The organism is Candidatus Thermokryptus mobilis, assembly GCF_900070205.1.
In the GTDB taxonomy this organism is placed as follows: Bacteria; Bacteroidota; Ignavibacteria; order Kryptoniales; family Kryptoniaceae; genus Kryptonium; species Kryptonium mobile.
In genome coordinates this window covers 3999-51498 of the sequence record NZ_FAOO01000006.1, presented here as the reverse complement: position 1 = coordinate 51498, position 47500 = coordinate 3999, and the positions used below count along the sequence as shown (strand labels likewise).

At 39.4% G+C, this 47500-nt stretch carries 43 protein-coding genes, 1 tRNA gene and 2 rRNA genes (1 of these 46 running past the window's edge); 17 read left to right on the top strand and 29 right to left on the bottom strand.

The genetic code is table 11. From position 1 onward, the window contains the following. From FKZ43_RS05120 to FKZ43_RS05075, 10 genes are all read left to right on the top strand, one after another. Positions 1-542, top strand: a 23S ribosomal RNA gene (locus tag FKZ43_RS05120); it begins 2497 nt to the left of the window's first position. A gap of 78 nt (positions 543-620) precedes the next feature. Next, positions 621-737: ribosomal RNA gene (rrf, locus tag FKZ43_RS05115) — 5S ribosomal RNA — on the top strand. Positions 738-816: 79 nt separating this feature from the next. Beyond that, complete coding sequence (gatB, locus tag FKZ43_RS05110; protein ID WP_140944799.1) at positions 817-2271, top strand: Asp-tRNA(Asn)/Glu-tRNA(Gln) amidotransferase subunit GatB; 1455 nt, start codon at positions 817-819, stop codon at positions 2269-2271. 182 nt (positions 2272-2453) lie between these two features. Next, on the top strand, positions 2454-5465 hold the full coding sequence (locus FKZ43_RS05105) for an amidohydrolase family protein (RefSeq protein ID WP_140944798.1): 3012 nt from the start codon (positions 2454-2456) through the stop codon (positions 5463-5465). A gap of 15 nt (positions 5466-5480) precedes the next feature. Next, positions 5481-6809 (top strand): amidohydrolase family protein, encoded by a 1329-nt coding sequence (locus FKZ43_RS05100; RefSeq protein ID WP_140944797.1) that lies wholly within the window; start codon positions 5481-5483, stop codon positions 6807-6809. 127 nt (positions 6810-6936) lie between these two features. Further along, on the top strand, positions 6937-8217 hold the full coding sequence (lysA, locus tag FKZ43_RS05095; RefSeq protein WP_140944796.1) for a diaminopimelate decarboxylase: 1281 nt from the start codon (positions 6937-6939) through the stop codon (positions 8215-8217). Between the two features lie 12 nt (positions 8218-8229). Further along, the gene (locus FKZ43_RS05090) at positions 8230-8727 is read left to right on the top strand and encodes a LiaI-LiaF-like domain-containing protein (protein WP_140944795.1); all 498 of its coding nucleotides are present in this window, start codon (positions 8230-8232) and stop codon (positions 8725-8727) included. After that, complete coding sequence (nfo, locus tag FKZ43_RS05085; RefSeq protein WP_140944794.1) at positions 8727-9590, top strand: deoxyribonuclease IV; 864 nt, start codon at positions 8727-8729, stop codon at positions 9588-9590. Before FKZ43_RS05090 ends, nfo begins: the two co-directional genes overlap by 1 nt. After that, positions 9587-10252, top strand: a complete 666-nt coding sequence (locus FKZ43_RS05080) for a protein O-mannosyl-transferase family (protein ID WP_140944793.1) — start codon at positions 9587-9589, stop codon at positions 10250-10252. Before nfo ends, FKZ43_RS05080 begins: the two co-directional genes overlap by 4 nt. A 109-nt stretch (positions 10253-10361) precedes the next feature. Then, positions 10362-11381: a hypothetical protein gene (locus FKZ43_RS05075; RefSeq protein WP_140944792.1), complete on the top strand. Its 1020-nt coding sequence runs from the start codon at positions 10362-10364 to the stop codon at positions 11379-11381. Here the strand turns inward: FKZ43_RS05075 and FKZ43_RS05070 are convergent. The 14 genes from FKZ43_RS05070 to FKZ43_RS05005 form a co-directional block, all read right to left on the bottom strand. Continuing rightward, positions 11378-11767 carry a DUF2203 domain-containing protein gene (locus FKZ43_RS05070; protein WP_140944791.1) on the bottom strand — a complete coding sequence of 130 codons (390 nt, stop codon included), beginning with the start codon at positions 11765-11767 and terminating at the stop codon, positions 11378-11380. The genes FKZ43_RS05075 and FKZ43_RS05070 overlap by 4 nt on opposite strands. Continuing rightward, positions 11764-12303, bottom strand: a complete 540-nt coding sequence (locus tag FKZ43_RS05065) for an archaemetzincin family Zn-dependent metalloprotease (protein ID WP_140944790.1) — start codon at positions 12301-12303, stop codon at positions 11764-11766. Before FKZ43_RS05065 ends, FKZ43_RS05070 begins: the two co-directional genes overlap by 4 nt. Before the next feature lie 46 nt (positions 12304-12349). Continuing rightward, the gene (locus FKZ43_RS05060; RefSeq protein ID WP_140944789.1) at positions 12350-12952 is read right to left on the bottom strand and encodes a superoxide dismutase; all 603 of its coding nucleotides are present in this window, start codon (positions 12950-12952) and stop codon (positions 12350-12352) included. A 138-nt stretch (positions 12953-13090) separates the two neighbouring features. Then, complete coding sequence (locus tag FKZ43_RS05055; RefSeq protein WP_140944788.1) at positions 13091-13444, bottom strand: HesB/IscA family protein; 354 nt, start codon at positions 13442-13444, stop codon at positions 13091-13093. A gap of 14 nt (positions 13445-13458) precedes the next feature. Continuing rightward, positions 13459-13770, bottom strand: coding sequence for a hypothetical protein (locus FKZ43_RS05050; protein ID WP_140944787.1), 312 nt, complete (start codon positions 13768-13770; stop codon positions 13459-13461). Between the two features lie 19 nt (positions 13771-13789). Next, on the bottom strand, positions 13790-14986 hold the full coding sequence (locus FKZ43_RS05045) for an IscS subfamily cysteine desulfurase (protein ID WP_140944786.1): 1197 nt from the start codon (positions 14984-14986) through the stop codon (positions 13790-13792). A gap of 11 nt (positions 14987-14997) precedes the next feature. Next, positions 14998-16251, bottom strand: a complete 1254-nt coding sequence (locus FKZ43_RS05040) for a cysteine desulfurase (protein WP_320415048.1) — start codon at positions 16249-16251, stop codon at positions 14998-15000. 14 nt (positions 16252-16265) lie between these two features. After that, positions 16266-16583 (bottom strand): Rieske (2Fe-2S) protein, encoded by a 318-nt coding sequence (locus tag FKZ43_RS05035; RefSeq protein WP_140944785.1) that lies wholly within the window; start codon positions 16581-16583, stop codon positions 16266-16268. Between the two features lie 21 nt (positions 16584-16604). Further along, on the bottom strand, positions 16605-16994 hold the full coding sequence (gene sufU, locus FKZ43_RS05030) for a Fe-S cluster assembly sulfur transfer protein SufU (RefSeq protein WP_140944784.1): 390 nt from the start codon (positions 16992-16994) through the stop codon (positions 16605-16607). A gap of 16 nt (positions 16995-17010) precedes the next feature. Continuing rightward, positions 17011-18288, bottom strand: a complete 1278-nt coding sequence (sufD, locus tag FKZ43_RS05025; RefSeq protein WP_140944783.1) for a Fe-S cluster assembly protein SufD — start codon at positions 18286-18288, stop codon at positions 17011-17013. A gap of 59 nt (positions 18289-18347) precedes the next feature. Further along, positions 18348-18632: a sulfite oxidase gene (locus FKZ43_RS05020; RefSeq protein ID WP_140944782.1), complete on the bottom strand. Its 285-nt coding sequence runs from the start codon at positions 18630-18632 to the stop codon at positions 18348-18350. A 24-nt stretch (positions 18633-18656) separates the two neighbouring features. After that, positions 18657-20069, bottom strand: coding sequence for a Fe-S cluster assembly protein SufB (gene sufB, locus FKZ43_RS05015; protein WP_140944781.1), 1413 nt, complete (start codon positions 20067-20069; stop codon positions 18657-18659). 23 nt (positions 20070-20092) lie between these two features. Further along, a complete protein-coding gene (gene sufC / locus FKZ43_RS05010) occupies positions 20093-20875 on the bottom strand; it encodes a Fe-S cluster assembly ATPase SufC (RefSeq protein ID WP_140944780.1) in 783 nt (260 codons plus the stop codon). Beyond that, complete coding sequence (locus FKZ43_RS05005) at positions 20862-21335, bottom strand: RrF2 family transcriptional regulator (protein ID WP_140944779.1); 474 nt, start codon at positions 21333-21335, stop codon at positions 20862-20864. The genes sufC and FKZ43_RS05005 overlap by 14 nt, the downstream gene beginning before the upstream one ends. Positions 21336-21466: 131 nt before the next feature. Between FKZ43_RS05005 and FKZ43_RS05000 the strand changes: the two genes are divergently transcribed. Continuing rightward, a tRNA-Val gene (locus FKZ43_RS05000) sits at positions 21467-21541 on the top strand. 4 nt (positions 21542-21545) lie between these two features. On the opposite strand, the gene FKZ43_RS04995 is transcribed toward FKZ43_RS05000, so the two are convergent. From FKZ43_RS04995 to FKZ43_RS04980, 4 genes are read right to left on the bottom strand one after another with little or no spacing between them, the layout of a single operon-like run. Next, complete coding sequence (locus tag FKZ43_RS04995) at positions 21546-21725, bottom strand: hypothetical protein (RefSeq protein ID WP_140944778.1); 180 nt, start codon at positions 21723-21725, stop codon at positions 21546-21548. Continuing rightward, positions 21710-22252, bottom strand: a complete 543-nt coding sequence (locus FKZ43_RS04990) for an NUDIX hydrolase (protein WP_235894694.1) — start codon at positions 22250-22252, stop codon at positions 21710-21712. Before FKZ43_RS04990 ends, FKZ43_RS04995 begins: the two co-directional genes overlap by 16 nt. 43 nt (positions 22253-22295) lie before the next feature. Beyond that, positions 22296-22871 carry an orotate phosphoribosyltransferase gene (gene pyrE, locus FKZ43_RS04985; RefSeq protein WP_140944878.1) on the bottom strand — a complete coding sequence of 192 codons (576 nt, stop codon included), beginning with the start codon at positions 22869-22871 and terminating at the stop codon, positions 22296-22298. A gap of 27 nt (positions 22872-22898) precedes the next feature. Next, positions 22899-25394 carry an ATP-dependent Clp protease ATP-binding subunit gene (locus FKZ43_RS04980; protein ID WP_140944776.1) on the bottom strand — a complete coding sequence of 832 codons (2496 nt, stop codon included), beginning with the start codon at positions 25392-25394 and terminating at the stop codon, positions 22899-22901. Between the two features lie 171 nt (positions 25395-25565). Between FKZ43_RS04980 and FKZ43_RS04975 the strand changes: the two genes are divergently transcribed. Next, the gene (locus FKZ43_RS04975; protein ID WP_140944775.1) at positions 25566-27371 is read left to right on the top strand and encodes a putative porin; all 1806 of its coding nucleotides are present in this window, start codon (positions 25566-25568) and stop codon (positions 27369-27371) included. Here the strand turns inward: FKZ43_RS04975 and FKZ43_RS04970 are convergent. From FKZ43_RS04970 to FKZ43_RS04920, 11 genes are all read right to left on the bottom strand, one after another. Further along, positions 27368-28672, bottom strand: coding sequence for a GWxTD domain-containing protein (locus FKZ43_RS04970; protein WP_140944774.1), 1305 nt, complete (start codon positions 28670-28672; stop codon positions 27368-27370). The two genes, FKZ43_RS04975 and FKZ43_RS04970, sit on opposite strands and share 4 nt — an antisense overlap. A 60-nt stretch (positions 28673-28732) precedes the next feature. Next, positions 28733-30037 carry a 30S ribosomal protein S12 methylthiotransferase RimO gene (gene rimO / locus FKZ43_RS04965; RefSeq protein ID WP_140944773.1) on the bottom strand — a complete coding sequence of 435 codons (1305 nt, stop codon included), beginning with the start codon at positions 30035-30037 and terminating at the stop codon, positions 28733-28735. Positions 30038-30053: 16 nt separating this feature from the next. Continuing rightward, on the bottom strand, positions 30054-30875 hold the full coding sequence (locus FKZ43_RS04960; RefSeq protein ID WP_140944772.1) for a phosphatidate cytidylyltransferase: 822 nt from the start codon (positions 30873-30875) through the stop codon (positions 30054-30056). 15 nt (positions 30876-30890) lie between these two features. Next, a complete protein-coding gene (locus FKZ43_RS04955; RefSeq protein WP_140944771.1) occupies positions 30891-31448 on the bottom strand; it encodes a putative signal transducing protein in 558 nt (185 codons plus the stop codon). Between the two features lie 2 nt (positions 31449-31450). After that, positions 31451-32314: a type II CAAX endopeptidase family protein gene (locus tag FKZ43_RS04950; RefSeq protein ID WP_140944770.1), complete on the bottom strand. Its 864-nt coding sequence runs from the start codon at positions 32312-32314 to the stop codon at positions 31451-31453. Positions 32315-32320: 6 nt separating this feature from the next. After that, positions 32321-33274 (bottom strand): GSU2086 family protein, encoded by a 954-nt coding sequence (locus tag FKZ43_RS04945; RefSeq protein ID WP_140944769.1) that lies wholly within the window; start codon positions 33272-33274, stop codon positions 32321-32323. Continuing rightward, a complete protein-coding gene (locus tag FKZ43_RS04940) occupies positions 33274-34047 on the bottom strand; it encodes a DUF3108 domain-containing protein (RefSeq protein ID WP_140944768.1) in 774 nt (257 codons plus the stop codon). Before FKZ43_RS04940 ends, FKZ43_RS04945 begins: the two co-directional genes overlap by 1 nt. Continuing rightward, complete coding sequence (locus FKZ43_RS04935; protein WP_140944767.1) at positions 34040-35056, bottom strand: glycosyltransferase family 9 protein; 1017 nt, start codon at positions 35054-35056, stop codon at positions 34040-34042. The genes FKZ43_RS04940 and FKZ43_RS04935 overlap by 8 nt, the downstream gene beginning before the upstream one ends. A 56-nt stretch (positions 35057-35112) precedes the next feature. Continuing rightward, positions 35113-35673: an acetolactate synthase small subunit gene (gene ilvN, locus FKZ43_RS04930; protein ID WP_140944766.1), complete on the bottom strand. Its 561-nt coding sequence runs from the start codon at positions 35671-35673 to the stop codon at positions 35113-35115. A gap of 1 nt (position 35674) precedes the next feature. Then, positions 35675-37345, bottom strand: a complete 1671-nt coding sequence (ilvB, locus tag FKZ43_RS04925) for a biosynthetic-type acetolactate synthase large subunit (protein ID WP_235894692.1) — start codon at positions 37343-37345, stop codon at positions 35675-35677. Between the two features lie 72 nt (positions 37346-37417). Next, positions 37418-38176: an SDR family NAD(P)-dependent oxidoreductase gene (locus FKZ43_RS04920; protein ID WP_140944764.1), complete on the bottom strand. Its 759-nt coding sequence runs from the start codon at positions 38174-38176 to the stop codon at positions 37418-37420. A 124-nt stretch (positions 38177-38300) separates the two neighbouring features. Here FKZ43_RS04920 and FKZ43_RS04915 point away from each other — a divergent pair, with 124 nt between their 5' ends. From FKZ43_RS04915 to FKZ43_RS04895, 5 genes are all read left to right on the top strand, one after another. After that, a complete protein-coding gene (locus FKZ43_RS04915) occupies positions 38301-39494 on the top strand; it encodes a pyridoxal-phosphate-dependent aminotransferase family protein (RefSeq protein ID WP_140944763.1) in 1194 nt (397 codons plus the stop codon). A 21-nt stretch (positions 39495-39515) separates the two neighbouring features. Beyond that, the gene (gene serA, locus FKZ43_RS04910) at positions 39516-41099 is read left to right on the top strand and encodes a phosphoglycerate dehydrogenase (RefSeq protein ID WP_140944762.1); all 1584 of its coding nucleotides are present in this window, start codon (positions 39516-39518) and stop codon (positions 41097-41099) included. A 238-nt stretch (positions 41100-41337) separates the two neighbouring features. Beyond that, positions 41338-44193 (top strand): TonB-dependent receptor, encoded by a 2856-nt coding sequence (locus FKZ43_RS04905; RefSeq protein ID WP_140944761.1) that lies wholly within the window; start codon positions 41338-41340, stop codon positions 44191-44193. Between the two features lie 75 nt (positions 44194-44268). Continuing rightward, positions 44269-46689 carry a hypothetical protein gene (locus FKZ43_RS04900; RefSeq protein ID WP_140944760.1) on the top strand — a complete coding sequence of 807 codons (2421 nt, stop codon included), beginning with the start codon at positions 44269-44271 and terminating at the stop codon, positions 46687-46689. Between the two features lie 133 nt (positions 46690-46822). Then, positions 46823-47473 (top strand): T9SS type B sorting domain-containing protein, encoded by a 651-nt coding sequence (locus FKZ43_RS04895; RefSeq protein WP_140944759.1) that lies wholly within the window; start codon positions 46823-46825, stop codon positions 47471-47473. The last annotated feature ends 27 nt before the right edge of the window (positions 47474-47500 follow it).

Below are 47500 nucleotides of genomic sequence, written 5' to 3'. Positions count from 1 at the left end.
AGATGCGAAAGCAGGGCCTAGTGATCCGGCGGTTCCGAGTGGAAGGGCCGTCGCTCAAAGGATAAAAGCTACTCCGGGGATAACAGGCTAGTCTCCCCCAAGAGTTCACATCGACGGGGAGGTTCGGCACCTCGATGTCGGCTCATCGCATCCTGGGGCTGGAGAAGGTCCCAAGGGTCGGGCTGTTCGCCCGTTAAAGCGGTACGTGAGCTGGGTTCAGAACGTCGTGAGACAGTTCGGTCCCTATCTGTGGCGGGCGCAGGATACCTGAGGGGAGTCACCCCTAGTACGAGAGGACCGGGGTGAACGAGCCTCTGGTGCACCAGCTGTCACGCCAGTGGCACCGCTGGGTAGCTATGCTCGGATGGGATAACCGCTGAAAGCATCTAAGCGGGAAGCCCACCCCAAGATTAGGTATCCCGAGTCCCGATTATATCGGGACCCTAAAGGCCCCTGGTAGACTACCAGGTTGATAGGCCACAGGTGTAAGTCCCGCAAGGGATTTAGCCGAGTGGTACTAATCGGCCGTGCGACTTAGCCAAATTAATTTTACCGCTCACAGATTTCGCTTGTATTCTTCTCCAGTGGTTTCACCCTCCCAATTTTCATGAGTTTGCTGACCCGGTGGCTATTGCGGAGGGGAAACACCCGTTCCCATTCCGAACACGGAAGTTAAGCCCTCCAGCGCCGATGGTACTGGTCGCGCGAGCGACCGGGAGAGTAGGTCGCTGCCGGGTTTTTTATTTTTAAATCCCACCTTGTGATTGAATTTCATAAACCTTTTTCTTATCTTAAGAAAAAAGCCAATTTTTCACTATGCTTTCAGATAAATATGAAGCTGTGATTGGGCTTGAAGTACATGCACAATTATTAACAAGTTCAAAAGCTTTTTGCAGTTGCTCAACCAAGTTTGGACTCCCCCCGAACACGAATGTTTGTCCCATTTGTTTAGGAATGCCAGGAACTTTGCCTGTTTTAAATAAAAAAGTCGTTGAATTTGCCGTTAAACTTGGGCTTGCTACAAATTGTAAAATACGGCGTTACTCCATTTTCGCACGGAAAAATTACTTTTATCCCGACCTACCCAAGGGTTATCAGATTTCACAGTATGAGGATCCAATCTGTTATGACGGTTATGTTGAGATTGAACTTAAAGAAGGAGTAAAGAAAAAAATTAGATTGAAGCGAATCCATATGGAAGAGGACGCTGGTAAATCCATCCACGATCAAGATATTGACACATTAATTGATATTAATAGATGCGGTGTTCCATTACTTGAAATTGTTACTGAACCAGACATAAGAACACCACAAGAAGCTGCGCTTTACTTGGCTAAAATCAGACAGTTAGTTCAATACCTTGATATTTGCGACGGAAACATGGAAGAAGGTTCGCTCAGATGTGATGCAAATGTTTCTGTTAGGTTAAAAGGTGAGACGAAACTTGGAACGAAAACAGAAGTGAAAAATATGAACTCAATAAAAAATGTTGAGAAAGCGCTTGAATATGAAATTAACAGACAGATTCAAATCCTTGAAAGCGGGGGAACAATAATTCAAGAGACGCTCCTTTGGGACGCTTCAGCAGGTGTTGTCAGACCGATGAGGTCAAAGGAAGAAGCACACGATTACAGATATTTCCCCGAACCTGACCTTGTGCCGGTTGTGGTTTCTGAGGAGTGGGTTGAGAAAATAAGGAAAACAATCCCTGAATTGCCTGAGCAAAGGAGAGATAGATTCATTAGACAGTATGGTCTTCCAAAATACGATGCTGAAGTTTTAACATCCTCAAAAGAGCTTGCTAATTACTATGAGGAGTGTGTTAAGTTTACAAATGATTTTAAGTCCGCAAGTAATTGGATAATGGTTGAGGTCTTGAAAATTTTAAACGAAAGGCAAATTGATATAACTGAATTTAAAGTTGAGCCAAGATTTTTGGCGCAATTGATAAATCTTGTTAACGAAGGTAAAATTAATCAGGCAACAGCAAAGAAGGTTCTTGAGCAAATTTCACATACAGGGGAAGAGCCAATATCAGTGATAGAGAGACAGGGTCTTATGCAAATTAGCGATGAAGATTTTATAACGGAAGCGGTTCTTAAAGTTCTTGAGCAAAACAAGGAAAACGTTGAAAGATACCTCGCTGGTAAGGATAAATTGTTCGGATACTTCGTTGGTGAAGTTATGAAGCTGACAAAAGGCAAAGCAAACCCGAAGCTTGTAAATGAGATTTTGAAAAGGAAACTTGAAGAGATGAAGGTAAGTAGTTAGTTTTGTTATTTGTTGGGCATTTGTTTATATTGTAGATGAAGTTTTCCCCACACCCTGGGTTATCCCCGCCCAGGGTTACCCCCTGCGGTGAGCGGGTTCCTCCCCCACCCCTCACCGCTTTTTATTTTTGAAACAATTTTTGAAAGGAAAGCGACTAAAAAGAAAAAAATCGTAAAAAAGCTATGAGAAAACTTCTCCCATTAATTTTTTTGATCTGCGTTATCCAGGTTTTATTTGCTCAGCAAAAAACAAAGCCAGTTGAGGGCTTGCGGGAAAACGCCCCAAAGGTTTATGCCTTCATCAATGCAAGAATAGTTCAAGCCCCGGGTAAAATCATTGAAAAAGGAACGCTTATTGTAAGAGATGGTGTAATTGAAGCGGTCGGAGCAAATGTTACAATTCCAAGTGATGCCAGTGTAATTGATCTTTCCGGGAAAGTTATCTATCCCGCTTTTATTGACCTTTACACAAATTATGGTCTGCCGAAACCTGAACCTCGGCGTCAACAAATGGGAATGGGTCAAGCTCCTCAGCAAGTTGAGACAAAGAAAAAAGGTGCAACTAATTGGAATCCGAATGTTTTTTCTGATAAACTTGCAGTCAATGAATTTACACCCGATCCAAAAGAAGCTGAAAAATTAAGATCGCAAGGTTTCGCGATAGTTTTATCCGTCCCGAGAGAAGGTATTTTCAAAGGGAAAAGCGTTCTTGTCACACTTGCTGATGGGAAAGACCCAAATGATGTAGTTGTCAAGCCAGAGGTAGCACAGCATATTGGTTTTATTAGGGGATTTGGAAGGGATGTTTATCCGAATTCTTTAATGGGCAACATCGCTTTAATTCGTCAAACATTTCTTGATGCGCAATGGTATGCTTCGGCTTGGGATGCTTTTTCAAAAAATCCTTCACTTCAAAGACCCGAGGCAAATTCTTCTCTTTCGGCGCTTCAAAGCACGCTGAAAGGTGAACCAGTGACCTTTGAAACATCCGATGAACTTGACTTTTTGAGATGTGTTAAAATAGCGAAGGAATTTTCTCTTAATGCTTGGATCGTTGGAAGCGGTTATGAGTATCGTAGAGTTGATGCAATTAAAAATGCTGGGTTCCCGGTTATACTTCCTGTTAATTTCCCAAAGCCACCTGATATTGAAAATCCAGATGATGCTGATGAGATTGACCTTAGAACTTTGAAGCACTGGTATAATGCGCCTGAAAATCCAAAGAGATTAAGCGAAGCAGGTGTAACTTTCGCTTTTACAACATATCAGCTTGAAAATGTGGGTGAATTTTTGCAAAAAGTTCGTGAAGCGATTGAAAGAGGATTACCTGAAGATGTGGCGCTTTCAGCTTTAACTGTGACGCCAGCGAAACTACTTGGAATGGAAAAACTGCTTGGAACTCTTGAAGTTGGAAAGATGGCTAACTTTATGATAGTTAATAAGAGTGTTTTTCAAGATGGCGCTAAAATCTTTCAGATTTGGATTGATGGGGAAAAATACGATGTGGAAGGAATGCCGGAGTTTGACCCGCGTGGTGAGTGGAAGGTTCAATTAAATGATGATACCCTGAGATTGAGTATTTCGGGACAGTTGAAAAATTTGAGAGGTCGTATCAAAAAAGGAGATAAATCAACAGGGCTTATAAGGGCGAGCTTGTTTGATAATAACTTAACACTTGCTTTCAATGGTGATTCTGTTGGAATAAATGGAATTGTCAGGGTTTCTGCATTTGTCAGAAAGGATAAAATTGAAGGTTACGCGGAAATCCTTGATGGGAGTAGGTTAAAATTTACCGCTGTCAGAATTGGGGAACCAAAAGAAGAACAGCAAAGGGGAGTCAGAAAAGTTAAATTTGAACCGCTGGAAATTACATATCCCGATGGTGAATTTGGCTTCAAAAAATTACCAGAACAACCCGAATACATTTTGATCAAAAACGCAACTATTTGGACATGTTCAAACGCTGGAAAGCTTGAAAATGCTGATATGCTGATTCGTCGTGGAATTATAGAGAAAATCGGAAAAAATCTCCAAGCACCCAAAGGAGCTCTTATCATTGATGCAACCGGGAAACATGTAACTCCTGGAATTGTTGATGCACACTCTCATACAGCTATAACAGGTGGTGTAAATGAGTCAACTCAGGCTATCACTGCAGAAGTAAGAATTCAAGATGTTATAAATAGCGATGACATAAACATTTATAGGCAACTTGCAGGTGGAGTTACCTGCGCTAATTTGCTCCATGGTTCAGCTAATCCGATCGGAGGACAAAATGCCGTTATAAAATATAAGTGGGGCTCACTTCCTGACGAATTGATCTTCAGAGAAGCTCCGCCTGGGATAAAATTTGCCCTTGGTGAAAATGTCAAACAAAGCAACTGGGGTGACAGATACACAACGAGATATCCGCAGACGCGTATGGGAGTTGAGCAAATTATACGAGACGCTTTCAAAGCAGCTCTTGACTATGAAAAAGCGTGGGAGATATATAATGCTGAAAGCAAGAAGAAGATTTTAATCCCACCAAGGAGAGACCTTCAACTTGAAGCTTTGCTTGAAATTTTGAAAGGTAAACGGCTTGTTCACGCTCATTCATATAGACAAGATGAGATTTTGATGCTGTTAAGAGTTGCCGAAGATTTCGGCTTCAGGATCGCAACGCTTCAGCATGTTCTTGAGGGATATAAAATTGCAGAGGTGATTTCAAAGCACGGTGCAGGTGCTTCAACATTTAGCGATTGGTGGGCTTATAAGTTTGAAGTTTATGATGCCATACCCCACAACGGAGCACTTATGGAAAAAGTTGGGGTTGTGACATCATTTAACTCGGACAGCGATGAACTTGCAAGACGTCTTAACACTGAAGCGGCTAAAGCGATCAAATATGGTGGTTTGTCAGAGGAAGAAGCATTAAAACTTGTCACTATAAATCCCGCAAGACAATTGAAAATTGATAAATATGTTGGCTCGCTTGAACCCGGTAAGCAAGCTGACTTCGTAATTTGGAGTGGAAATCCACTTTCAACCTATTCAATTTGTGAACAGACATGGATTGAAGGGAGAAAATACTTTGATAGGAATGAGGACTTAAAGATGCGTGAAGAGATCAAAAAGATGAGGAACTTCATCATTCAGAAAATTTTTGAAGTTAAGCAATCAGTTAGACAGCAACCACAATTTGCAACACAATAAAAGGGAGGTTTAAAAATGAAAGGTAAAATGATCGTTTTGGTTTTGATCGTTCTGTTTACATTGCCCGTGTTTTCTTCGGATATAATCCCGGGGAAACCGCAGGAAAAGCCGATTGCATTGGTTGGTGGAACTATCCATACGGTAACGAAAGGAACAATAGAGAATGGTGTTGTTTTATTTGACAAAGGGAAAATTGTCGCCGTCGGGAGAGAAATTAACATACCAAAGGATGCCGAGGTTATAGATGTGAAAGGGAAGCACATTTACCCTGGACTTATAAATGCTTTCACGACTATTGGTTTAATAGAGATAGGCGCTGTAAGAGCAACGCGTGATGTCACAGAAGTTGGGCTTGTGAATCCAAATGTAAGAGCTGAGATTGCCTTTAATCCCGATAGCGAACATCCGCCAGTAACAAGGTCAAATGGTATAACAATGGCTCTTGTAGTTCCAACTGGTGAGCTTATAGCTGGGCAATCGGCTTTGATGATGCTTGATGGCTGGACTTGGGAAGAAATGACGCTTAAAGCACCCGTTGGTCTTCATATTTATTGGCCGAGGATGACTTTGCCATCTAGAGGATTTATGTTTGTGAGGAGAAGCCCCGAAGAATTGAAAAAGGAAGTTGAAACACGTCTTAATCTTATCAGGGAGACATTCCAAAAAGCAAGGGCTTATAAGAAAGCAAAAGAATCAGAAATTCAAAAAGGAGTTCCATATCACGATACTGATTTAAAGTATGAGGCGATGATTCCCGTTCTTGAAGGTAAAGTTCCTGTTTTCATTCATGCGAATTCTTCAAAGGAAATTTTATCGGCAATTGAATGGGCTGAAAGTGAAGGGCTTAAAATCGTAATCGTTGGTGGTGCTGACTCTTGGAAGGTGGCTGATGTGTTGAAAAATAAAGGCATCCCTGTAATCTTAACGAACATTCACCGCCTCCCCTCAAGAAGATATTCTGATTATGATGAGCCATTCACCGTGGCTTATAAACTTTATAAAGCCGGTGTTAAGTTCTGTATAGGTGGAGAAGGTGGTTATTACAATGAAAGGAATCTCCCATATCAAGCTGGGACTTGTGTTGCGTTTGGTCTTCCAAGGGAAGAGGCATTAAAAGCCATCACAATTTACCCCGCTGAAATACTTGGCGTTGCTGATAAAGTGGGTTCAATTGAACCAGGTAAAGATGCAACTTTAATCGTTACTACTGGTGACCCGCTTGAAATTTCAACGCAAGTCGTGTATGAGTTCATCCAAGGTAAAAAAGTTGATTTAAGTAATAGGCAGGTTAAGCTTTACGAAAAATATGTTGAAAAATATCGCCGTCTGGGTCTTTTGAAGTGAGATTTTATTCCGTTAAGTTTTAGGGACGCCCTCGTGGCGTCCTTTTTTATTTTCAGACCTTTTTCGCAAAATTTTCATTGAAAAATTCAACCCGGAAAAGTAATTTTTTAAAAAAGGAAATTCCAAAATGCACTTTTATTACAAAGTAGATGAACTTTACTGTGAAAATGTTCCAATTAGAAAGATCGTTGAGGAATTCCAAACGCCAATTTATATCTACAGCAAAGCGCAGGTAATTGAAAATTTCAATTTATTGAAAGAATCTCTTCGTGGTCACAAAATCCTTTATGCATTGAAGGCAAATTCAAACCCAGAAATTTTAAAAATTTTGAAGGACCTTGGCGCTGGCGCTGATACTGTCTCAGCGGGTGAAATATACATCGCTTTGAAATCGGGCTTTAAACCTTCTGATATATCCTTTGCTGGGGTGGGAAAATATGACGAAGAAATAAAATTTGCGATTGAAAATGATGTCTTCTCGCTTAATGTTGAAAATGAAGAAGAAATTTACATCATCGCGAAATTAGCGGAAAATTTAAATAAAAAGGTTAGGCTTTTAATACGTATCAATCCTGACATTGATGCAAGGACACATCCGTATATCTCAACTGGAATTAAAACAAGTAAGTTCGGAATCAACCCAGACGAAGCAATTGATGTGTTTAAAAAGGCAGGTAAGATGCCTTGGATTGAAGTTATAGGTATTCACACTCATATTGGTTCACAAATCACAGATGTTGAGCCGTTTATTGAGACGGCAAAGTTTATTTTGAGATATATTGAAAAATTGGAAAAAGAAGGAATAAAAATTTCGCATATTGATTTTGGTGGTGGGATTGGTGTGAAATATAAAAATGCCTTGAAGTACGAAAAATTGCCACTTGAAAATGATGAAGACCGTGAGTTAAATCTTAACGAATTTAGCAAGGAAGTCCTGCCATTGCTTGAAAGTTTGGGTTGTGAGATAATGTTTGAACCGGGAAGATTTATCATTGCAAATGCAGGTATTCTTGTCGGGAAGGTCCTTTATAAAAAGAAAAACAGAGATAAAAATTTCATTATCACTGACATTGCCATGACCGAGCTTATAAGACCAGTTCTTTACGGTGCTTATCATCAAATTGTTCCTGTTGAGATCAAATCAACCGAGATTGAAACAGCCGATATCGTTGGACCGGTATGTGAAACGAGCGATTTTATAGCCAAGGATAGAAAAATTAACAAAGTTTCAAGAGGTGATTATCTCGCTGTCTTGACATCAGGTGCATATGGCTTTGTGGCAAGTTCAAATTACAATTCAAGATTAAGACCCGCAGAAATTCTAATTGATGGGGAAAATTATTATCTTATACGCAGTCGTGAAACTTTTTCCGATTTGTTAAGTAAAACTATTTTAGCGAAAAAATAATGAACGATGCATATGAATTCTCACAAAAATAAACTTTGGCTTGGAATTGCTTTCGTAATCATTGGGCTAACTTTACTTTTGAATAAATTTGGCATTTTAACTCTTGGCTGGAAAAAGATCATATCGGTGGTCCTCGTAATCTATGGTGCATACTTGGGTTATATGGGATTTGGTCTTGACTCAAACAGGAAGGTCTTTTGGGGTTCAATTTGGTTCTTCTTCGGGATTTACCTTTTCATTGACTCATCCGGTCTTCTAAACCCAGAGGTTCATTTCTTCTGGCCAGTTGTCTTAATTACAGTCGGTTTGTCGTTTTTAATGGCTTTTGTGAATCGTCCACGGGATATAGCTTTACTATTGCCAGCCATTACCTTAACGGGTATCGGTGTTTTGTTTCTTCTTACAAATCTCGGGGTCATATACTCGTTTGAGCTTTGGGAAAAAACGGAAAAATTATGGCCAATTTTATTGATAATCCTTGGACTTTATTTCATACTTAAAAGGGGCTGATGGAAAGGCGAAGATTGAACATCGGTGCGCATGTTTCAATTTTGGGTGGTCTTTATAAATCGGTATCAAGAGCTACGGGCATTGGCTGTGAAACGATGCAGATTTTCGTAAAAAGCAACGCGCAATGGAAAGCACGGAAATTTACAAAGGGCGAGATAGAAAAATTTAAAGTTGAATTGAAAAGAGCCGATATTCACCCTGTCATCGTGCATAGTTCGTATTTAATAAATTTGTGTTCAGCTGATAGGGAAGTTCTGAATAAGTCAAGGGTCGCTTTTATTGATGAGTTGAAGCGATGTGAAAATATAGGAGCAGATTATTTTGTTTTTCATCCGGGTGCACATCTTGGGAAGGGACTTGACTATGGAATCAAGTTGACCGCTGAATCACTTAACATAATCCACGAAAAAACAAAAGGTTTCAAAACATTAAGTGTAATTGAGGTAACCGCAGGTCAGGGTTCTGGAATTGGATATAGGTTTGAGCAGATAGGAAAGATAATTGAACTTGTTGAAGATAAAAAAAGAGTCGGGGTTTGTATTGATACATGTCATATATTTTCAGCCGGTTATGACATCAGAAGCGAAAAAGGATGTGAAAAAACTTTTTCGGAGTTTGACGCTATAATTGGAATTGAAAAAATAAAGGTTTTTCATCTCAACGATTCAATGCGTGAATTTAATTCTCGCGTTGATAGACATTATCACATAGGTAAGGGATTTATTGGAAAGGAAGCTTTTGCTTACATAATGCGAAACCCGATTTTCGCTGGGATACCGAAAATAATAGAAACACCAAAAGGGAATGATGATAGATTTGATCTGATGAACCTTAAAACCCTGCGAAAACTTGCTTTGCTATGATTGAAAAACTTAAAGCTGAAAGTTATTCACTTTTTCCAGCGCTTGTGTCTTTTCTTGTCTATCTTTATACATTGAGTCCATCGGTTGATTTCATAGATTCTGGTGAATTAACTGCGGTTTCATTTACACTTGGCATAGCGCATCCAACGGGTTATCCTCTCTTTACATTTATTTCTCGCGTTTTTTTACTTCTTCCTTTGCCTTTGCGTGTAATTTCAAAGGCGAACTTGTTTTCAGCCCTATCTTCTTCGCTTGCCATTTTCTTCTTCGCAAAATTTCTAATTTCAATCGCAGGTAAAAAAGCAAAAGACCCAAAACTTTTCGCTTCATTGACATCCCTTGCTCTTTCTTTTAGTTTATTTTTCTGGGAACAAGCACTTTCTTTTGAGGTTTATTCTTTCCAATCTTTACTGATTTCCCTGATACTTTACTCCCTTTTTAAATTTAGATCAACTGGTAGCTTGCGATATTTCTTCTTTTTTAGCTTCCTGCTCGGTCTTTCGTTTACAAATCATCTCACGATAATTTTCCTCATCCCATCTGTGATATATATTTTCATCTCTGAATTTTGCAGGGAACTAAACTTTAAAATTTCCCTTTTTTCCCTTGTTCTTTTCTTAATCGGTTTAACACCTCTTTGTTTATCTGCCTATAAGAGCTAAATCTGGCTCTTTCTTGAATTGGGGTGACCCGTCAACACTTGAAAATTTTTTAAACCATATCACTGGTAAACAATATCGTGTTTGGGCTTTCTCTTCTTTTGAGGTCATGATGAGCCAGATTTCATATTATGTTTCAACTCTTCCGGAAAACTTCGGATATTTTTCAATTTTATTCGCTTTAATCGGGGTCGTGAAAATTTTAAAGTTTGACAAAAAAATATCCCGATTTACGATAATCGCTTTTATCACTTGCGTTCTAATTTCCTCAAATTATGATATACACGATATAGATGCATATTTTCTTGTGTCATATTTTATTCTTGCGGTGTGGATTTTTCACGGTATGACATATCTACCAAGCCGGATTCCAAAATTGTTTGTCGTTGCTTTTGGGATTGTCTGCATAGTCTCAACCATTGGATTTAACTTTAAAAAAGTAAATAAATCCGAAAATTTCCTCCCGGAAAAATATACGCTCAATATTTTAAACAATGTCAAAAGAAACGCAATCGTAATTTCATATCAGTGGGATTATTTCGTCTCACCTGCTTTTTACTTTCAACTTGTTGAAGGTATAAGAAAAGATGTCGTTATAATTGATAAGGAACTTCTCCGTCGTTCGTGGTATATCAAACAACTTGAAAAAAATTATCCGTGGTTAATTCAGAAGTCAAGTGAAGAGGTTAATTCATTTCTTATTGAGCTTTATAAGTTTGAACACAACCTTCCTTATGATCCTATGGTGATTGAAGAAAAATTCATTAAGATGATCAATAGTTTTATTGACAAAAACATAGAAGAAAGACCTGTTTATGTTGGGATTGAAATTGAACCAGAGATAGGGAGGAAGTACAATAGAGTTCCCGAAGGTTTTATGTTTGCGCTTTATAAAGATGACGATTACAAAGATTATAATTTTGCTGGGTTTGAAGTCAGGGGGAGGATTTATAATAAGTATTTTGATAAGCTTTTAAATTTGATCGTCAAGATGATTTTGAATCGGGGAATTTATGAGTTTAAGCATAGCAAAAGGGATAAAGCGAAGTTTTATTTTGAGGAAGCTTTAAGGATTAAACCCGAATCGGTTGAGGCAAAATTATGGCTTGAGAGGGTAGTTAAAGGCGGTTAAATCTCGTCAAGCGGTCTTCTACCCATAAAACCATCGCTAATTGTGTGCCAGTATTGGATGTCATCCTCTCCAAACATCCAGCAAAGATAAACCTCTTGTCCATTTTCCCTTATGTATGGAAAATCTATAAGACCTCGGTCAATTCCTTTGACGAGTGCTCCGAGTGATTCAATCCTTTCAATTATCGCTACAAGTTCCTCAAGTTCTGGAGGGTAATTTTTTAACCCATTTGGACCGCCGGAAAAATATCTATGTCTGTAAATATCGTATCCTTTAGCGTCAAGATCTTTCTTTAGTTCAATTAAGCGTGCGACAAGTGGCTTTATCTGTTCAAGAAGTTCTCTTGCTGATTCAAGCGTGAAATGTTTTTTGTGAATGTAGCTCATTTGATCTCGGTTATTTTAATTTTGCATCTATCACAAAATAAGAAACCTTTCCTATCAGTATCAAATATAGAATTTGAGAAAAACATCACGCAATTTGGATCCTTGCAATGTTTTAAATTTAGCAAATGCCCAATTTCGTGGACAGCTTCAGTTAAAACTCTTCTTTCAAAAATTTTCAAATCTTTACTTTCGCCGTAATATTCGGGTTTTAGCCGGTAGGTTGAGATTATGCAAACGCCAAGATCTGGTCTTGCCTCGCCAAAAACGAAATTCAAGCCCTCAACATATAGATCAACCTCAGTAACTGATATCACAAATTTACACGGCTTTTTTGAAAGTGAGTTTGATATAAATAAAATTATCGTTGAGGAATGAAATTGTTTTCGTTTCGGGTTAAAACTTTGAGCGGGGATGGGAAGTTTAAAGATTTCTTTTATGTTCCAATTGAAATAGATCGGAAAATTTCTTTCAATTATTTCTATCGTTTGTTCATCTACTTTACCAACTTCAACAAGGCAGATATCAATTTTCCCCATTTAAAGACAAGAACGGGAGCAAATAAGGTGCTCCCGTTAATTTTTTTTATAAAGTTACCTTTGGCGCGTTGTTGAATCTGTTAACGACAACGCTCCAGTCAATCGCCTTGAAAAATGCCTCAATGTAATCTGCCTTCTTCAGACCATAGTCAATCATATATGCGTGTTCAAAGACATCCATGATAAGAAGTGGAATTGATCCAGCCAGATGCCCGAGGTCATGCTCGTTTATCCAAGTGTTAAATAATCTATTCGCTATCGGGTCAAGATAAAGGACGACCCAACCGATTCCCCTCATCGTCCCGGTTGATTTGAAATCCTTTTCCCAGTTTTCGTATGAACCGAAATCATCCGTCAATTTTTTATAAAACGCCGAGCCCTTATCGAGTTCTTTCCCGCCTTTGATCATGTTCCCGAAGTAGTATTCATGAAGACGCATCCCGTTAAATTCCCAGCCGAATCTTCTTTTCAACTCAGCATATTCAGGTGTTCCAGTTTTACCTTCCTTTAACATCTGGTCAAGTATATCTGCAAGCTTATTCGTATTCGTCACATAACCTTGATAAAGTGTGAAGTGATTTTTAAGCAACTGGTCGCTAAATCCAGGCGTCCCAAGAAGGTGATCAAAGTTTTTTGCTTCGTAAGGCATCCGAACCTCCTTTTTTTGTTTTGTTTGTGAAAAAAGATTTGAAAATTTTGTAAACGGAATTGAAAGTAAAGACAAACCAACGCCTTTCAAAAATTGTCTTCTTGTAACCATGGGTTTAAAATTTTTGATTTTAAAACATCAAACAGAGAATGAACCACCGCAACCACAACTTCTCGTAGCATTTGGATTATGGAACACAAAACCGCGACCCATTAAACTATCAACAAAGTCAAGCTCAGTCCCTTCAAGATAAAATAAGCTTTTCGGGTCAATTACAACCCTGATGCCATTTGATTCAAATATGATGTCGTTTTCTTTGACGGTGTCAAATATCAAAACATATGAAAAGCCAGAACATCCGCCTGCTTTCACTCCGACCCTTAATGCGTATTCATTTGGTATATCGTTATCAGCGATTATTTGCTTTATCTCTTTAGCTGCTCTATCTGTAATTTTAATCTTCTCAATTTGCTCTTGATTGATCTGACTCATTTAATCCTCCTTTGTTAAGTTTTTGTTTCACCTGTTTTTTGAACACTTGGTTTCTTAAACTCCGGGTAATTTAGCGTCCAAACGCGGTTGTACTCATTTTTGATCGGTTTGAAAATCCCTTTTTCAGCCATAAACTCCGCAAATTTTTGTGCCAAATACTCCGCCTCGGAAAAGCTTAACTTGGTCCCCTTGTTCAAAAAATAGTCAATTATCGCATATTCAATGTCCCTGACAAAGACATTTGAAAGGTGATAGAGTGGATAATGGTTTTTCATAAATTTCAGAAAATCTTGCCAGTTATCCTGCAAAACTTTTAACTCCTTCATTTCCCGTGGGCTTTTATTTTTAAATTTTCGTCGCTTCTTTTTTCAATTTATATCTTGGGGATATATTTCGCAAGTTATTTACAACCTCAACAACGCGATTTATTGCGTAGTCAATTTCCTCTTCTGTATTAAATCTTCCAAGCCCAAATCTTATCGCACCGGCTATCAAATCGTCGTTTAATCCGATCGCTTTAAGCACATGCGATTTCTCAACGCTTGCTGATGAACAAGCTGAACCACTTGAAACTGCGATCTCCTTCATTCCCATCATTATCGCTTCGCTTTCGACCCCGTCAAAGCTCAAGTTTAAATTGTTTGGCAATCTTCTCTCAGGATGACCGTTTAAATAGACATCCTCAATCTGGCTCATTATTCCATCTTGAAGTTTATCGCGAAGTTTCTTTAATCTTTCTGATTCCTCCATCATTTCATTTTTCGCTATCTCACAAGCTTTCCCGAAGCCAACTATCCCTGGGACATTGAGTGTTCCAGACCTTAATCCGTTCTCGTGACCGCCACCATCAATTATCGGGACAATTTTTATCTTAGGCATTTTCTTTTTTATGAAAAGAGCACCAACGCCTTTTGGACCGTAAAGTTTATGAGCTGACATTGACATAAGGTCAATGTTCATCCTTTGCACATCAATCGGGATTTTGCCCAAAGCTTGCGCAGCATCTGTATGGAATAAGACATTCATCTCGGCGCAAATCTTGCCAATTTCTTCTATCGGTTCAATTGTCCCAATCTCATTATTTGCGAACATTACACTGACAAGGATTGTTTCCTTTGTGATTCTTTTTTTGATTTCATCCGGGTCAACAAGACCGTATTTATCAACTTGAACATAATCAACTTTAAATCCCCACTTTTCAAGTCGTTTACAGGTGTCAAGGACGGCTTTATGTTCTATCTGAGTCGTTATTATGTGTTTTCCTTTTTCTGAGTAAGCAAGGGCAATACCTTTCAAGGCGAGATTTATTGATTCCGTGGCTCCGCTTGTGAAGATAATTTCCTTTGGGTTGGCGTTTATAAGTTCGGCGACTTGTTTTCTGGCGAGTTCAACCCCAGATTCAGCTTCCCATCCAAATTGATGCTGACGACTTGCTGAATTGCCAAATTTCTCCGTAAAATATGGAAGCATCGCATCAAGTACTCTCGGATCAATGGGAGTCGTGGCGTGATTGTCAAGGTAAATCGGGAAACGAATCGCCATTTTTTAATTTTCTATCTTTTGAAAATTTTAACTGCTTTCTTCAATGCCTCAATGAATTTATCAATTTCATCAAATGTGTTATAGATGTAAAAACTTGCCCTGACTGTATTTTCAACGCCAAGGCGCGCAAGAAGTGGTTGGGTACAGTGATTTCCCGATCTTACAGCAATGCCATCCTGGTCAAGGACCCCGGCTACATCGTGGGGATGAATTCCTTTGATGTTGAACGAAATCACGCCAAGGCGGTCTTTCCTCGGACCGTAAATTTCAATGTCTGGAATTTCCGTCATCTTCTCAAAAGCATAATTTAAAAGTTCCTTTTCATGCTCAAAAACTTTATTCATCCCGATATTTTGCAGGTAATCAATTGCTGCTCCAAGTCCAATCCCACCGGCGACATTTGGCGTCCCGGCTTCAAATTTCCAGGGTAGTTCATTCCAAGTTGCTCCTTCAATTGTCACAGTGCTTATCATATCTCCGCCGTATAGAAATGGATTCATCTCTTCAAGTATTTCACGCCTTGCGTAAAGAAAACCAATTCCAGTTGGACCAAGCATCTTATGCCCGGAGGCGACGAAGAAATCGCAACCGATATCTTGAACATCAACTTTTATGTGCGGTGTTGACTGAGCCCCGTCAATTAAAACATAACTACCCTTTGATTTCGCAATTTGAGTTATCTCCTTTACTGGGTTTATCGTTCCGAGAACATTTGAAGCATGAACGACACCGACAAGTTTGGTCTTCTCAGTGATTAACTTTTCAAACTCTTCAACTTTAAGATAACCTTCATCGGTTATATCAACGAATTTAAGATTTATACCCTTTAACTTCTTTAAAAATTGCCACGGGACTATGTTTGAATGATGTTCCATTATCGTAACTAATATCTCATCCCCTTCGTTCAAGTTTTGCAATCCCCAGGCATAAGCCACAAGATTTACTGCTTCTGTTGCGTTTCTGGTGAAAATTATTTCCCGCCATGACTTCGCATTGATAAACTTTGCCACTTTTTTATGTGCTTCTTCGTAAGCAATCGTTGCCTCGTAACTCAATGTGTGTACAGCTCTGTGGATATTTGCGTTCATCTTTTCGTAAAAGTTTTTAACTGCGTCAATTACCTGCTGAGGTCTTTGCGTTGTAGCTGCGTTGTCAAAGTAAATTATAGGTTTGCCGTTCACGATTCGTTTTAAAATTGGGAAGTCACTTCTAATTTTTTCTAAGTCAATTTTTGCCGTTAAAATTTCATTGTTTTGTTCCCGCATATAGTTAAATGCCTTTAAATTTTTATGAAAATTTTTCCGTCTTCAACTTTTATCTCGTATTTTTCAAGTGGTTCTGACGCCGGAAGTCGCACAACCTCACCCGTCTTGATGTCAAACTGAGCCCCATGCCACGGACAAGTTAAAATTTCACCTTCAATCTCGGCATCGGTTAATTCAAGTTCCATATGGGAGCATTGATTTTTATAGGCATAAAATTGACCGTTCAAATTTATCAAAATTATTGATTCACCATTCACATCAAAAGCTTTTAATTCACCGTTTTTGATTTGATCAACACTTGCGACTTCAATGAATTGACCCGTTATCGTCATCGTGGGTTTAATTTTTGTTTTTCAATCCTCTTCCCCAGGCCAGGTTTTTATGCCGTATATTCCTGCTTTTAAAACCTTAAGCCCTAAAAGAGCGCATTTCAATCTTATCGGACTTATCGGAATCCCAAGCGCATTTAACATATCTTCTTTGCTGAAATTTTTGATTTCATCTAGTGATTTGCCCTTGACAATCTCAGTCAAAATTGATGCGGACGCTTGACTTATGGTGCAACCTTTTCCAGTGAATTTGATGTCGGCTATTCTGTTGTCCTCAAGCTTAATTTCAATTCTTATCTGATCTCCACAGGAGGGATTCCCCTCTTCATAGACTATGTCAGGATTTTCAAGATGTCCGAAGTTTCTCGGATTTTGGTAGTGATCAAGTAAAATTTCCATTTGAAGGTCATCCATTTTCAAGATTCCGGTTTTATTTTTGTGAATCCCATTTTTGATGTATCATCGTTTGAATCCTTTCGCGTACGAAGTCAATTCTTATCTCATCAAAAGCGGGTAATAGGAAACCTTCAACGATTGCTTTCCTTGCTTCGCTCTCATTTAATCCACGGGTCATAAGATAAAAAATTTGTTCTTCATCAATTTGACCAACCGTTGCCCCATGACCTGCTCGCACATTGGCATTTTTAATCTGAAGCGATGGTATAGCGTTTGCACGAGCCCCGGGGTTTAAAAGCATCGCATGCTCGCTTAAATAAGAGTCAGAATCGTGCGCATCTTTCTCAATGTCAACGAGACCGTAAAAAACCAATCTCGCTTTGTCCTTTGCTACACCTCTCATCACTACATTACTCTTTGTATATGGACTTATATGCTGAGCATAACTTGTTAAATCAAAATGTTGATTCCCGCCTGCGAACGCAATTTGAATATCTCTAAACTCAGAACCAGGATTTTCAAGTATTCCTTCATGCCTGGCTATTGTATATTTACCGCCGAGCCAATTGCTTATTAAGTTAATTTTTGAATCCTTATCAGGGTTAAAAATCCTTTCAATATAATTGTAGATGCCAAAAGCGAGATTATTTATGCTTATGAAGTTAACATAGCTTCCCTCACCACTGAAAATTTCACTCACATTTGAGGCAAAGGCATATTCATCTCCAAGGCAACAATGATTCTCTTCAACTATCGTAATGCGCGAGTTTTTCCCAACGATTATAAGATTATGTGAAAATATGCCGGCATTCTCAGTTTGCACCTCATTTATTATGTAAATTGGCTGGTCAAGTTCAATGTCATCGGGGATATAGATGAAAACGCCAGCGTTTAAAAGCGCAAGATGAAGCGCCGTGAATTTATTCTTCTCAAACTTAAATCTTGAAAAAATTTTTTCACGAATCAATTCTTCGTATTCTTTTAAGGCGTCGGCAAGGGGCAATAAAACAATTTTATTTGAGAGTGATTTGGAGACTCTATACCTTATTGATGTGTTTGCTTGAAGGATGAAGATGTCAAGTTTATCTATGTTAAACATAACTTTGGAGGTCTCCCCTTGCGCAAATGGGTTTAAAATTTCCGGGTTAAATCTTTTTATTTTCGTGTATTTTGACTCTGGCAGGTCAAGGGAGTCAAAAACTTCAAGCGCCTGGATTCTCTTTTCTATGAGCCATTCAGGTTCACTTCGTGTGTGTGAAATTTTATCTATGGTTTCGGTTGATAAACAATTTGGCAGTGTTATTTCAGACATTTTCCTTTATCCTTGAGTTTTCGTGTTTAAATTAAAAAATTTTTGAGAATTTTTGAAAATTAACAACCGCCTCTATTAACCACGGACTCACAAAGTGAGGCTTGGAAGATTTCAACATCTCCAAATTGCTTAAATGGGAACATGAAGTTCTCAACATTTTCTCTGCTTTCAGATTCAACAAACAAAAATAACCTATGCGAGCCATCAATAACCCCTTCCGATTTAATCTCAACCTTATAATCTCTTGCCGATGAGAGATGTTTTAGAAGCATCTGTCCAAGTTCTGGATTTCTGGCGGGGCAGTTATTTGATTCGTGTTTATGTTGAACTATGAAAAACGGCATCGTTATTTCACCTCCAAAATTTTTTTAACCTATTGCTCCTTCCATTTCAAGTTTTATAAGTTTGTTTAATTCAATTGCATAATCAAGCGGTAATTCCTTCGCAAATGGTTCAATGAACCCAAGCACGACAAGAGTTAAAGCTTCGCTTTCAGTCAGACCTCTGCTCATCAGATAGAATAATTGTTCCTCGCTTATTTTGCCAACTGTTGCCTCGTGTCCGATGCTGACGAGTTCCTCTTCTATCTCCATATACGGATAAGTATCGGACCTTGAAAATTCATCAAGCATTAAGGCATCGCACTTGATCGTTGCTTTAACTCCAATGGCGCCTTTTTGAACCTTTACGAGACCCCTATAGCTTGTCCTTCCGCCATCCTTACTGATTGATTTTGAAACGATGTTACTTGTGGTGTAGGGAGCAACATGTATTATCTTTGCTCCGGTATCTTGATGTTGACCTGCACCTGCATATGCGATTGATAAGACCTCAGCTCTTGCGCCTTTGCCCAAAAGATAAACACATGGATATTTCATCGTTGTCTTGCTTCCGAGGTTTCCATCAACCCATTCAACGAAAGCACCCTCATAAGCCACAGCCCTTTTCGTAACGAGATTATAGACATTCTTTGACCAATTCTGAACAGTTGTATATCTCACATGTGAGCCGGGCATTGCGATTATTTCAACAACGGCACTGTGAAGTGAATCTTCACGATAGATTGGGGCGGTGCAACCTTCAATGTAATGGACTTCAGCACCTTCCTCCGCAATGATCAATGTCCTCTCAAATTGTCCAACGCTTTCCGCATTTATCCTAAAGTACGCCTGAAGCGGGAAATCAACCTTAACACCCTTTGGAACATATACAAAACTACCACCACTCCAAACAGCACTGTTAAGAGCTGCGAATTTGTTATCTTCTGGTGGGACAACCGTTCCAAAGTATTTTTTAACAATTTCTGGGTATTCTCTTACAGCGGTGTCCATATCGGTGAAAATAACGCCCTTTTTCCGCAAATCCTCACGCAAACTGTGATAGACAACCTCTGACTCATACTGTGCTCCAACACCAGCTAAGAATTTCCTTTCCGCTTCAGGTATGCCAAGTCGTTCAAACGTCTGTCTTATATTCTCCGGAACCTCATCCCAAGATTTGCCTTTTCTGTCTGTTGGCTTGATATAGTAAATGTATTCGTCAAAATTTATCTCCGAGAGGTCAGCACCCCAGGTTGGCATCGGTTTCTTAAGAAATACCTCAAGCGAATGCAACCGGAATCTCCTCATCCAATCGGGTTCATTTTTCCAGTACGAGATTTCCTCAACAACTTCTCTGCTTAAACCACGCTTAGATTGATAGACATATTTGACCTCGTCTTTGAAGTCATATCTGGTGTAATCAAGATCTATTTTTGGCTTTTGTGTTTTCACTTCTGCCATTGGTTCATCTCCTTTTTAATTTTTTAATCAGCAGCTTCTGCTGCGGTTTCTCTTATCCAAGCATAACCTTCCTGTTCAAGTTTTTCAACTATTTCAGGACCACCCGACTTTACAATTTTGCCATCAAGCATTATATGAACGAAATCTGGTTGGATGTAATTTAAAATTCTTTGATAATGCGTTATCATAACTATCCCAATGTCTGGATTGCGTGTTGAATTAACGACATCGGCGACGATCTTCAATGAATCAATATCAAGACCCGAATCGGGCTCGTCAAGAAAAGCGATTATCGGTTTCAACATAGCCATCTGCAGAATCTCCATCCTTTTCTTCTCTCCACCTGAAAAACCAACACCAATGGGTCTATATATGAAAATCTCATTCATGTTCAATCTTTTCACTTTGTCAATTATATCCTTTTTGTAATCAATCACCGACTTTGGCAAATTTAAATTTCTTTGAAGAGTGGAGTCCTGATTTATCGCTTGGATTGCCTTCCAAAGGAAATTAAATAATGTCACACCTGGTACTTCAACAGGGTATTGAAACCCAAGAAAAAGCCCAAGTCGTGCACGTTCATCAGGTTTAAGATCAAGTATACTTTTACCTTCAAAAATTATATCTCCCTTCTCAACTTTATACTTCGGATGTCCCATGATCGTATACGCAAGCGTGCTTTTACCTGAACCGTTCGGACCCATCAACGCATGAACTTCGCCTTTATTGATTGAAAAATTCAAGCCCTTTAGAATTTCTTTACCATCAACGCTGACATACAAGTCCCTTACTTCAAGAGTTGGCATGCTTTTTCTCCTGTTTATTTATTTTTGTTTTTAAAAGTTTCGTCGGGTATGTGCAATCCCGAGCAATTATATCTTGAATGGTTATGCTTTCAAGTATGTTCACAAGCTTCATTTCAACCTCGTGCCATATATCCGCTTGACCACAACAAGATGTGAAAACGCAAGCATAAGTTGGATTATCAAAACAATCTATCATCTTTATTTCTCCCTCAACAGCTTCATAAACTTGTTTTAGAGTTATTTGCGATGGTGTCTTTTTAAGGGAATAACCACCATTTGGTCCAAATTCTGACCACACAATTCCTGCTTTTACAAGCTGTCTCATTACTTTCGCCAGATAACTCAATGGTATCCTCTGATTCTCGGCGATTTCCTTCATAAAAATTGTTTTTCCCTCGGGTTGTTTCCCAAGGTATATCAATGTCCTGACTGCGTAATCCAATGTCTTTGATATTATCATTTTAAGTTGAACTCTTAATTTTGGACATTACAAGTCCACGATGTAAATATAATGATTTCAAAATTGAAAGTCAAATTAACTTTTTATTTGATTTTTATGCCCCAAGTTTTTATATTAATAATGCAAGTTTTGGGCGGTTAGCTCAGCCTGGTTAGAGCGCTTGCTTGACATGCAAGAGGTCAGAGGTTCAAATCCTCTACCGCCCACTTCTTATGTTTCTATCTTCACCGTAAATTTTCTCTTGCACTTCTTACATTGATATTCAACTGTGATCCAGTTGTTCCGTTCGTAGTAACTTATCTCTTCAAGCTCCCCTTGACAGCCTTTGAAGATGCATTTTTTCATTTCAACATTAAATTGCCGATTTCCATTTTTTATCTCCTCGCCCATTTCCTTTTCAAAATTTTTTCACCGACCATTATCCCAACTATTGATTTAGCGTCAACGATTTCACCATTTAAGATCATTTCAATTGCTTCATCAATGGTTTTAAATTCAACTGAGATAAGTTCCCCCTCTTCAAGGTTTTGCTTAACTTTTTGAAGATTTGTGGCAAGATAAATGTAAAGTTTTTCGCTACAAAAGCCAGGGCTTGTATAAATGTAGGTTAAAAGCTCAATCTCAGCAGGTTTAAACCCTGTTTCCTCCTCAAGCTCCCTTATCGCACAAATTTTAGGGTCCTCCCCGGGGTCAAGTTTTCCAGCTGGAAGCTCGTATATGAATTTATCTATCGGATATCTGTACTGTTTTATGAGTATGATTTTCTCATCCGGGAGAATCCCTAAAATAACAGCACCACCTGGGTGCTCAACGACTTCACGGATAGTGTGATTCCCTGACTTAAAGTATTCAAGCTCATCAACTATTATGTTAAAAACTTTCCCACGGTAGATCACATTCCGTTTTTTAAGCTTCATATTTCCCTTGAGGTTTTCCCCTGACATGGATAAGGTTGATTTTTTAATAAATTCCTCTGCTTCCTGGTTTTACAAGTTCTACACCCTCTTTACAGAGTGGGCATTCTTCGGGTTTGAAGTATGGAACTTCAAGTCGTATCACAGCGGAGAATCTTGTCCCGAAGTCAATTTTACCACCGCTTCTGTCAACTATACATCCGACGCCGATCAATTTCCCACCGGCGTTTTTTACAAGTTCAATCACCTCAAAAACACTTCCACCAGTTGTAACAACATCTTCACAGACCAAAACTCTTTCCCCTTGTTTTATTTCAAAACCCCGTCTTAATTTCATAACCCCACTTTCCCTTTCAGCGAATATATTTCTTGCCTCAAGCTGTCTTGCTACTTCATATCCAACAATTATCCCACCCACAGCTGGAGAAATCACAAGTTCAACTTCACTTGTATAAAAGTGTCTTGAAATTTGCCTGCATAAGAGTTCTGCATATTCAGGGTATTGAAGAACCTTTGCGCATTGAAAATACTTGGGGCTGTGTAGCCCCGAAGTCAATAAAAAGTGACCTTCAAGTAAAGCCCCCGTTTCCTTGAAGATGTTTAAAACCTGTTCGGTTGAAATTTGGGAAAACTGCATAATTAGGAAAGTTTATTTTTCCTCTTCCGCAAGTTCTTCTGGCTCTCCTTTTTGTTTGCTCGCATCGTAGAAGACGAGCTCATCGCGATTTTTGGATAACTTAACTTTTATGACGCTTCCGGAGGCGAATTTACCCTTTAAAATCTCTTCAGATAATGGCTCCTCAAGGTACTTTTGAACTGCTCTCTTCAAAGGTCTTGCACCAAATGCAGGGTCATAACCCTTTTCAGCAAGAAATTCTTTCGCACTTCGGGTCAATTCAAGCGTCATGTTCATCGTCTTAAGACGTTTCAAAATATCTTGAATCGCTATATCAACGATTTGCATTATGTGTTCTTTCTCAAGAGGTTTGAATATAATTATCTCATCAATTCTGTTCAGGAACTCGGGGCTGAAAACCCTTTTTACAGCTTCCTCAATCGTAGCTTTCATCGCTTCAAATCTATCCTTTGGCGTTTCCCCAATCCCAAAGCCAATTCCACCAGTAACCTTTATATCTCTCGTTCCAATGTTTGATGTCATTATTATGATCGTGTTCCTGAAGTCAACTCTTCTCCCCAAACTGTCCGTCAATTGTCCGTCATCAAGGACCTGTAACAATATGTTGAAAACATCTGGATGAGCTTTTTCAATTTCATCAAACAAGACAACAGAATATGGTTTTCTTCTGACTTTTTCGGTTAACTGTCCGCCTTCTTCATAGCCGACATATCCTGGGGGAGCACCTATTAAGCGTGATACATTAAACTTTTCCATATATTCGCTCATATCAATTCTTACCAAGGCATCTTCCGTGTCAAAAAGATATCTTGCAAGGGCTTTTGCGAGTTCTGTCTTTCCAACCCCAGTTGGTCCAAGGAATATAAAAGAGCCAATGGGTCTGCGTGGGTCCTTTAGACCAGCTCTTGCTCTTCTTATGGCGCGTGTCAATTTATCAATTGCCTCATCCTGACCTACAACTTGTTTTTTCAATTCCTCAGCCATGTTTATCAACTTCTCGGACTCAGATTGACTTATCTTATTAACAGGTATTCCTGTCATCATCGCAACTACTTCTGCTATGTCTTCCTCGGTGACTTCAAAGACCATGCTTTGCGCTTTTATTTCCCATTCTCTCTTTGCGATTTCAAGGTCGCTTAAAAGTTTCTTTTCAAGGTCACGCAATCTCGCAGCTTGTTCAAAATCCTGATTCCTGACAACTTGATTTTTCATTTGTCTGATTTTTTCAATCTCCTCTTCAAGCTCAACTATTTCCTTTGGAACAACTATGTGTGAGAGATGAACCCTTGCGCCGGCTTCGTCCATGACATCAATTGCCTTGTCGGGCAAGTATCTATCGGTTATATACCTGTCACTTAATCTAACAGCTGCTTCAATTGCCTTTTCAGTGTATCTGACATTGTGATGTTCTTCATACCTGTCTTTGATGTTCATCAAGATGTAGATTGTTTCTTCAACGCTTGGCGGATCAATCATAACTTTTTGAAATCTTCTCTCAAGCGCCCCATCCTTTTCAATGTATTGTCTATATTCATCAAGTGTCGTTGCGCCGATGCATTGAAGTTCACCTCTTGCGAGAGCGGGTTTGAACATATTTGAAGCATCAAGCGAGCCAGAAGCTCCACCAGCTCCTACAATTGTATGTAGCTCATCAATGAATAAAATTACATCTCTTGCTTTTTCAAGCTCGTTTAAAATCGCTTTAACTCTTTCTTCAAATTGACCCCTGTATTTTGTACCCGCAACAAGCGCAGCAAGATCAAGTTGAACAATTCTTTTGTTCTGTAAAACCCTTGAAACCTTTTTCTGAACTATTCTAAGGGCAAGTCCCTCAACTATGGCTGTTTTCCCAACCCCGGGTTCTCCTATTAAGACGGGATTATTTTTCTTCCTTCTGCTTAAAATTTGCGCCACTCTCTCTATTTCCTTGTCCCTTCCTATCACAGGGTCAAGTTTTCCTTCAAGAGCCAATTTCGTCAAATCACGGCTGAAATTGTCAAGCACAGGCGTTTTCGTGCGTTCCTGTGCCTTTGTTGTTTCAGCATATCTTGCCCTTTCCGTGACATTGGATTTCCCACTCAATATATTGTCAAGTTCATTTCGCACAGCTTCATAAGTTATACCAAATTGCCTCAAAATTTGGGATGCGAGATTGTCCTCGTCCCTTAAAATTGAAAGGAGGAGATGTTCAGTTCCAATCACATCCGACTTGTAGAGCTTTGCCTCAAGATAAGTTATCTTCAAAACCTTTTCCGCTTGCTTTGTCAATGGCAAACTCCCCATGACAAGCGTCCCTCCGGGAGTTCTAACCGTGTCCTCAATCGCTTTTTTGAGCTTGTAAAGATCACACCCGAGATTGCGAAGTATCTTGACCGCAAGACCCTCACCCTCTCTTATTATCCCAAGCAGTAGATGCTCTGTCCCTATGTAGTCGTGTCCAAGTCGTAATGCTTCTTCACGACTCAACCTTATAACTTCCTGAACCCGATTAGAAAAGTTGCCTTCCATGGTTTAATTTATCTTCCTTTGTTTGTGTTCAATCTTTTTTTTCTCAAGAACAACTTCCCTTAACCTAATATAAACAATTCAAATCCATTTTGTCAAATTAAACTCGTTGTAAATTTTTGCATCGTTTCATAAATTCATTCTCAAAGATAATAAACGACAAAGTTTTGTAAAATGCAAGTTTTATTCCTTATGTTTCTTCTGTTGTCTCAAAGTTTAATATCTCAAACAAAAACCGACACAACGAAGTTCTTCTCTACATTTATTATCGGAAGGATCGGCTTGGGACGGGAGTTGAACCTTGGGCTTTTTGAGATGATGGATTATAAGTTTGCAACTGATATTCTAACATTGAAGTTCGGTGCTTTTTCAAATGAACTCGGGGAGAATGGGAAACCGGTAAATCTCAACTTCAACTTTATGGATATGAGGGGTTGTCAATTTTTTCTTAACGGGAGAACCTTGAACGGCTACATTTATCCATATCAATTTCTTAACATGGTTCCTGTTGACAATGTTTATCTTATTGAGTTGATAGATGATTTCAATGCGTCAATGTTTCAAAACGCAAGCTCAAGCGTTGTCAATTTTTCGTTTAAGAATATATTCACGCCCAGACCAATCACAAGGATAAGATATGTTGAGGATGCTTACGACTTGATTGTAACCGATGGGAGTTTTACGCACAATTTCCGACGGGATTTAAATTTTGCGGTTGGATTTAGAAGAGGGACATCGGCTGGGAGATTTTTGAACTCACAATACGATTCTTGGAACATCTTCGGAAATGTTTTTTGGAAACCGCTTAGAAATATGAGTTTTTCCCTTCTTAACATTTATACGAGGACGAAGACCGCCCTGAACGGTGGAATTTATGTTCAAAATCCATCAAACATTGGCGATGAAACGCTTTATAACGAGAGGCTCGCACCTGTTGTTGATAGCGTTGCAAACCTTGCAATTGAAAGGAATGACTTAACACTTGTATCAAATTACATGGTTGATTCGCTTCTCAATGCATCGCTGATCGTTTACCACACCTTTCAAACTGATGAATTTTTATCCAAGCGTGTTTCAGTGGAAAGAAATTCATCTTTATACGGTTTTAAGTTAAATTTTTCAAAGCAGGTTCGGCTTTTTAATTTAAATGCTGGTCTTGAGATACAAAGAAATGGGCTTATTATTCCGTCATCGGGGTTCAGAAAAGAAATTTTTCTTTTCTCTTCGTCTCTTGAACTTGAAGGAAACTTTCAAAGTTTAAAACCTTCTCTTTTCGTTAAGGTTGATGATGTTAATGGGCAATTTCTTGTAAACTATGGCGCTGGGTTTGGAAACAATTTTAAAAACTTCAAGTTTAAGGGTGGATTTTCGCTTTCATACAGAGTTCCAACTTTGATTGAGCAAAGCGTGACCGGTCTTTCCGAAGCCGAAAGGCATCGCATATATGAGATCAGCGCTGAATATGAAACGAAAGGTGTGATTTTGAGCTTTAAGGTTCAAAACAGGTCAATTTCAAATGGGATAATTTTTCACGATTCAACATTTTACATAGCGAACTTGCGCAGGACATTTCTACAAATTAATTCAATTTTTAAGATTTGGAAATTTGGGATTGATTTGAAACAATCGGTTTCGCTTAATAAAATAACGAGACCTTATCCAAGATATTTTCTGACTGGTGAAATTTACTTTGAGGGTAGATTGACGAGAACTCTTGATCTGAAAACGGGTGCAAGGTTTAAATCATCAGCTGAATTTTGGGGGTATAAATTTATCAATCGTGATTTTATTTTCGCAGAAAGCGATATCAAGTTAAAAAGATTTACTGTGTTGGATTTATTTTTAAGTGGGAGAATCAAGAACGCGGTTATATTTTTAACCCTTGCAAATGTGACAAATGTCAAATACATGACCGCATTGTTTTATCCGATGCAAGATAGAAGTTTGAGATTTGGCGTTGTGTGGAATTTTTTTGATTAACGCCAGATGTTTTTCGTCCATTCATCCCAAAGAGGTGTTATCAAACGATAGTCACCAAATCCAGTTTCATCAAGGAAGATGAACCTTCTGTTTATCTCATAGTAATACCATATCTCATATGGTTTGCTGTCAATGTCAAAGGGATGTCTATCAACACTGCTTGGGGGACCGAAAATTATATAGACCATTCCCATATCGGTTTTCCATCCTTCAATGTAGTGACTGAAATGCTCATTTGCATACTTAACTCTTCCGTAGTATTCTTCCATTAATTCATTTTTCAAAGTGTTAGGCGTCGGGTCCTTTTTGCGCCAAAATTCAAGGAATCTTCTTTCTTTTTCGGCTTCGTCCTGCGCTGACTTTATGTAATTGATTTCCTCGGGTTTAGCGATGTAAACAAGTTGTTCAATCGCTTTATCAAGGTCGGAGATCAGCTCGGGGAATTCATGCCATCTAACTAAGAAAGGCGTTTGAGCGATGGAGTAATTATCGGAGTTTGATTTGAGCCGAGCTTCAACGAAAATGACGTAATCTCCAAAACCAAGGTTCGGATTTTTAACTTCAACTATGATTGAATTTTTCCCCGGTTTTACGAATTCCGTTGCTCCACCGGAGTAAACATTTATGGATTCAATTTTCTTCTTTTTCTTTATGCGGTTGATTTTGTATGTGATATTTATTGAATCGTCTTTGTCGGTGTTGTTATAGACCTCAAAGAAAAGGTAAAAGTTCTGATTTGTAGATGTGATCGTCTTTGAAATGTTTGGGATTATCGTTTTCGTCTCGTTTTCAATTTTTACGGATGAAACCATCATGATATCGCTCATCGTTATTGGATTCTTAGTGAAGTTACGCACTGTTACGAATCCTTCTTTCCTAAAACCGCGTTTCGTATCAAGGTCAATAACTTGGACTGAAATTTTGTAATCGCCAAGCGGAAGTTTTATAAAAGAACTTGATACATCCCAGTAAGCTCTTGATATTGTCTCGTTGAAATTGTTCGTCTTTACCTCGTGTGTCCATCCCTTCTCAGTTACAAGTTTTCCCTTGGGTGTGAATATGCTGACTGTTACTTCATATTTTGCGCTGTAATAATTGTCTCCCTTTGTAAATTGAAGGAACTCATACGGTACTTGTACATAGAGATCAACTCTGCTTTCATTTTCGCTCAAGTCACCAGCGAAGTTTAGGGCGTTGAAATAAAACTGCGGTTCGGAATAGCTCCTCGGCAAGCTTGTTTCAACCTGCGCAAATGATACCGCACATATTAAAACGCTCAAAATTAAAATTAACTTTTTCATCTTTTTCCACCCGATTTTAAATCGGTAAATTAATTTTTGTTCTAAAAAATTCAACAAAATCTAAACTGGTTTTGTTTCTGTTGCGACCTTGCCTATTAAATCATACTCAAAAATATCGTAAATTTCAACCTCATAAAAGTTTCCTATCTTGATCCCGTTACCTTCAACCAAAACCTCAAGGTCAATCTCCGGGGCATCCCATTGCGTTCGCCCTATGTAAAAATCTCCTTCCTTTCTATCAATTAAAACCTTGATTTTCCTTCCAATCATTTTTTCGTTCTTTTCAACGATTATATCATGTTGTGCGTTCATTATCAATGCCATTCTTCTTTCTTTCTCTTCGGGTGGAACAGGGTCACCGAGTTCAAAAGCTTTTGTCCCCTCCTCTTGAGAATATGTAAAGACACCAAGACGATCAAATTTGAAAGTGTAAACGAAGTCAAGAAGCTCTTCAAATTCCTTTTCTGTTTCACCCGGATAACCAACTATCAAACTCGTCCTTATGGCTACTTCTGGAACCGTTTCCCTTATTTTCTCAAGGAGTTCAATTGTTTTTCTTTTTGTTATCCCGCGTCTCATTGACTTTAAAATTTTATCTGATATATGTTGGATTGGGATATCAATGTATTTGCAAATTTTTGGGTTTTGAGCCATTATGTCAAGAATTTCAATTGGGAATTTAGCAGGGAATGTATACATCAAGCGAATCCATTCAATTCCGTCTATCTCCGAGAGTTGGTTTAAAAGTTCGGGGAGTTTTCTCTTTCCATAAATATCAATTCCGTAATAGGTTGTATCCTGTGCTATGATGATAATTTCTTTGACGCCTTTCCAAGCGAGTTTTTTTGCCTCTTTTATTATTTCTTCAATTGGTCTGCTTATGTGTTTCCCACGAATTAGTGGTATGGCGCAAAATGAACAGGGGTTATCGCATCCTTCGGAAATTTTAAGGTATGCGTAATGTCTTGGTGTGAGAAGTTCTCTTTCACCAAGTAGCTCATATTTACGATCAACTCCAAGAGTGTTAAGTATCTCATCAAACTTTTCAACACCAAAGAATTTATCTACCTCAGGGATTTCATCTTCAAGCTCATTTTTGTATCTTTCCGATAGGCAACCCATCACATAGACGCTTTCAACTTTGCCTTTCTCTTTTAATTCAACCATCTCAAAAATTTTATCAATTGATTCTTGCTTTGCTGATTCAATAAAACCGCAGGTGTTTATTATGACTATACTCGCTTTATCGGGTTTCTCAGCGATTTGAAATTTATTTTTTAACTTGCTCATTAAAATTTCGGAGTCAACAAGGTTTTTGGGGCAACCGAGCGTTAAAATGTGGATTTTTTTCTTTCCGTTTCTCACTTTGTGTTATATTGGTTTATTTGAAATTCGTCATATAAAGATAAACAAGCGGAGCTACATATATCAAACTGTCAAATCTGTCAAAAACACCGCCGTGACCTGGGATTAAATTTGATGAGTCCTTAACCTGTGCATCTCTTTTTATCAGGGATTCAATGAGATCACCGAGTTGTCCGAAAATTCCGACGATCAAACCGATGACAAAAGCGTCAAGGTGATTTATTTGTTTCAGGACCCAAAGTTTTGCGCCGAAAGAGGAAAGCAATGCGAAGATTAAACCGCCGATGAATCCTTCAACGGTTTTCTTTGGGCTCACCCTTTCGTAAAGTTTTCTTTTGCCGATTGATTTCCCAATGAAATACGCTGCGGTATCACAAATCCAAATTATCGCAAGGATTGAAATTATAAAAATTCCATTTTCAAGATAATTTTCGCTTTTTAATTCCCTCAACCCAATCAAAGTTCCAAGTGATAATCCGATGTAAAGTATCGGGAATATCTCGGTGGCAAGATTTGAGATGGAGGACCAATTTTGAGATGACGGTTTTCTAAATAGTTCTATGAGTCCGGTTAACAAGACAGCAAGAATTAAAAATGTCACGATTCGTTCGTGATTACCCGCATAAAATGCCAAGTCAATCAGGAAAATTGAGATAATACCGATGTAAAATATCGGTGAGGAGTTTTTCTTCTCAACAAGTGTGTAGTATTCAAATGTTGCAAGGGAAGAGATTATGAAGACGAAGGCGAGGAAAAGGTATTTCCCGAAAATGGTCACAAAAAGTATGAATGGGATGCCGAAAATTGCGACGATGACCCTTACTGTTAAGTTATTCAATTTCTCAACCCTACTTTATTCGTAAAGGTTTTCATCTCTATAGCGTAGGTCTTCAATAATTTTCAATGCGATTTCTTTTTGATTTTTCGGGACGAGGATTTTCACTATTCCGAAACCGACCGTCACGAAGTATGAATGGTCTTTTGTTGAGAAGACGACGCAAGGGATACCTGCGCTTTCTATGTTTGCTTTGAGCATTTCCGCTTCATATTCATATTGCGTTGTATAAACCACGACCCAGTCCTCATCGTATTGTCTGTGATTTCCTTCCTTGCAGTAGATTTTTTCATCAACTTCAATTGAGCACTCACCGCACACGGGTTTACCACAAATCACACAGATTCCAACGGCGGGTCTATTTATGTGTTCCTCGCATTCAATTTCATCTTCGGGATCAAAAATTCTTAATGTGAAAATTTTACCGCATTCAGGGCAATATAAAAGCCCTGGTTCAATTTCAGCGCCACAATATATGCATATTTCAGGTTTTTCATCAATCAGGTTTATGTTGCAGTCGGGGCATACATTTACTCCATCGGGGTAAGTGAAGCCGCAAAGGGGGCACTTGGGCATTTTTAAGATTGGGTTTTGTTTTGGTTTAGAATTTCAAGCGCATAGATTGATGCGATAAAAATTGCCATTGAAAAGAAAGCTGTCATAAAAAGCATAGAGCCCGAGGTTAAGACGAGACCTTCACGACCGAATTTGAAATATGAATAAGCAGCGGTGAAATTATTTACGAAATGAGCAAGCATTGCGAGAAATATGCTTCCAGATTTATAAACGAGGTAGCCAAAGTAAATCCCAAGCGCTATCAATGGTATAAAGCTAAATGGATTTGCGTGATACATTGCGAAAATCACACCGGTTATTATAAAGCCGAGTTTATGGTTTGTCGCTTTTGACAGATTGTATTGAACAAGACCCCTGAATAGAAATTCTTCACAAATTGCTGGTGTGAGAGCTACGACAAGAGCAACATAGGCAAATTCAAGCGGTGATTTTGCAGATATTAAAATTGAATATGTTCGTTCCATCATTTTACGGAGGGTTTCAAATATAGGGGATAATTTATCAATCGGAATAATTGACTCTTGAATATAGAGGTAAATCTGGGCGATGCTCTGAAGCGATAGCGTTCCAACAATTACAATGAGGATCTCAAGTAAATTCGGCGCTTTTAATTTAAAAATTTCTTTGAATCCAACTTCCTGCCATCGTGCGAAAAACAATGTCGGGACAAAAATAAAAAGAAATTGGGATAGCATCGTCATAAGGCGAAACCCTTGAGCGTTTCTTTCGTTCAATCCACCGAACAAAAGAAATGTCAACCCAGAGCCGAAAAATTGATATAGGACGAACACCGTCCCAAGAGCTATAAATGTCATAGTTATTGGCGATGACCTTAAGGAATTTCTTCTCTCCGTATTTTCTTCCATTTGTCCTTAAATTTTACTTTTTATCATTGCTACAAGAAGAGGTATCATTATCTCGTGATGTCCTGTTATCATGAGACCAGTTCCACCGCCTTGAGTTGGGCGTTGAACTACATTGACAGTTGGTCTATAGTGTCTTAACATATCAAAGTTTGCTGTGGTGAAGCCGAAAGCGTTATATCCAAGGTTTCGGACAACGGTTAATGCCTTGAGGAAAACCTCCGGCATTATCACCGCTGAGCCGATATTTACGACGACGCTTTCGCTATCAAGCTGTGTGAGAACATTGCACAAAATTTTGAAATCCCTGAAGCTCATTTCTCCTGTTGCTGAACCATCCATCGTGGGTTGTTGGTGAACTATGTCTGTTCCAATTGCTGCGTGAACTGTGACTGGTATGTCCAAGTTGTAATATGAAGCGAGAACGCTGTAATCTTTATTTGGCGCATTTATATCGTTTAGTTTCTTACCGAGCGCTTCGCCATAGCCGAGATCGGAATTTTCACAATATTCCTTCAGCGTTAAGTTTATAAAATCACCCGTTTCCTTTGCCATTCCGAAGCTTCCATCCATTATATTTTCCGCCACATCTTCAGATGTCTGTCCGAAAAGCGCCGTTTCAACATCGTGGATTGCGGTTGCGCTATTCATCGCAAGTGCTTTTATTACGCCGATTTTACCAAGTTCAATTAACAAAGGTGCAAGCCCAACCTTTATCACATGTGCACCAATTAAAAAGATGACAAGTTTGTTTTTCTTGTGTGCATTCACAATTTTATCAACGAGCATTTTCAAGTCCTTTGCAACCAATATGTCAGGAAGTGAGTCAATAAAATCCGAAAAACTTTGCGTCTTCGGGTCAAATACCTTTGCAAATTCAGAGGTGTTAACCTTGCTTCGTCTGTTTTGTATTGAAATCGTCCTTACCTTTGAAAGGTCAATTTTCTCGTATTTTGATCTCATCAATCAATTTTTGCGTTTATCTTTTCAATTCCGTAAAACTCCCTTAGTTCGCCATCAATGCTACCGATTGGGATTTCGGCGTTCATCTTCACCGGAATTTTTTTATCATCGTCTGTAATCCAAAGCAGAAATCTCCCCTTCGCTTTAAATAACCCACCTTCAACTATCAACGGTTCAACTACAACGCAATTGAATGTTCCAGCTTTGACCTTTACGGTTTGCTTTCCAAGGTATTTTATTTCAAGCGGATAAGTTCTGTTCTTGTAGAAGTTTTCAAGTTTAACCCTTTCTCCAACTCTTTTATCCGAGTAATCTTGTGTTCTTGCGTAGTAGAAAGCAGAGAAGACATCTTGAGCATATCGCGGGATTGGATAAATTCCCTCTGATGTTTTGGCTAAAAGATTTATATGGTCAAACTCGGCGAAGAAATCATGTTTATAGTTCCCTTCCCTTATCCTTTGTTCAAATCTCCACGGATAAATTCCCTCAACATCAATATATGTTTCATATCTATCGTCAACCTTATAGAAGATAGAGAAGAAAGGCAAGGACCAGACGCGAAAAACAGCTTTGTAACATTTTCGCCCGTTATATTCAATTATCTCTGGGATTGAAACCTCTGCTTCGCCAACTTTGATGAATTTATATTTCACATCGTAAAGCAATCTTTCGCCGACTTTAAAAGCGTTATGTTCAATTTTTCTGCTTTCAAATATTTTTATCTCCTGCGTGAAAAAGTTCAAAATGGTGAAAATTATGAAAAAGCTATACATTAACACTGAGTTTTTCTTTTATTGATTTTGCGACTTCGTTTAGATTTATCAAATCCATACAGTCAAAGAACTTGCATTTTTCTCCGATGCATTTCTGACATTCAAATGGAAGACTTGGTGTGAATATGAGTTTTTCGCTTGTATAAGGACCCCATCGCTTTGGGCTCATAACTTTTATCGGTGGATAAAATCCAATGACTGGGGTTCCAATGGCACTTGCGATATGAAGAGGTCCAGTTGAGTTTGATATAAAAAGCGAAGATAATTTGATCAGAGCTGAAAGTTCTTTTAAGTTGAAAAGACCTGAGAAATTGTAGACATTTTTAAAATCGCCAGCCACAAAGCTTGTGAGTTCTTTTTCTTTGTCACTACCTGTCAGGACGATTTTAAAGCCCTCTTGACTTAAAATTTTGACGAGTTCTTTAAACCTTTCGGGTTTTAAATCTCTCGCCGAACCCTTGCTTCCGGGGTGGACTATGATGAAGTTTTTTTCACTTAAGCCATGTTTGGATAAGATGTTTTTGACCTTTTCAAAAGCTGAATCTGGAATGAAGAGGTCAAATTCTATTTCTTTGACCTCAGCCCCGATTTTCTTTATTAGGTTCAAGTTATATTCAACTTCGTGTTTTTGTGCATATTTTCTGTGTTCGTAAACCCTTTCATTGAAAAGAAGCGAGTAAATTCGGTATCCTGTGCCGACCCTAATGGGCACGCGAGCAATCCAAAGTGCAAGTGCGATTTTGAAGACGGGGAAAACTACTATCGCAAGGTCAAACTTTCTTTTTCTTATCTCCTTCGCAAGTTCAAAAACGCTAATTTCAGGTTCATAAATCATGACATCGTTAATTGCTTTGTGACCTTGAACGATTTCACTTGCGTATTTGCTGACGAGGAAAGTTATATTTGCATTTGGGAAATTATCCCTCAAGGCATTTGCGACGGGCAAGGTCAAAACCAAATCCCCAATTTTATCCGTTCTGCAAACAAGTATATTTGAAAATTCTTTCATCTACCTTTTAACTTTATTATCAATGATAATTTAAATTTGGCGTGACTAAAAAACAACTAACCTTTTTCGGTGTCCTCAGTTGGCTTTTGGCGTGATTTTTTCTTTATCAATTTTATCTCCTTTGAGCTGTAAACTTCACCTTTAAATTCCCGCTTCAGGGCAACAGCTCCAGTCCTTGCAAGTTCAACAATCCCATACGGCGCAAGCATATTTATCATTGCGGTTATTTTGTCACTTTTCCCAGTAACCTCAACAGTTAAAGTGGTCGGTCCTATATCAACGACTTTCGCTCTAAAAATATCAGAGATTTGGATTACATCGCCTCTCGTGTATGGATTAACCTTGACTTTTATCAGGGCGAGTTCCCTTTCAACGAATGGTTCATTTGTCAAGTCAACGACTTTGAGTATGTCAATCAATTTGTTTAGATGTTTTATTATCTGTTCAATTTGGTCGTCGTCCCCATTTGTAACTATTGTCATCCGTGAAATTGACGGGTCTTCGGTTGGTCCAACGGATATACTTTCAATGTTGTATCCTTTTGCACTAAAAAGACCAGCAATTCTTGTCAGGACACCGAATTTGTTTTCAACGAGGATTGATATTGTGTGTCTCATTTTATTTCCCTCCTTCAATTATATCGCTTACACTTCCTCCGATTGGGATATACGGGTAGATATTTTCCTCGTAGATTGTTTTGAACTCAATTAACACTGGCTTATCTTTCAATGCGAGCGCCTTTTTCAAAGTCGGTTCAACATCGCTTGCCCATTCAACTTTAAAGCTTTGAATCCCATAAGCATCTGCTATTTTAGTAAAATCGGGGCATGAACTGTCAATTAAAATCTCGTCAAATCTTTTCCTCCAATGTAGTTCTTGCCATTGTCTTGTTATGTCAATGTGTTCATCGTTAAAAATTAAAATTTTGATCGGGAGGTTGTATGCCTTGATTGTTGCAAGTTCTTGCAGGTTGATTTGAAAACCGCGATTTCCATTGATTGATATTACTGGTCTATCTTTTATTGCTGTTGCAACACCTATTGAGGCGGGGAGTGAAAATCCCATTGTTCCAAGTCCACCACTTGTTATGTGTGTTCTCGGGTATAGAAATTTGAAAAACTGAGCTGTCCACATTTGGAATTGTCCAACATCTGTGACTATGACTGCGTTTGCTCCTGTTAAGTCCCTCAACTTTTCAATCACGAATTGAACGCAGACCTTATCGGTTGCTTTGTATTTCAAAGGATGTTCGTTTTTCCATTTTTTGATCTGCGATAGCCATTCTTCGTTATTTAAATTTTTCACAAGAGGGATTAGTTTTTTTAAAGCGTCCTTGACATCGCCGACGATTGGAACATCGGCTTTGACATTTTTGCTTATTGAAGCTGGGTCAATATCAATATGAATTTTTTTTGCTTTTGGAGCGAATTTGTTGAAGTCCCCTGTAACTCTTTCATCAAGCCGTGAGCCGATGGCAATTACGCAGTCGGACTCGTTTACAGTAGTGTTTGCATACCAAGTTCCGTGCATCCCAAGCATACCAAGTGATAGAGGGTCATCCTCGGGATAAACACCTTGACCCATAAGTGTAGTTGTAACTGGTGAGTTTATTCTCCTTGCGAGCTCCCTCAATTCACCAAAGGCATTGCTTATGATGACACCACCACCTGCTATTATAACAGGTCTTGAAGAATTGTTTATTATCTCTGCTGCTCTTTTTATTTGCCCTGAGTGTGCCGAATAGATTGGGTTATAACCGCGAAGGTTCACTTTTTCGGGATAGTCAAATGTGAACTTTTCAGCGAGTATATCCCTTGGCAAATCAACCAATACAGGACCTGGTCTGCCGGTTGTTGCAATGTAAAAAGCGGATTTTATAATGTTTGTCAATTCTTCTATTTTAGTGACAAGGAAATTATGTTTTGTTATAGGTCTTGTTATCCCAACTATGTCAACTTCTTGAAATGTCTCGTTCCCAATTAATTTTGTTGGAACTTGTGCTGTGAAAATGACCAGTGGAACAGAGTCCATATTTGCATCTGCTATTCCAGTTACGAGGTTTGACGCTCCAGGTCCTGAGGAGGCAAGCACAACTCCTGGTTTTCCCGTTGCCCTTGCATAACCACTTGCTGAAAAAACCGCCCCAAGTTCATGTCTTGTTAGCACAATTTTAATTTCGGAGATTTCAAGTATAGCATCAAGTATTCCGAGGACTGCGTTTCCAGGGCAACTGAAGATAACTTCAACATTTTCTTCAATTAAAGAGCGGACAAAAATTTCAATTCCCATTAGATTTTTCCCATAAGAATCTTTGTTTGGATTTGTTTTTGATTTTTCCATTTTTATTGGGTTCGTTTATTTTTAATAACAAAGGACTGAGCCACCATTTACGCTTATCGTTGCTCCAGTTATCCAGTTTGCGAGTTCGGACGCAAGGAAAACTATAGGTCCTGCGATTTCCTCTGGTTCTGGAATTCTTCCTAGTGGGATTGTGCTTTTTACTTGTTCAACGAAATTTGGATCGCTGAAGACCTCAGCGCACATGTCAGTGTTCACCCAGCCGGGGGCAACACAGTTTACAAGTATGTTATATTTCGCAAGTTCAACAGCAAGTGATTTTGTAAAGGCAATTATTGCACCTTTTGATGCAGCGTAATGTGAGTGAAATGCTTCTCCCCGTTGACCAGCGGTTGAGGAGATGTTTATAATCCTTCCCCATTTTTGTTTTTTCATTATGGGGACGACTTCATTTGAAAACAGATATACACTTTTCAAGTTCACTTCCATCGTTTCATCCCAAGTTTCTTCGCTCATCTCGCCGATAGCGCCGTATGTCCATATTCCAGCGTTGTTCACGAGTATATCAATTTTTCCGAAGCGTTCAAGGACTTCTTTGACCATTCTTTTTACATCTTCGCTTTTACCGACATTTCCTTTCACAGCTATTGCTTCTCTTCCAAGTTCTTTAATTTGTTTGATGACTTGGTTTGCTGATTCGTCGTTTTTTAGATAAGTGATCGCTACATCTGCATTTGCCTTTGCGAATAAAATTGCGGTTGCCCTTCCAATTCCTCTTGAACCGCCTGTGATCAAGGCGACTCGCCCAGTTAGATCAATCATTTTTGCCCTTTTTGATTTAAAATTAAAAAATTTTTTATGCAAATATCAAAAGTTTAAGAAGCTCTTGACAATGGCTTTCAAAATTTTTATTTTCAAAAAAACAAAGGTGGAGAAATAGGAAAAGATGAAAAAGCGACTTTTTACACCTGGACCGACGCCTATTCCAGAGGAAGTTTCGCTTGCACTTGCTCAACCGATAATTCATCACAGGAATCCGGAATTTATTGAGATTTTTTCAAGGGTTAATGAAAACTTAAAATATCTTTTCCAGACGAAGCAAGATGTTTATACTTTGACGAGCAGTGGGACTGGGGCTATGGAGGCAGCTGTTGCAAATTTGCTTTCAAGTGGTGATAAGGCGATATTTGTCAATGGTGGGAAATTTGGAGAAAGATGGGGGGAGATATGCAGGGCATATGGAGTAGAGGCAATTGAAATTAAAATTGAATGGGGGAGGGCTGTCACACCTGAAGAAATTGAAACGGAATTAAAGAGAAATCCTGATGTCAAAGCAGTTTTCTTGACGCATAGCGAGACATCAACTGGGGTTTTTACTGATGTTAAGGAGATAGCAAAGATTGTCAGCGAGAATTCAAACGCTGTTACGGTCGTTGATGGTATAACCTCTGTTGGTGCGCATGAGCTGTATATGGACGAGTGGGGGCTTGATGTTGTCATCACAGGTTCACAGAAAGGGTTGATGATACCGCCAGGGCTTTCGTTCATAGCGTTGAGTGAAAGAGCTTGGGAGATGGTTGAGCGTTCCAATTTGCCGAAGTATTATTTCAGTTTGAAGAAAGCTAAAAAGGCACTCCAAAATGGGGATACGCCTTGGACTCCGGGTATTGCGCTTATAGTTGCGCTTGATGTGGCTTTGAAGATGATAAGGGAAGAGGGTTTGGAGAATATATGGATAAGACATGAAAAACTTTCGCTTGCCGTCAGAGAAGGTTGCAAAGCGCTTGGACTTAGATTGTTTGGACATCCACCTTCGCATGCCGTGACAGCCGTTTATTTCCCGGACGGAATTGATAGAAAAGAATTTCAAAAGGTTTTAAAGTATAAATATGGGATAACGGTTGCTGGTGGACAGGAGCATTTGAAGGATAAAATTTTTAGAATTTCACATCTTGGATATTACGATGAGCTTGATATAGTTGGTGTTATATCTGCGCTTGAGATGGCTTTAAAGGATGTCGGTTATGAGGGGTTTAATCCTGGCGATGGCGTTAGGGCTGTTCAAAGGGTTTTCGCTGAGTTTGAAGGCGTGGTTGAAAAAAGGAACGAAGACGATGAATTTCCAAATTGTTGTCATTGAAAATAAATTTTTTGTTTGGGTATGAAGATTTTGATAACAGATCCAATTGAGGAAAGTTGTGTTAACATTTTAAAAGGTGAAGGTTTTGAAGTTGACCTTAAGCCAGGGATTCCGCGTGATGAGATAAAGCGGATAATAAACGATTATGTGGCTTTGATTGTAAGAAGCGGGACTAAGATTACGGCTGACATAATCAATGAGGCAAGGAATTTGAAGATAATCGGACGAGCTGGGGTTGGGGTTGATAACATTGATGTTGAAGCAGCTACGAGGCGGGGGATAATCGTTATGAACACACCGGGTGGAAATACGATTTCAACCGCTGAGCATACTATGAGTTTAATTCTTGCGCTTGCTAGAAACATACCGCAGGCGAATGATGACCTTAAGGCAGGGAATTGGGAAAGAAAGAAGTTTATGGGGGTTGAGCTATATGGTAAAACGATCGGTATAATTGGGCTTGGGCGGATAGGTCGCGAGGTTGCACTCAGGTGTAAGGCATTTGGGATGAATGTAATAGGATATGACCCTGTTTTATCCTCGGAGGTTGCGTTAAAGTTTGGGGTTGAGCTTGTTTCAAATCTTGATGAGATTTACAGGCGGAGCGATTTTATAACTGTTCATGTGCCTTTGAATGATGAGACAAGGGGAATGATTGGGCGTGAAGAGCTTGCAAAGTGTAAAAGGGGGGTTAGGATTATAAATTGTGCCAGGGGAGGGATAATTGATGAGATGGCTCTTCTTGAGGCGATAGAATCGGGTCAGGTTGCTGGTGCTGCGCTTGATGTTTTTTCCGAGGAGCCACCGCCCAAGGACCATCCCTTGATAAAGCATCCAAAGGTTATAGTAACTCCGCATCTTGGAGCAGCTACTGAAGAGGCGCAGGAGAAGGTTGCAATTCAGATAGCGCATCAAATTGCGGATGCTTTAAAAGGTCGTGCTATTGTTGGGGCTGTGAATGCGGAAATTTTGCAACTTGCTATGAATGAAGAGATAAAACCATATCTTTTGCTTGCAGAGAAGATCGGGCTTTTGCATGCGCAACTTTTAAAGGGTAAACTTTTAAGTATCAGGGCTTCATTTACAGGTGATGTCTTGAAAAATTCTTCACAGATTTTGATCTCGGCATTTTTGAAGGGTCTGTTGAATTATTTGATGAGTGAGCCGATAAATTACATAAACGCTCCCGTTTTGGCAAAGGAAATGGGGCTTAACATAAGTGAGAAGACCGGGGAGAGCTGGGGCAATTACACATATCTTTTAAATTTTGAGGTTAAAACTGACAAGGAAACGAGGTCCATCTCGGGAACTTGTTTCGGAAACAGCGATGTCAGAATTGTTGGAATGGATGAATTTCATTTTGAATTCAAGCCGGAGGGCATTCTACTTGTTTATTCAAACATTGATAGACCCGGGATGCTCGCTGCGGTAAGCTCAATCCTTGCTCGTTCAAATATTAACATTGCAGGTCTTTCTCTCGGTAGATATGGGGTAGGTCAAAAGGCTTTAACGGTCATGAGCGTTGATAGCGAGATACCTCAGGAAGTTTTGAAGGAGATATCATCCGTTGATGGGATTTTTGATGTCAGGGTCGTCAAGTTGTAATTGTGGCACAATTTTTGATGGCATTCATAAAAAAGGGCTTGGGAAAACTTGACAAAGAAAAATTTATGTGTTATATTTTAATTGGTTTGATGAGAACGAGAATTTAAAACAAAATTTTCGCGTGAGGTTGAGTGAAATGTTACAGTTTGTTGTCTTGTCTTTATGTTGCTTCTGTGATGATAATTCCCGCTTAACGGCTTTCCAAATTTAAAACAAACATATCAGGAGGAGTAAAGATATGTATCGCAAATTGTTAATTCTCACCGTGATGCTTATCCTTCCGGGGTTATTGTTGGCGCAAGTCGGTAAAATTGCAGGTAAAGTTGTTGACAGAGAAACGAAAGAGCCATTGATAGGGGCAAATGTCATAATTGAGGGAACAACGCTTGGTGCGTCAACAGACCTAAACGGTAACTATGTGATACTTAATGTCCCGCCTGGAATTTACACATTAAAAGCAAGTTATGTTGGATATCAAACGATAACCATTAGAAATGTCCGTGTCACTGTTGGTTTGACGACGGAGGTTAATTTTGAATTGCCAAGCGAGGCGATTCAGGTTCCAACGGTTGAGGTAGTTGCTGAAAGACCGCTTATTCAAAAGAACGCAACAAACGAGATAAGGGTTGTTCGTGCAGAAGATGTTCAAAATATGCCGTTGCGTGGTTATACGAGTGTGGTTGCAATTCAAACCGGTGTAGTTCAAGTTGGTGGGACAATTTACGTCAGAGGCGGTAGGAGTGAAGAGGTTGCATATTATGTTGATGGTGTTTATTTCAATAACCCTTATAACTATGCGAGAACTGGGGAAGTTGTAACAACAGCGATTGAGGAGGTTTCATATCAAGCTGGTGGTTTCAATGCCGAATATGGTTATGCTATGTCGGGCGTTGTCGTGACGACTACGAAGACAGGTGGTTCAAGATACTCGGCTACACTTGAAGTGATAACCGATGAATATGGTGGTTTCTTTAGAAGCAGGGAGACGGGCAATCCAAACTTCCATAAGAAGAATGTTCTTACTGGTGCTTACTCACAAGGTTACAGCTTGTATTCATTGAGTTTAGGTGGTCCGATTGTGCCAGGTTTTGACAGGATAAGATTTTTCTTTGCGCTTGAGAGAACTTTCATGAGAAACAGACGACCCTCATTCTATAACGGGGTTCAAGCTACGGTTGTTGAAGCGCAGGATACCTTCAACATCAACATTCCTGCTGGCATCTTAAGAGGTAACTCCACTTCAAGGTGGCTTTTCAATGGGAATGTCGTTTTTGATTTTAAGCCCTTTAACTTAAGGGTTGGTGGGACATCTTTCTTCAGAACGGATAGAGAATACATTCATTCTTATTCCGCATTTAACTATAACAGAATGCCAAGGACCGAAGAGACAACGCATGGATATTATGCTAAGTTAACACATACAATTTCTGCTTCAACATTTTATACATTGATGTTCAGCTGGTATAGGACATTTTCTCAAACGGGTGATCATTTCTGGTGGGATGACATAGAGTCATATGGAGATAAAGATAAGAACCCACAGCTTAGGGACTGGGGTAGAAATCAACCGTTTAGGCCGTTTTCACTTTTCGCTCAGCCAAACACGGTTTATCCAAACTATAGCAAGAACTTGTCAAGTTATTGGGGTGTTAAGTTTGACATCTTGCATCAGATCGGTAGAATTCACGAGATCAAGGCAGGGTTTGATTTCAGATATAACACGATCAGGGTTTATGGTTTGAGGGCGCTTGATATAGCGCAGAATAGGAGAACAAATCCGACAGGTTCGGATGAAAACATTTATCAAACAGCTTTTGTCAATACTATTGGTTATGATGTGACTGGTAAAAAAGAGGTTAACACTGGGAGGAACGGTGCCAAGCATCCCATTGTTGGTGCAGCATATATTCAGGATAAGATTGAGTTGCCCGAGTTGATTTTGAACCTTGGTTTGCGTGTTGATTATATCAATCCGAACACAGACCAACTTGTTGATCCGACGAATATTATACTTGAGTCAAAGGGTGACTGGTATGATTTTTCAGATGCGAATTTCAAAGCGTCAAAGCCGTATTATATTTTCGCTCCAAGGTTAGGAATTTCATTCCCGGTTACCGATAGGACTGTATTTCATGCTCAGTATGGTGTTTTCAGTCAGGCGCCTCAGTTGAACTTGTTCTATACGAGCACGATATTGTTCGCTCAGTATATAAGGTCTGGTAACTATATTCGTGCTGGTAATCCTAATTTGAGACCACCTAAGACGGTTGCTTATGAGGTTGGTTTTGCTCAGCAAATTACAAGGAATGCAAGCTTTGATATAACTGCTTATTACAAAGAGACAAGGGATTTGATTCAGATTCAGAACATACTTGCAAGACCGACGGCTTATGCTATGTATGTCAACGGTGACTATGGGACGATCAAGGGATTGTCGTTTAGTTTCACTTTGAGAAGGACCAACAGGGTTGCAGCGTTTATAAACTACACGCTTCAATATGCAGCTGGGACTGGTTCAGCAGCGACGACAAACTTTAATATAGCTTGGCTTGGTGGAAACTTCCCAACATTTGTTGCGCCTCTTGACTTTGACCAGAGACATACTGGAAGCATAAATGTTGATTTCAGGACTGAGAAGGGCGATGGACCAACCGTGTTTGGAATTAAACCGTTTGAGTATTTCGGTATAAACTTGTTGTTTAGGTTTGGAAGTGGATTGCCGTATACACCGGTTGAGTATAGGAGCTATATCTATGGACCGGGTTGGCAGATACCAAGAGCTGCGGTTAACTCAGGCTATGGTCCCTGGACAAGCCAGCTTGATTTAAAGATTGACAGGGCGATAAGGTTAGGTAGGATTAGCTTTGATGTTTATCTTTGGGTGATCAACTTGTTTGATTCAAAGAATGTAATAAATGTTTACAACTCAACTGGTTTGCCAGATGCTGATGGTTGGTTCAGGACTCCAGAAGGTATGGCTTGGGCGGAAAACAATGGTCCGGAGGCGGTGAAATTGTATAACTATATGTTGGCTCATCCATACAACTTTGGCGAACCTAGGCAAGTTAGATTAGGTTTAAGGATTGACCTTTAATTTCTTAAGTGGGCGTCAATTAAGACGCCCACTTGCTCTTTGACTTTTTAAAAATAAAATTTTTGGAGGACGGAAATGAAAAGAATAATTGCCTTTCTAACTCTATTTGTTCTTTTGTTTTCTGTTTTGCTTAACGCAAAGGAAAAAAACACCGAAAGGAGCAAGATATCTTCGCTTTTGAAATCAAGTGTTCTTGTTCTTGAAAAATTTGATGGGAACAGGATTTCGGCTGATGTTGAGAACACGGGTCAATATGTTAGCTATCACAGGACTGGTGATGCTGGGCTTGAATGGCCGAAGGGTTCGCATAAGACGGCTGACTTTGCAGCTGGGGTTTGGATTGCTGGAAAGGTTAGAGAAACTGGAGAATTGAGAACAGCAGCAGCAGAGTATCAGGTTGAATTTCAGCCCGGTAAGATTAAACCGGATGGGACACCTGATAATCCGGAAGATCCAAGGTATAAGATTTGGAAGATAAACAAGACGGACCTTTTCAATCCGGGTGATGATTATTTGAATTGGCCGGTTGAAGATGGGGCGCCTTGGGAGGATGTTGATGGTGATGGTGTCTTTACAAGGGGCGTTGATAGACCGCTTTTGATGGGGGATCAAACACTTTGGATGGTGTTTAATGATGCAAACCCAGCTCAGCATAATATCTTTAAAACAGCTCCGATGGGGCTTGAGGTTCAGATGACGATTTGGGGTTATAATAGGGTTGATGCATTCGGCGATATGTTCTTTGTCAAGGTGTTGATAATTAACAAGAGCAATCAAACTTACGATTCAACATTTGTTGCTTTGTGGGATGACCCAGATCTTGGATATGCTGGTGATGATTTTGTTGGGTGTGATACAACACTTAGCCTTGGGTATTGTTATAATGCAAGTAACAATGATAATGTTTATGGTCAAGCGCCACCTGCCATAGGTAGGGATTTCTTCCAGGGTGTTAGGGTTTACACGGGAGACCCGAATGATTCTGCGAAGGCATTTGGGAAGTGGTGGAAAGGTTACAAAAACCTCCCAATGTATGCTTTCTCATTCTATTGGAACGGTGCGCCATATCCATATCGTGACCCTGAGTTTGCAGATGAGGCGTATAACTTTATGAAAGGTCTTCTTGCTGATGGGACACCTTATGTTGATCCAAATACTGGGCAGGAGACAAGATATGTTTTCACGGGTGATCCTGAAACGGGGACTGGCTGGCTTGATGGGACAAGGGTTGGTCCAACAACTTTGAGCCCAGGTGATAGAAGATTTCTTATGTCAAATGGACCATTTACATTTGCTCCTGGTGATACACAGGAAATAGTTTTTGGTTTGTTGATCGCTCGTGGCACCAGTAATGTTAACAGCGTCACGATTTTGAAAATGGTAGATCAAGCTGCTCAAACAGCTTATGATATTGATTTCCAACTTCCTCCGACACCGCCATCCCCGAATGTTCAAGTCGCTGAGCTTGATAGAGAAATTGTTCTTTATTGGCCATATGATAGCAGAATTGATGAGTATAGAGAAGTTGACCTTATTGACCGTGACCCTGAGGGAAATCCAACGGAATATGTTTTTGAGGGATACATAATTTATCAATTTGATTCACCAACACAGCCAACTAAATCGGTTAGAGTTGCGGTTTTTGATGTTATAAACGATGTTAAAGAGATCAAGGACTGGGTTTTTGACCCTGTAAGAGGAGAAAACATTGAGGTGACGGTTGTAAAAGGAACTGACAGTGGAATTGAAAGGACATTCAGGATTAAAAAAGATTATCTCAGCGATAAACCGCTTGTCAACGGCAAACCTTATTACTTTGCTGTTACAGCTTATGCTTACAATCCGTATGGGGTGCCAAGATTTTATGAGAGCGCTGTTAATATAATCACTGTTACTCCTAAACCGGTAAGCCCTGGGGTAAGATATACAGCAACTGTTGGTGACACAATTATCGGTGTCCATAAATCGGGCAGAAGTGATGGCGAGGTACTTGGACTTGTTGTTGACCCAACGAAGTTGACAGGGCACACTTATGAAGTTAGATTTGAGGAAGTTGAAGGTGAAATAACTTGGAAACTCATTGATAAGACAGCAAATCAGACAAAACTCACTGGTCAGACAAATCAAAGTGGCGATGGAAATTATACGGTTGTTGATGGTATTCAGTTTAAGGTAATTGGACCGCCACCTGGTCCAAAAGGTTGGGCTTGGACTAAGGGAACAAGGAAATTGACCTGGGCAAATGCTAGCCTTCTTGATTGGGGAATTCCTGAACATTTACTAACATTTAACGGTGCGTTTGGTTATGTTTCACCATATGGTATATTTGTCAGTGGACATGAGCACAGCGATGTCGTCACACCAGATAAATTGAGAAATATACGAATTGTTTTTGCAACGACCGATACCGATGGAAATTTTGACCCGGATCATCAAAATGCATCCTTTGGATACAGATACTTGAGAAGAGCAAATTTTCCACCTGCTAAACGATGAATTTGCTCCGTTTATAAAGAATCCAGCTGGTGGATATGCATTTCAGGAGTTTGGTCTTAATGGGCAGGCAAATGTTCCGCTTGCTGTTTATGACATAGAGCAAGACCCGCCAAGACGGCTTGCGGTCGGATTCTTGGAGAATAATGTTGCAAACGGTTTGGTTGATGGAAAATACTGGCCTGGGGATTTCAATACTTATGATAATCTTTCAGCAAGTGGTCCTCGCGAGTGGTTGTTTATATTTGATGTTGAATACAGCACGACGCAAGATGATAATCTTGCGAATGATATATTGTTTAATGATTTGCCAGTTATGTATATGGCGACTTGGAATCGTAGGGGTAATGTAGCATTTAGCGATGGGGATGAGCTTGAGATTTATGCAAATCATCCAAACACTGTTAATGATGTTTTTGAGATAACGGTGCCTTCTGCGCCTGTTTATAGTGTTGAGACAGCAAAGAGTGACCTTGAGCTTGTGAATGCGGTTCCGAACCCATATTTTGGTGCGTCACCGCTTGAGAAGGAGATAACCGAATCATTCATAACATTTACGAGGTTGCCGAAGGAATGCACAATAAGGATATTCACGGTTGCTGGTGACCTCGTCAGGACATTAAAAAAGAGCGATGACAGCCCGTATTTGAGGTGGGACCTTAGAAATGATGCGGGTGTTCCGGTTGCAAGTGGAATTTATATTGTCCATGTTGAGGCACCTGGTATTGGGAGCAAGGTTTTGAAGGTTGTTGTCTTCCAGAGAGAAGAGAGGTTGAGATACTTCTAAGGAGATTGAGCCGGCGCCTATGGGCGC

Excerpts from the sequence above, each read along its gene's own strand:
- gatB (WP_140944799.1), top strand. The coding sequence starts at position 817 with ATGCTTTCAGATAAATATGAAGCTGTGATTGGGCTTGAAGTACATGCA.
- FKZ43_RS05105 (WP_140944798.1), top strand. The coding sequence starts at position 2,454 with ATGAGAAAACTTCTCCCATTAATTTTTTTGATCTGCGTTATCCAGGTT.
- FKZ43_RS05100 (WP_140944797.1), top strand. The coding sequence starts at position 5,481 with ATGAAAGGTAAAATGATCGTTTTGGTTTTGATCGTTCTGTTTACATTG.
- lysA (WP_140944796.1), top strand. The coding sequence starts at position 6,937 with ATGCACTTTTATTACAAAGTAGATGAACTTTACTGTGAAAATGTTCCA.
- FKZ43_RS05090 (WP_140944795.1), top strand. The coding sequence starts at position 8,230 with ATGAATTCTCACAAAAATAAACTTTGGCTTGGAATTGCTTTCGTAATC.
- nfo (WP_140944794.1), top strand. The coding sequence starts at position 8,727 with ATGGAAAGGCGAAGATTGAACATCGGTGCGCATGTTTCAATTTTGGGT.
- FKZ43_RS05080 (WP_140944793.1), top strand. The coding sequence starts at position 9,587 with ATGATTGAAAAACTTAAAGCTGAAAGTTATTCACTTTTTCCAGCGCTT.
- FKZ43_RS05075 (WP_140944792.1), top strand. The coding sequence starts at position 10,362 with ATGAGCCAGATTTCATATTATGTTTCAACTCTTCCGGAAAACTTCGGA.
- FKZ43_RS05070 (WP_140944791.1), bottom strand. The coding sequence starts at position 11,767 with ATGAGCTACATTCACAAAAAACATTTCACGCTTGAATCAGCAAGAGAA.
- FKZ43_RS05065 (WP_140944790.1), bottom strand. The coding sequence starts at position 12,303 with ATGGGGAAAATTGATATCTGCCTTGTTGAAGTTGGTAAAGTAGATGAA.
- FKZ43_RS05060 (WP_140944789.1), bottom strand. The coding sequence starts at position 12,952 with ATGCCTTACGAAGCAAAAAACTTTGATCACCTTCTTGGGACGCCTGGA.
- FKZ43_RS05055 (WP_140944788.1), bottom strand. The coding sequence starts at position 13,444 with ATGAGTCAGATCAATCAAGAGCAAATTGAGAAGATTAAAATTACAGAT.
- FKZ43_RS05050 (WP_140944787.1), bottom strand. The coding sequence starts at position 13,770 with ATGAAGGAGTTAAAAGTTTTGCAGGATAACTGGCAAGATTTTCTGAAA.
- FKZ43_RS05045 (WP_140944786.1), bottom strand. The coding sequence starts at position 14,986 with ATGGCGATTCGTTTCCCGATTTACCTTGACAATCACGCCACGACTCCC.
- FKZ43_RS05040 (WP_320415048.1), bottom strand. The coding sequence starts at position 16,251 with ATGCGGGAACAAAACAATGAAATTTTAACGGCAAAAATTGACTTAGAA.
- FKZ43_RS05035 (WP_140944785.1), bottom strand. The coding sequence starts at position 16,583 with ATGACGATAACGGGTCAATTCATTGAAGTCGCAAGTGTTGATCAAATC.
- sufU (WP_140944784.1), bottom strand. The coding sequence starts at position 16,994 with ATGGATGACCTTCAAATGGAAATTTTACTTGATCACTACCAAAATCCG.
- sufD (WP_140944783.1), bottom strand. The coding sequence starts at position 18,288 with ATGTCTGAAATAACACTGCCAAATTGTTTATCAACCGAAACCATAGAT.
- FKZ43_RS05020 (WP_140944782.1), bottom strand. The coding sequence starts at position 18,632 with ATGCCGTTTTTCATAGTTCAACATAAACACGAATCAAATAACTGCCCC.
- sufB (WP_140944781.1), bottom strand. The coding sequence starts at position 20,069 with ATGGCAGAAGTGAAAACACAAAAGCCAAAAATAGATCTTGATTACACC.
- sufC (WP_140944780.1), bottom strand. The coding sequence starts at position 20,875 with ATGCCAACTCTTGAAGTAAGGGACTTGTATGTCAGCGTTGATGGTAAA.
- FKZ43_RS05005 (WP_140944779.1), bottom strand. The coding sequence starts at position 21,335 with ATGATAATATCAAAGACATTGGATTACGCAGTCAGGACATTGATATAC.
- FKZ43_RS04995 (WP_140944778.1), bottom strand. The coding sequence starts at position 21,725 with ATGGGCGAGGAGATAAAAAATGGAAATCGGCAATTTAATGTTGAAATG.
- FKZ43_RS04990 (WP_235894694.1), bottom strand. The coding sequence starts at position 22,252 with ATGAAGCTTAAAAAACGGAATGTGATCTACCGTGGGAAAGTTTTTAAC.
- FKZ43_RS04980 (WP_140944776.1), bottom strand. The coding sequence starts at position 25,394 with ATGGAAGGCAACTTTTCTAATCGGGTTCAGGAAGTTATAAGGTTGAGT.
- FKZ43_RS04975 (WP_140944775.1), top strand. The coding sequence starts at position 25,566 with ATGCAAGTTTTATTCCTTATGTTTCTTCTGTTGTCTCAAAGTTTAATA.
- FKZ43_RS04970 (WP_140944774.1), bottom strand. The coding sequence starts at position 28,672 with ATGAAAAAGTTAATTTTAATTTTGAGCGTTTTAATATGTGCGGTATCA.
- FKZ43_RS04955 (WP_140944771.1), bottom strand. The coding sequence starts at position 31,448 with ATGCCCAAGTGCCCCCTTTGCGGCTTCACTTACCCCGATGGAGTAAAT.
- FKZ43_RS04950 (WP_140944770.1), bottom strand. The coding sequence starts at position 32,314 with ATGGAAGAAAATACGGAGAGAAGAAATTCCTTAAGGTCATCGCCAATA.
- FKZ43_RS04945 (WP_140944769.1), bottom strand. The coding sequence starts at position 33,274 with ATGAGATCAAAATACGAGAAAATTGACCTTTCAAAGGTAAGGACGATT.
- FKZ43_RS04940 (WP_140944768.1), bottom strand. The coding sequence starts at position 34,047 with ATGTATAGCTTTTTCATAATTTTCACCATTTTGAACTTTTTCACGCAG.
- FKZ43_RS04935 (WP_140944767.1), bottom strand. The coding sequence starts at position 35,056 with ATGAAAGAATTTTCAAATATACTTGTTTGCAGAACGGATAAAATTGGG.
- ilvN (WP_140944766.1), bottom strand. The coding sequence starts at position 35,673 with ATGAGACACACAATATCAATCCTCGTTGAAAACAAATTCGGTGTCCTG.
- ilvB (WP_235894692.1), bottom strand. The coding sequence starts at position 37,345 with ATGGGAATTGAAATTTTTGTCCGCTCTTTAATTGAAGAAAATGTTGAA.
- FKZ43_RS04920 (WP_140944764.1), bottom strand. The coding sequence starts at position 38,176 with ATGATTGATCTAACTGGGCGAGTCGCCTTGATCACAGGCGGTTCAAGA.
- FKZ43_RS04915 (WP_140944763.1), top strand. The coding sequence starts at position 38,301 with ATGAAAAAGCGACTTTTTACACCTGGACCGACGCCTATTCCAGAGGAA.
- serA (WP_140944762.1), top strand. The coding sequence starts at position 39,516 with ATGAAGATTTTGATAACAGATCCAATTGAGGAAAGTTGTGTTAACATT.
- FKZ43_RS04905 (WP_140944761.1), top strand. The coding sequence starts at position 41,338 with ATGTATCGCAAATTGTTAATTCTCACCGTGATGCTTATCCTTCCGGGG.
- FKZ43_RS04900 (WP_140944760.1), top strand. The coding sequence starts at position 44,269 with ATGAAAAGAATAATTGCCTTTCTAACTCTATTTGTTCTTTTGTTTTCT.